The organism is Paenibacillus sp. FSL P4-0127 (assembly GCF_038007325.1).
Lineage (GTDB): Bacteria > Bacillota > Bacilli > Paenibacillales > Paenibacillaceae > Fontibacillus > Fontibacillus macerans.
Window position 1 is genome coordinate 3,317,057 of the sequence record NZ_JBBOWY010000001.1, and the last position, 56,834, is coordinate 3,373,890.

53 protein-coding genes, 1 tRNA gene, 1 pseudogene and 1 other annotated feature (1 of these 56 cut by a window edge) are annotated in these 56,834 nt (G+C 54.6%); of the genes and pseudogenes, 42 read left to right on the forward strand and 13 right to left on the reverse strand.

Annotated features, from left to right (window positions below):
* Positions 1 to 56: 56 nt before the first annotated feature.
* From NYE74_RS14860 to NYE74_RS14875, 4 genes and pseudogenes are all read left to right on the forward strand, one after another.
* Positions 57 to 137, forward strand: a pseudogene (locus tag NYE74_RS14860) (Arm DNA-binding domain-containing protein); the annotation flags it as partial.
* A 15-nt stretch (positions 138 to 152) separates the two neighbouring features.
* A complete protein-coding gene (locus tag NYE74_RS14865) occupies positions 153 to 305 on the forward strand; it encodes a hypothetical protein (RefSeq protein WP_240534118.1) in 153 nt (50 codons plus the stop codon).
* Positions 298 to 414, forward strand: a complete 117-nt coding sequence (locus NYE74_RS14870) for a hypothetical protein (protein ID WP_341004878.1) — start codon at positions 298 to 300, stop codon at positions 412 to 414. Before NYE74_RS14865 ends, NYE74_RS14870 begins: the two co-directional genes overlap by 8 nt.
* Positions 415 to 600: 186 nt before the next feature.
* Positions 601 to 1,167: a site-specific integrase gene (locus NYE74_RS14875; protein WP_445323422.1), complete on the forward strand. Its 567-nt coding sequence runs from the start codon at positions 601 to 603 to the stop codon at positions 1,165 to 1,167.
* A gap of 147 nt (positions 1,168 to 1,314) precedes the next feature.
* Here NYE74_RS14875 and NYE74_RS14880 read toward each other — a convergent pair.
* Positions 1,315 to 1,387: transfer RNA gene (locus NYE74_RS14880), tRNA-Val, on the reverse strand.
* Positions 1,388 to 1,480: 93 nt separating this feature from the next.
* Here NYE74_RS14880 and NYE74_RS14885 point away from each other — a divergent pair.
* The 3 genes from NYE74_RS14885 to NYE74_RS14895 all read left to right on the forward strand — a co-directional run bounded on the left by NYE74_RS14885 (position 1,481) and on the right by NYE74_RS14895 (position 2,623).
* Positions 1,481 to 1,765, forward strand: coding sequence for a hypothetical protein (locus tag NYE74_RS14885; RefSeq protein WP_036621497.1), 285 nt, complete (start codon positions 1,481 to 1,483; stop codon positions 1,763 to 1,765).
* 107 nt (positions 1,766 to 1,872) lie between these two features.
* The gene (locus tag NYE74_RS14890) at positions 1,873 to 2,325 is read left to right on the forward strand and encodes a GNAT family N-acetyltransferase (protein WP_227872906.1); all 453 of its coding nucleotides are present in this window, start codon (positions 1,873 to 1,875) and stop codon (positions 2,323 to 2,325) included.
* A 58-nt stretch (positions 2,326 to 2,383) separates the two neighbouring features.
* Positions 2,384 to 2,623 carry a DUF3892 domain-containing protein gene (locus NYE74_RS14895; RefSeq protein WP_036621499.1) on the forward strand — a complete coding sequence of 80 codons (240 nt, stop codon included), beginning with the start codon at positions 2,384 to 2,386 and terminating at the stop codon, positions 2,621 to 2,623.
* Positions 2,624 to 2,694: 71 nt separating this feature from the next.
* Here NYE74_RS14895 and NYE74_RS14900 read toward each other — a convergent pair whose 3' ends face one another.
* Positions 2,695 to 3,432, reverse strand: coding sequence for an MBL fold metallo-hydrolase (locus NYE74_RS14900; protein WP_213510300.1), 738 nt, complete (start codon positions 3,430 to 3,432; stop codon positions 2,695 to 2,697).
* A 208-nt stretch (positions 3,433 to 3,640) separates the two neighbouring features.
* On the opposite strand from NYE74_RS14900, the gene NYE74_RS14905 reads away from it, so the two are divergent.
* Both NYE74_RS14905 and NYE74_RS14910 read left to right on the forward strand, forming a co-directional pair.
* On the forward strand, positions 3,641 to 4,195 hold the full coding sequence (locus tag NYE74_RS14905) for a copper amine oxidase (protein WP_036627903.1): 555 nt from the start codon (positions 3,641 to 3,643) through the stop codon (positions 4,193 to 4,195).
* Positions 4,196 to 4,316: 121 nt separating this feature from the next.
* A complete protein-coding gene (locus NYE74_RS14910; protein ID WP_036621502.1) occupies positions 4,317 to 4,640 on the forward strand; it encodes a DUF1292 domain-containing protein in 324 nt (107 codons plus the stop codon).
* 71 nt (positions 4,641 to 4,711) lie between these two features.
* Here the strand turns inward: NYE74_RS14910 and NYE74_RS14915 are convergent, their stop codons facing one another.
* Positions 4,712 to 6,187 (reverse strand): aminotransferase class I/II-fold pyridoxal phosphate-dependent enzyme, encoded by a 1,476-nt coding sequence (locus NYE74_RS14915; protein WP_036621504.1) that lies wholly within the window; start codon positions 6,185 to 6,187, stop codon positions 4,712 to 4,714.
* 187 nt (positions 6,188 to 6,374) lie between these two features.
* Here NYE74_RS14915 and NYE74_RS14920 point away from each other — a divergent pair, with 187 nt between their 5' ends.
* Positions 6,375 to 7,637 (forward strand): MFS transporter, encoded by a 1,263-nt coding sequence (locus NYE74_RS14920; RefSeq protein WP_036621507.1) that lies wholly within the window; start codon positions 6,375 to 6,377, stop codon positions 7,635 to 7,637.
* A 40-nt stretch (positions 7,638 to 7,677) separates the two neighbouring features.
* Here NYE74_RS14920 and NYE74_RS14925 read toward each other — a convergent pair whose 3' ends face one another.
* A complete protein-coding gene (locus tag NYE74_RS14925) occupies positions 7,678 to 8,301 on the reverse strand; it encodes a DUF1054 domain-containing protein (RefSeq protein ID WP_036621510.1) in 624 nt (207 codons plus the stop codon).
* A 345-nt stretch (positions 8,302 to 8,646) separates the two neighbouring features.
* On the opposite strand from NYE74_RS14925, the gene NYE74_RS14930 reads away from it, so the two are divergent.
* The 6 genes from NYE74_RS14930 (at position 8,647) to ptsP (ending at position 15,350) form a co-directional block, all read left to right on the forward strand.
* On the forward strand, positions 8,647 to 9,243 hold the full coding sequence (locus tag NYE74_RS14930; RefSeq protein ID WP_036621512.1) for a hypothetical protein: 597 nt from the start codon (positions 8,647 to 8,649) through the stop codon (positions 9,241 to 9,243).
* Between the two features lie 155 nt (positions 9,244 to 9,398).
* A complete protein-coding gene (gene gndA, locus NYE74_RS14935; protein ID WP_036621515.1) occupies positions 9,399 to 10,808 on the forward strand; it encodes an NADP-dependent phosphogluconate dehydrogenase in 1,410 nt (469 codons plus the stop codon).
* 162 nt (positions 10,809 to 10,970) lie between these two features.
* Positions 10,971 to 11,483, forward strand: coding sequence for a shikimate kinase (locus NYE74_RS14940; RefSeq protein WP_124332985.1), 513 nt, complete (start codon positions 10,971 to 10,973; stop codon positions 11,481 to 11,483).
* A 28-nt stretch (positions 11,484 to 11,511) separates the two neighbouring features.
* On the forward strand, positions 11,512 to 12,804 hold the full coding sequence (gene aroA, locus NYE74_RS14945; RefSeq protein WP_341004879.1) for a 3-phosphoshikimate 1-carboxyvinyltransferase: 1,293 nt from the start codon (positions 11,512 to 11,514) through the stop codon (positions 12,802 to 12,804).
* A 199-nt stretch (positions 12,805 to 13,003) separates the two neighbouring features.
* Positions 13,004 to 13,432: a CoA-binding protein gene (locus NYE74_RS14950; RefSeq protein ID WP_270618708.1), complete on the forward strand. Its 429-nt coding sequence runs from the start codon at positions 13,004 to 13,006 to the stop codon at positions 13,430 to 13,432.
* A gap of 175 nt (positions 13,433 to 13,607) precedes the next feature.
* The gene (gene ptsP / locus NYE74_RS14955; protein WP_341004880.1) at positions 13,608 to 15,350 is read left to right on the forward strand and encodes a phosphoenolpyruvate--protein phosphotransferase; all 1,743 of its coding nucleotides are present in this window, start codon (positions 13,608 to 13,610) and stop codon (positions 15,348 to 15,350) included.
* A 123-nt stretch (positions 15,351 to 15,473) separates the two neighbouring features.
* On the opposite strand, the gene NYE74_RS14960 is transcribed toward ptsP, so the two are convergent.
* Entirely contained in the window at positions 15,474 to 16,004 is a 531-nt protein-coding gene (locus tag NYE74_RS14960) for a type 1 glutamine amidotransferase domain-containing protein (RefSeq protein ID WP_036627906.1), read from the reverse strand.
* Between the two features lie 223 nt (positions 16,005 to 16,227).
* Here NYE74_RS14960 and NYE74_RS14965 point away from each other — a divergent pair, with 223 nt between their 5' ends.
* The 4 genes from NYE74_RS14965 to NYE74_RS14980 all read left to right on the forward strand — a co-directional run bounded on the left by NYE74_RS14965 (position 16,228) and on the right by NYE74_RS14980 (position 19,068).
* On the forward strand, positions 16,228 to 16,662 hold the full coding sequence (locus NYE74_RS14965; RefSeq protein ID WP_124332983.1) for a hypothetical protein: 435 nt from the start codon (positions 16,228 to 16,230) through the stop codon (positions 16,660 to 16,662).
* Positions 16,663 to 16,778: 116 nt separating this feature from the next.
* Complete coding sequence (ytxJ, locus tag NYE74_RS14970; protein WP_036621527.1) at positions 16,779 to 17,123, forward strand: bacillithiol system redox-active protein YtxJ; 345 nt, start codon at positions 16,779 to 16,781, stop codon at positions 17,121 to 17,123.
* A 107-nt stretch (positions 17,124 to 17,230) separates the two neighbouring features.
* Complete coding sequence (ccpA, locus tag NYE74_RS14975; protein ID WP_036621529.1) at positions 17,231 to 18,235, forward strand: catabolite control protein A; 1,005 nt, start codon at positions 17,231 to 17,233, stop codon at positions 18,233 to 18,235.
* Positions 18,236 to 18,363: 128 nt separating this feature from the next.
* Positions 18,364 to 19,068, forward strand: a complete 705-nt coding sequence (locus tag NYE74_RS14980; protein ID WP_124332982.1) for a 5'-methylthioadenosine/adenosylhomocysteine nucleosidase — start codon at positions 18,364 to 18,366, stop codon at positions 19,066 to 19,068.
* On the opposite strand, the gene NYE74_RS14985 is transcribed toward NYE74_RS14980, so the two are convergent.
* Both NYE74_RS14985 and NYE74_RS14990 read right to left on the reverse strand, forming a co-directional pair.
* On the reverse strand, positions 19,063 to 20,241 hold the full coding sequence (locus tag NYE74_RS14985) for an acetoin utilization protein AcuC (protein ID WP_036621534.1): 1,179 nt from the start codon (positions 20,239 to 20,241) through the stop codon (positions 19,063 to 19,065). The genes NYE74_RS14980 and NYE74_RS14985 overlap by 6 nt on opposite strands.
* A gap of 30 nt (positions 20,242 to 20,271) precedes the next feature.
* Positions 20,272 to 20,904, reverse strand: coding sequence for a GNAT family N-acetyltransferase (locus tag NYE74_RS14990; protein WP_328270898.1), 633 nt, complete (start codon positions 20,902 to 20,904; stop codon positions 20,272 to 20,274).
* 311 nt (positions 20,905 to 21,215) lie between these two features.
* Between NYE74_RS14990 and acsA the strand changes: the two genes are divergently transcribed.
* A complete protein-coding gene (acsA, locus tag NYE74_RS14995) occupies positions 21,216 to 22,940 on the forward strand; it encodes an acetate--CoA ligase (RefSeq protein ID WP_328270899.1) in 1,725 nt (574 codons plus the stop codon).
* A gap of 85 nt (positions 22,941 to 23,025) precedes the next feature.
* On the opposite strand, the gene NYE74_RS15000 is transcribed toward acsA, so the two are convergent.
* Entirely contained in the window at positions 23,026 to 26,130 is a 3,105-nt protein-coding gene (locus NYE74_RS15000; RefSeq protein WP_328270900.1) for a transglycosylase domain-containing protein, read from the reverse strand.
* Positions 26,131 to 26,260: 130 nt separating this feature from the next.
* Positions 26,261 to 26,525, forward strand: a binding site (T-box leader).
* 72 nt (positions 26,526 to 26,597) lie between these two features.
* Here NYE74_RS15000 and tyrS point away from each other — a divergent pair.
* The 3 genes from tyrS (at position 26,598) to NYE74_RS15015 (ending at position 30,914) form a co-directional block, all read left to right on the forward strand.
* The gene (gene tyrS, locus NYE74_RS15005) at positions 26,598 to 27,851 is read left to right on the forward strand and encodes a tyrosine--tRNA ligase (RefSeq protein WP_328270901.1); all 1,254 of its coding nucleotides are present in this window, start codon (positions 26,598 to 26,600) and stop codon (positions 27,849 to 27,851) included.
* Positions 27,852 to 28,292: 441 nt separating this feature from the next.
* Positions 28,293 to 29,444, forward strand: coding sequence for a hypothetical protein (locus tag NYE74_RS15010; RefSeq protein WP_328270902.1), 1,152 nt, complete (start codon positions 28,293 to 28,295; stop codon positions 29,442 to 29,444).
* Positions 29,445 to 29,885: 441 nt separating this feature from the next.
* Entirely contained in the window at positions 29,886 to 30,914 is a 1,029-nt protein-coding gene (locus NYE74_RS15015) for a hypothetical protein (protein WP_328270903.1), read from the forward strand.
* 112 nt (positions 30,915 to 31,026) lie between these two features.
* Here the strand turns inward: NYE74_RS15015 and rpsD are convergent, their stop codons facing one another.
* A complete protein-coding gene (gene rpsD / locus NYE74_RS15020) occupies positions 31,027 to 31,626 on the reverse strand; it encodes a 30S ribosomal protein S4 (RefSeq protein WP_036621550.1) in 600 nt (199 codons plus the stop codon).
* Between the two features lie 434 nt (positions 31,627 to 32,060).
* On the opposite strand from rpsD, the gene NYE74_RS15025 reads away from it, so the two are divergent.
* The 5 genes from NYE74_RS15025 (at position 32,061) to NYE74_RS15045 (ending at position 37,118) form a co-directional block, all read left to right on the forward strand.
* Positions 32,061 to 34,034 (forward strand): sensor domain-containing diguanylate cyclase, encoded by a 1,974-nt coding sequence (locus NYE74_RS15025; protein ID WP_328270904.1) that lies wholly within the window; start codon positions 32,061 to 32,063, stop codon positions 34,032 to 34,034.
* A gap of 222 nt (positions 34,035 to 34,256) precedes the next feature.
* Positions 34,257 to 35,093, forward strand: a complete 837-nt coding sequence (locus NYE74_RS15030) for a hypothetical protein (protein WP_328270905.1) — start codon at positions 34,257 to 34,259, stop codon at positions 35,091 to 35,093.
* A 138-nt stretch (positions 35,094 to 35,231) separates the two neighbouring features.
* Entirely contained in the window at positions 35,232 to 36,347 is a 1,116-nt protein-coding gene (locus NYE74_RS15035) for an aminopeptidase (protein WP_036621556.1), read from the forward strand.
* 82 nt (positions 36,348 to 36,429) lie between these two features.
* Positions 36,430 to 36,675: an HPr family phosphocarrier protein gene (locus NYE74_RS15040; protein WP_036621558.1), complete on the forward strand. Its 246-nt coding sequence runs from the start codon at positions 36,430 to 36,432 to the stop codon at positions 36,673 to 36,675.
* A 155-nt stretch (positions 36,676 to 36,830) separates the two neighbouring features.
* Positions 36,831 to 37,118, forward strand: coding sequence for a YlaN family protein (locus tag NYE74_RS15045; protein ID WP_036621560.1), 288 nt, complete (start codon positions 36,831 to 36,833; stop codon positions 37,116 to 37,118).
* 119 nt (positions 37,119 to 37,237) lie between these two features.
* Here the strand turns inward: NYE74_RS15045 and cax are convergent, their stop codons facing one another.
* Complete coding sequence (gene cax / locus NYE74_RS15050) at positions 37,238 to 38,311, reverse strand: calcium/proton exchanger (protein WP_328270907.1); 1,074 nt, start codon at positions 38,309 to 38,311, stop codon at positions 37,238 to 37,240.
* 167 nt (positions 38,312 to 38,478) lie between these two features.
* On the opposite strand from cax, the gene NYE74_RS15055 reads away from it, so the two are divergent.
* Positions 38,479 to 38,841, forward strand: a complete 363-nt coding sequence (locus NYE74_RS15055; RefSeq protein ID WP_328270908.1) for an Asp23/Gls24 family envelope stress response protein — start codon at positions 38,479 to 38,481, stop codon at positions 38,839 to 38,841.
* 146 nt (positions 38,842 to 38,987) lie between these two features.
* On the opposite strand, the gene ftsW is transcribed toward NYE74_RS15055, so the two are convergent.
* Both ftsW and NYE74_RS15065 read right to left on the reverse strand, forming a co-directional pair.
* Positions 38,988 to 40,232 (reverse strand): putative lipid II flippase FtsW, encoded by a 1,245-nt coding sequence (gene ftsW / locus NYE74_RS15060; protein ID WP_328270909.1) that lies wholly within the window; start codon positions 40,230 to 40,232, stop codon positions 38,988 to 38,990.
* Positions 40,233 to 40,244: 12 nt separating this feature from the next.
* A complete protein-coding gene (locus NYE74_RS15065) occupies positions 40,245 to 40,586 on the reverse strand; it encodes a YugN family protein (protein WP_328270910.1) in 342 nt (113 codons plus the stop codon).
* Between the two features lie 231 nt (positions 40,587 to 40,817).
* Here NYE74_RS15065 and NYE74_RS15070 point away from each other — a divergent pair, with 231 nt between their 5' ends.
* The 9 genes from NYE74_RS15070 (at position 40,818) to NYE74_RS15110 (ending at position 49,897) form a co-directional block, all read left to right on the forward strand.
* A complete protein-coding gene (locus NYE74_RS15070; protein WP_341004881.1) occupies positions 40,818 to 41,987 on the forward strand; it encodes an amidohydrolase in 1,170 nt (389 codons plus the stop codon).
* A 46-nt stretch (positions 41,988 to 42,033) separates the two neighbouring features.
* Entirely contained in the window at positions 42,034 to 42,453 is a 420-nt protein-coding gene (locus NYE74_RS15075; protein ID WP_340928157.1) for a CBS domain-containing protein, read from the forward strand.
* Positions 42,454 to 42,571: 118 nt separating this feature from the next.
* The gene (locus tag NYE74_RS15080) at positions 42,572 to 44,263 is read left to right on the forward strand and encodes a DNA repair helicase XPB (RefSeq protein WP_341004882.1); all 1,692 of its coding nucleotides are present in this window, start codon (positions 42,572 to 42,574) and stop codon (positions 44,261 to 44,263) included.
* On the forward strand, positions 44,260 to 46,179 hold the full coding sequence (locus NYE74_RS15085; protein WP_341004883.1) for a helicase-associated domain-containing protein: 1,920 nt from the start codon (positions 44,260 to 44,262) through the stop codon (positions 46,177 to 46,179). Before NYE74_RS15080 ends, NYE74_RS15085 begins: the two co-directional genes overlap by 4 nt.
* A gap of 106 nt (positions 46,180 to 46,285) precedes the next feature.
* The gene (locus NYE74_RS15090) at positions 46,286 to 46,726 is read left to right on the forward strand and encodes a YlbF family regulator (RefSeq protein ID WP_328273550.1); all 441 of its coding nucleotides are present in this window, start codon (positions 46,286 to 46,288) and stop codon (positions 46,724 to 46,726) included.
* 98 nt (positions 46,727 to 46,824) lie between these two features.
* Positions 46,825 to 47,088 carry a YlbG family protein gene (locus tag NYE74_RS15095; protein ID WP_036621586.1) on the forward strand — a complete coding sequence of 88 codons (264 nt, stop codon included), beginning with the start codon at positions 46,825 to 46,827 and terminating at the stop codon, positions 47,086 to 47,088.
* A 446-nt stretch (positions 47,089 to 47,534) separates the two neighbouring features.
* On the forward strand, positions 47,535 to 47,972 hold the full coding sequence (locus NYE74_RS15100; RefSeq protein ID WP_036621588.1) for a hypothetical protein: 438 nt from the start codon (positions 47,535 to 47,537) through the stop codon (positions 47,970 to 47,972).
* Positions 47,973 to 48,090: 118 nt separating this feature from the next.
* Entirely contained in the window at positions 48,091 to 48,990 is a 900-nt protein-coding gene (locus tag NYE74_RS15105) for a selenium metabolism-associated LysR family transcriptional regulator (RefSeq protein ID WP_328273551.1), read from the forward strand.
* Between the two features lie 25 nt (positions 48,991 to 49,015).
* Positions 49,016 to 49,897 (forward strand): PHP domain-containing protein, encoded by an 882-nt coding sequence (locus NYE74_RS15110; RefSeq protein ID WP_341004884.1) that lies wholly within the window; start codon positions 49,016 to 49,018, stop codon positions 49,895 to 49,897.
* 90 nt (positions 49,898 to 49,987) lie between these two features.
* Here NYE74_RS15110 and NYE74_RS15115 read toward each other — a convergent pair whose 3' ends face one another.
* Complete coding sequence (locus NYE74_RS15115; RefSeq protein ID WP_328273293.1) at positions 49,988 to 51,757, reverse strand: Rqc2 family fibronectin-binding protein; 1,770 nt, start codon at positions 51,755 to 51,757, stop codon at positions 49,988 to 49,990.
* 460 nt (positions 51,758 to 52,217) lie between these two features.
* Here NYE74_RS15115 and NYE74_RS15120 point away from each other — a divergent pair, with 460 nt between their 5' ends.
* The 3 genes from NYE74_RS15120 to NYE74_RS15130 all read left to right on the forward strand — a co-directional run.
* Entirely contained in the window at positions 52,218 to 55,022 is a 2,805-nt protein-coding gene (locus NYE74_RS15120; protein WP_341004885.1) for a calcium-translocating P-type ATPase, SERCA-type, read from the forward strand.
* Between the two features lie 110 nt (positions 55,023 to 55,132).
* Positions 55,133 to 55,969 (forward strand): diaminopimelate epimerase, encoded by an 837-nt coding sequence (gene dapF / locus NYE74_RS15125; RefSeq protein WP_341004886.1) that lies wholly within the window; start codon positions 55,133 to 55,135, stop codon positions 55,967 to 55,969.
* Between the two features lie 463 nt (positions 55,970 to 56,432).
* Positions 56,433 to 56,834, forward strand: the start of a protein-coding gene (locus tag NYE74_RS15130) for a bifunctional homocysteine S-methyltransferase/methylenetetrahydrofolate reductase (RefSeq protein WP_213510306.1). It continues 1,509 nt past the right edge of the window; the window shows 402 of its 1,911 coding nt (coding positions 1–402); the start codon lies at positions 56,433 to 56,435; its stop codon lies off the right edge, out of view.

The following is a 56,834-nucleotide window of genomic DNA, read 5'->3' on the forward strand; positions in this document are numbered from 1 at the left end:
TGTGGTCAGCCAGTTTCCTTTTTCTATTGATTCGTCACTTAGATTCAATGTAATACATTTGTACTTTTCATACCTTTGGTACCAATGACAACGGTAAACCGAAGCAATATAAAAAGCGGGGCTTCAAAACCAAACAGGAAGCTCTAAAAGCAATGAATGAACTCGAACATGCTCTGTCTGCCGGAACCTATATAAAGCCCCACAAAATGACCTATCGGCAATACATGCTTGAACAGTGGCTTGAGGATAAACAAACTAGGGTAAAGCAGCAAACCATCGGAACATATCGTTGGTTGGTTGGTTGAGCTACATATTTTACCAACACTAGGGCATGTAGAACTTACCCAGCTTACTCCAATGATGATTCAGCAACTTTACAACCGCCTTACCAAGGAGAAGTCGTTGTCCGATTAAAACATTCAAAAAGTCCATACGCTAATAAATGATTCGCTTAAAAAAGCTGAACGTTGGGGACTGATCCAGAAGAATCCCGCTTCGCTGGTTGATCGGCCTAAGGCGGTAAAAAAAGAAATAAAAGTTTGGAATCTGGAGCAAGTTAAGCTGTTCCTTAAGAACGCTGATTTAAATGCTCGGTATTTTATAGCCCCGCTTCTGGGATTAACCACTGGAATGCGAGTAGGTGAGATATTAGGTTTGCGTTGGAAAGATGTAGACCTTGAACGGGGATTTATTCGTGTAACTCAAACCTTGAGCAGTGATGGAAAAGAACTTATGCCTTACACCAAAACTGCCTCAGGAATGAGAACAATCGACTTGCCCCCTGAGACGATCTCATATTTGGAAATGCATAAGAAGCGAATTGATAAGGAACGTAAGTCACCGTTGTATCATGATTTGGATTTGGTCGTTTGTACGGAATTCGGCACTCCGACAAACAAAAGCAATATCAGGAGATTTTTCAATGCTCAGATCAACAAGCTGGGACTCCCCAAAATCCGATTCCATGACACGAGACATACTCACGCTACACTACTTCTAATTCAAGGCGTAAATCCGAAGATTGTAAGTGAACGTTTGGGCCATGCAGACGTCAGAATAAGCCTCGATACTTATTCCCACCTACTTCCGAGTATGCAGAAAGAAACCGCGATTATGTTAGGAAAAATGCTATTTGAGGAAGAAAAGGAGGAGGTTATTTTGAACTAGTCAGAGGCTTGAAAATCACGATGAAATGACCAAAACAACACCTTCTTGACCAAAACTTGACCATTTGAATCAAAATGGTTTATTTGTCATGCATAAAAAAGTAGCTAGAAAGCAAAGAACCCTTACTCTGTAAGGGTCCTTTCTCAATGATCTGCAGTGGGCTCGAACCACTGACCCCCACCCTGTCAAGATGGTGCTCTCCCAGCTGAGCTAGCAGATCAGAATATTGTGAAGACAAAATTTATAATAACAGGCAGAGACGACTCTGTCAAATACTTTTTTTTGCGTATATCCGGAGCGGGATGAGACAACAATGGAATATGCCAGTTTAGGGCAAGGTTATTACCAGGAAGGGATGTTTCATATGCAGCGTAACTTCAATGCGTCCCCGGCGGGACAGGGGCGGAACAAATACGCCGGCTGGGCCGCCGTTTTGGCTGCGGCCGTTCTGCTTGCGCTGGTCAGCGCCTGCAGCCTGGCGCCGGACCGGGCGACGATGAAAAAGCAGGCGGAGGGATGGCCGTGGCCGTTTGGCGTATCCGTTTCGAACGATGTGTACTCACCAACGATCGCGGAAGATGTGTACTCCAAGGATTAGGTTTCCGGGAGTATCCGTAGGTTCAACTATACATGGAAACTATTTTTTTGTATAATAGTGCAGTTAAAATTATAGATATACGAGCAAACCTTGGGAGGGGAAGCCTGGTGTCAGCCGCTACGATTATACACGCCAAAACAGAGGAACAATTGCAGAAATGCCTGGATATCCGCAAGGAAGTTTTTGTGGAGGAGCAGAAGGTGCCGATCGATTTGGAAATAGACGAATTCGACAAAATCGGCCCGGATGTCCATCATGTGCTGATCGAGTTGAACGGCGAATACGCCGCCACAGGACGGCTGACTTATTATAAAGACAATTCGGCGAAAATGCAGCGGATTGCCGTGCGCAAGCCTTTTCGCTCGCAAGGCGTCGGAAAAATACTGCTGATCGCTCTGGAAGAGCTGGCGCGCGAGCTTGGCCTGGAGAAATCGGTGCTCGATGCGCAGTGTCAGGCCGAGGGCTTCTACGCGAAGCTGGGTTATGAGACGATTTCGGCCGAGCCGTTCGACGACGCGGGTATCCCCCATGTGCGTATGGTCAAACCGTTAAAGTCATAGTTTTCGGGTTATGGGGCAATCTATAATCATACTCTTGATAAGGAGATGTGATCGTAAGATGGCCCTGGATACCAGAGAAACGTTTATCGCAGTCCGCAAAAACGGCAACGGCGACTTGCGGGAGTTTAAAACGTCGAGCGGGCGGGTGCTCAATTACGAGCAGGCGCTTGAGGAAGTTAAAGCCGGCGCCATCGCCGGAGTCAACGTCTTTAAAGGCCGGGACGGCGAAATGTATATCCGCGGCGACGCCGACGGAGATCCGTCGAACAACCTGGACAACCTGCCGAGCTTCGAATAGGAACCCGCATCCGTCCTTGCCTTTATACGAAACAACCTCCGGCTTTACGGCCGAAGGTTGTTTTTTGCCTTCTACAGCGTATAAATTTCGTGCTGGCGCAGAAACTCCATCTCCCCGGTTTTCCCGATAAAAGACTCCATCTCGTCCCCGTAATGCATCAGCAAAATTTTGCTTTGAATCTCCGGGGGCAAGGAGAGCAGTTCCTGAAGCGTGGTATGTACTTCGCCAGGGCCGGTAAGCTGGACCTCGTGCAAAATTTTTCGGCAGTTTCTTTCCGTTACGAGCCGGGTCAACAGCTCCGGTTGGAATGTTTTATCCGCACTGTAAAAAACCTCGCCGTTAAAATAAAGCGAATAACTTGCTTTACCCGGAATATGCGGCGTTTGGATAATTTCAACGGAAATCCCCTGCGACAACCGCTCGGTCTTTCCTTCCGCGAGAAGCCGGACGTCAAAGATATCGTCAAGCGAGCCAATCACCCCATCCTGACTCATTCCGCCCTTTAACGTATTTTCCCATAACGGTTGGGCCAACTTGTCGGCAATGTAGAGTACCGGCTTCTTCCCGGAGCCGTATTTCATACGAAAGGCGAATTCTTCGAGGCCTCCGACATGGTCGCCGTGGATATGCGTGATCAGAATAGCGTCGATTTGATCCAACGGTTTGCCAAGCGCATGCAGTGCAAGCGGCGCGGTAATGCCGCAATCGATCAACAGCGTAAAGTCCTCCGCATACAAGAGGCCGTTATTGTTAAAGTACTTTTTGGCGAATGCCCCGCCTGTGCCAAGCATTTGCAGACGAAGTGTCATAAATATCCTCCTTGTGAAAGTTGCATCCTTTCCTTTAATGTACTCCAATTCCCTTCCAAACGAAAGCCCCCGGCTCCGGAGCGAAGCAAAGCTAGCGGACAAGACGGAAAAAATATCCGGCTTTTACCGGTAATACCGCAACTTGCCCGTACAGGCGGAGTATAAATTTATATCAACATGAATCAAATGGAGGTTCATACCAATGAATTTGAAATGGAGAAGAATTGCTTTCCTTGTCATAGCCTTCTCTTTAATGGGAGGGTCCATGTTATTTGCCGATGCGGCCACCCAAAAGGTGAAACTGCTGCTGAACGGCCGCGAAATGGAAGACGGCGGATATGTTATCGACGGGAAAACCTACGTCCCTTTACGGAGTCTCGATGGATTGGTGGAGTATAATGAAGAAACGAAAACGGTCAATTACTATAAACCGAACGTTCATATGTCTTTGTCTAGGGAGGACGGAGTGTTCGGGGATATCAAAAAGACGGGCAAGCTTAAATTTTTCGTATTTTCGCAAATCGATAATTTGAAGACTAACATTTCAGCGGTTCGCGTCTCGATCACGGCGCCCGACGGAACCTCGAAGGAAATCCAGACCGATGAAATCAAGGATCAGAAGGATAATTTCTGGTTCCGCACTAAAGACTACACGTACGATTTCAAAGCAACCGGGCGGTATACGGTCGGATTTTATATGAAGCCGTCCGGCGGAACGGATTTTGTGCTGGTATCGGAGAAAGGTATCAATGTCCTGGAATAGGTGCAAAATAATCTACACAGCGGGGCTGGGAAAATTGACCTGTCCATCCGAAAATGTTACGATACGGGGGATAAGGCAACACTATTTAAAACCATTAAAACCATTAAAGCGAGGTAATTTAATGAGCGACCACAATCACGAACACGGCGAAGCGTGCGGATGCGGGCATGACCATGACCACGATCATGAGCACGAAGAGTTTGTGTTGACGCTGACGGACGAACAAGGCAACGACGTAGAAATGGTGCTCGTCGAAACGTTCGACGTAGGCGAAAAAGTGTACGCACTTCTGTTGGAGCGAAACAATCCGGAAGCGGACGGCATCATTCTCCGCATGGAAGAAGAAAACGAAGAGATGGTGCTTTACAATATCGAAGACGAAGCAGAATGGAAGCAAGTGGAGGAAGCATACAACGAACTTGTCTCCCAGCTTGATGAAGTTTAATAACGCCTCGGCGCAATAATCAAAAGCTCCCCGATTTTTCGGGGAGCTTTTGATTTGCATAAGTTTAAGCTTTAGAAGATCGGGTCTGCCTCCACGATGACCTTTACATTTTCGATCTTCCGGTCTTCCGGCCCTTTCACCGGCAAACCGACCTCCACATGGTCGACGATATAGTCGATATTATCCTGGGAAATGACTTCGCCGGGGAGCAAAATCGGAATCCCTGGCGGATATACGTAAATAAACTCGGCAATGATCCGGCCCGCCGACTCCTTGAACGGAATCACTTCGGTATCGGCGTAAAAGGCGTCCCGCGGAATCAGGGAGAGCTGCGGGATTTCCGGTACTTTGACGATCAACTCGTTGGCATTGCCTTCTTTATAGTAAATGCCGGACAGTTCGCGCAGCGCCTTCAGCAATATGTCGGCGGTTTCCCGCGTATCCCCCGGCGTAATCAGACAGAGGATATTGTACATATCGCTGAGCTCAACCTCGATATTATAATGCTCACGCAGCCAATTTTCCGTTTCGTAGCCGGTGATGCCCAAATGGCGGACATGGATCGTAAGCTTGGTCGGATCATGGTCATAGGCCGCTTCGCTGCCCAAAATTTCCCGTCCAAAGCAGTACAGCCCCTCAATTTTGTTGATTTCTTCGCGGACGTACTGCGCCAGCTCCACCGATTGTTCGGCCAACTCGCGGCCGTGCAGCGCGAGATTTCTGCGGGCGGTATCGAGGGAAGCCAGCAGCAAATAGGAAGTCGACGTCGTCGTCAGCATACTGATGATCGTTTGCACGCGCTGCGGATTTACATAACCGTTTTTCGTGTTGACGTTTAGAATCGAACTCTGCGTCATGGAACCCCCAAGCTTGTGAACGCTCGTCGCCGCCATATCCGCGCCGGCCTGCATGGCCGACATCGGCAGCTGCTCGTGAAAATGGATGTGCACGCCGTGCGCTTCGTCCACAAGCACGGGAACATGAAAGCTGTGGGCAAGGTCGACGATTTCCTTCAGGTTGGCGCATACCCCGAAATACGTCGGATTAATGACCACAACCGCTTTGGCGTCGGGATGGCGCTGCAAAGCGCGGCGCACCGAGGACGTCGTAATGCCGTGATCGATGCCGAGACTAAAGTCCTGGGCCGGCGACACGAAGACCGGCTTGGCTCCGGCGAAAATAATCGCCGACATGACTGATTTGTGAATGTTTCTTGGAACGATAATTTTATCGCCCGGCGAACAAACGGATAATATCATGGTCATGATGGCCCCGCTTGTGCCTTGAACGGAAAAAAACGTATGGTCCGCGCCAAACGCGTCGGCGGCGAGCTTTTGCGCTTCCTCGATCACGCCGGTCGGCTGATGGAGATCGTCCAGCGGCGCGATGTTGATCAAATCGATCGACAAGGCATTATCGCCGATGAATTCACGGAATTCTTTATCGGTGCCGAGCCCCTTTTTGTGCCCGGGAATGTGAAATTGAACGGGATTGCCGGCCGCGTGTCTTTTGAGTGCGGTAAAAAGCGGCGTGCTTTGATGATCCATATGGGCCATCCCTGCCTTTCATCGTTAAAATATAAACAAGCTTGAGTATAACAAAAACGGTTCGGAATGCAAGCGAACATTGGCGAGGGAAAGAAAAATGCGATTGCAGCGGGTAAGAACGCTCCCCAAAAGGACAAACTAAAACGGAAAAATCATACTTGGAGAGATAGCGGAGGGGAGATTGGCCATGGAATTAACTTCAAGAATCGCGCGCAAAAAGCTGCTTAATCCTACGTTCGCTTGCCTTTGGGTCATTATGTTTTTGGTCGAATTCGTAAAGGGAGCGCTCATCGTTGCGGTACTGCCCGTTTATATGGGGGACGTGCTGAAGCTGAGCGCCTTTGCAATCGGTTTGTCTTTTTCGCTCCAATATATCGGAGATAATTTGTTCCGCAGCCCGGCAGGCTGGCTGATCGAGAGGATCGGCTTTCGCCTGACGATGACGCTGGGGCTTTGTATTACGCTCGGAGCGGTGGCGATGATCGCCTTTTTGAAGACGATGGGATTTCTCGTGCTTGGCTGCGCCCTGCTGGGAATCGGTACGGCGCCGCTGTGGCCGTGCGTCCTAATGGGAATTACGGCGGTGGCGGAAGAAAACAAAAATTTCGCCACGGCGATGGGGGTCATGCAAATTTCCAGCCTCGGCGGAACCGGATTGGGACCGGTGCTGATCAATTTTCTCGTAGACGGCTCTTACCGTCCCGTGTTTTGGCTCCTATTGGCCTGCGTTGGGCTGGTGGTGATCGTATCGCTGTTTCTTCCCGGCAAAACCGGCGGCAGGCCCGGGGCCAAGCGGGGGGGAGCCGATCCCGAAACCTTGGGCAAGGCGCTGCGGCAGGGGGGAATATGGCGCCATATCCGCGCCACGCTCCGCGAGATCAGAGAAAATTTGCATGTCAGTCCGCTGCTTTATCCGGCGCTGTTTCTGCGGTCTTTTGCCGTGGGGCTGCTGACGCCCGTCATTACGCTTTATGTCCGGTCCGAGCTCGGTTTGCCGCCGGAAACGTTCAGCTTCATGCTGGTGATCGGCGGAGGCATCACGGTGGCGGGACTTATCCCGATCGGGAAGCTGGTGGACCGCTTCGGGACACGCTGGTTTTTGCACGTCGGGTTCGCGCTAGCGGCCGTAGCGATCGGCATTTTCGCGGTAACGAGCTCCGTATCCCTGGTATGGCTGCTCGTCATGTTGATCGGGGTGAGCTACGCCTTCATTCTTCCAACCTGGGATACAATGCTCTCGCATTTGCTGCCGGAAGGGGAGAAGGGCACGGTGTGGGGGCTGTTTCTGACGATACAGGGCACGGGAATGGTGGTAGGGCCTATCGTATCGGGCAAAATGTGGGATGTTTTGGGGCCTTCCGCTCCGTTTCTGGCCAGTTCGGCGGTGATGGCCTTGCTGTTTTTTCTGCATCTCGGAATTGCGGGAAAGACCAAAAGCCTTCGGGGATAATCCCGAAGGCTGGCCGCGCCACGGCTCTCGCCGTAACACTTTAAAATGCGCTTTTGTAGAGGGGGAGCAGGGTCTGGAACGTCTCCTCGATCGTTTGCACCAGCTTGCTCCCATCCCCAAGCAGAGGGTTGTCCTGTTCCAGGCGCAGTCCGCACATGATCTCGGCTTTTTTCACCTTTTTCAGCTGTTCGGCCCATTGCTTCAGCAGCTTGCTGTCCGCCTCCTGATGCGGCGTGCCGCCGGGATCCATATGATCGAGCGACCAATAGAAGCCGCCCGGGATTGTTTTTTTCACCTTTGCCGCATGCTTGTCCAAATAATTGGCGAATACCAGCTTGTTCGGACTTTCGTAGATGACGGCAAAAATGATGAACAAGTGAGTGGGGAACAGGCCTACTTGAAAATGAGGCAGCGCTTTATAGCCCCGTTTGCTCGCGGCCCAGGCCACCCATGTATCGTTTGGCGGATTGACCGTGCGCCGGGCGTGTTTGGCGACATGCGGGTACATCTCTTCTCCGCAAAGCGCGGACAAGTATGGCGCCAGCTCGGTCCCGAGCGTCTCCAGCTTCGGTCTGATCCGGCTAATAATCGCTTCCATCCGGCCCTCGAGTCCCGGAACGGTCAACGCTTCAAAATCCTCCTGCACAAAACCGGGAAATGTCATGTGCTTGATACCTCCAGCCTCATCAATCGGAAATTCATTAAGGTGTTATTTGCCTCCCATCAGTATAACATACCGCCCCCAAGGATGCGTCAACCGTGGCCCGAAACGGGTAAAAATAATCAATAAACCAAGTTCCATAACATAAGATGGAGTATAAGATAAGGTAAGCCGCAGCGAGTCTGTTCGAAACGCAAAACACTAAGTCATGCTTCCGTAGCGAGTTTTTGTTCGAAGTGCAGCTAAGATGTACCGCTCACAAAAACTTAGCTAATGCTTTCGAAGTAGTTTTTGTACGAAGCGCAACCACAGATGCAACGCCTACAAAAACTTTTAGGAGGGAGTGCCGTGAATAAAAGCTATGAGGTTGAGTATTGTAATCTGGAACTCCGATTTGACCGCCGGCACATTCAACAATTGATCCGCGATTTGATCCAAGACGGGTATTCTTTATATTGGAGCGAAAACGAATCCGTATTCATCATTTCCGTCCGCACCGGACGCAAGCTGACGAAGCTGAAGTTTCAACGTCTCGCCAAAGGATACAAGCTGGCCGGCGATTACGTAATCCGCGACGCCAAGCTGGCCGAATGGCTGGAGAAACTGATCGGGGAGCTGCGCGGTCACGCGGTGGTCAAACGGTTCAAGGACAGGCAAATTGTGATCGAAAATATTTTGTTTGGCGAAGTCATCCGTCTGGTCGAAATATCCGGGATGGAGCACAAGGTCATTTTTCAGAAAGGCCCGACGCTAAACACGGAGCAGCTTGCCGAAATGTTCGCTTCCGACAAAGCGGAACGGCAGCTTGCAGACTTGGAGCGGGAGCTGGACGACGAGCTCGGCAGGCTGTTTGAAGCGCTGCAAAGCGGCGACGAAGCCGCCTCGGAAGCCTGCAAGGAAAAACTCCGCAAGCTTCGCCTGGAACTGATCCGCCTGGAATGGTAACGATCCGCTTGGCGCAAAATAGAATATATTTTTCCGGTTCCCCCAAGCGATTGTCGGGGGATGTTTTTTGATGGCAGAGCAGGGTTCACTTCTGTACACAAAACTGTTAAAATGATATTATTGAACAAAAATATAGTGAGCAAAGGATGGAGACCATGTCAAAACAACAAATCGGCGTTATCGGCCTTGCCGTTATGGGCAAAAACTTGGCCCTGAATATTGAGAGCCGGGGCTTCAGCGTCTCGGTGTTCAACCGTTCCCCGGAAAAAACGCATGACCTTCTGGCAAACGAAGGCAAAGGCAAAAACCTTGTCGGCACGTTTTCCGTCGAGGAGTTCGTCAACTCGCTGGAAACTCCGCGCAAAATTTTGATTATGGTACAAGCCGGCCCGGCTACGGACGCGACGATTGAACAACTGCTTCCTTACCTGGATCAAGGCGATATCATCATCGACGGGGGCAACGCCCACTTCCCGGACACGCAGCGCCGCAGCAAAGAGCTTGAGGCTAAAGGCTTCCGCTTTATCGGCACCGGGGTATCCGGCGGCGAAGAAGGCGCGCTGAAAGGCCCTGCCATCATGCCGGGCGGGCAAGAAGACGCCTACAAGCTGGTTGAACCGATTTTAACGGCCATTTCCGCCAAAGTGAATGGTGATCCTTGCTGTACATATATCGGTCCGGACGGCGCGGGGCACTATGTCAAAATGGTGCACAACGGCATTGAGTACGGCGACATGCAGTTGATCGGCGAAGCTTATCATTTGCTGAAGGATGTACTCGGCGTTGGCGCCAAGGAATTGCACGAAATTTTCAGCGAATGGAACAAAGGGGAGCTCGACAGCTACCTGATCGAAATTACCGCCGACATCTTCTCCCAATATGACGAAGAAACCGGCAAACCGATGGTGGACGTCATTCTCGACGCCGCCGGGCAAAAAGGAACCGGCAAATGGACAAGCCAAAGCGCGCTGGATCTCGGCGTGCCGCTGTCGATGATTACGGAATCCGTATTCTCCCGCTTCCTGTCGGCGATGAAGGAAGAGCGCGTGGCGGCCAGCAAAATTTTGAACGGCCCGGCCAAAAAACCGTTTGCCGGCGACAAACAAGAATTCATCGAAAACGTCCGCAAAGCGCTGTTCGCCAGCAAAATCGTCTCTTACGCTCAAGGTTTTGCCCAAATGCGCGCCGCTTCCGACGAATACGGCTGGAATTTGAAATACGGCAACATCGCGATGATTTTCCGCGGCGGCTGCATTATCCGTTCCCAGTTCCTGCACAACATCAAAGAAGCTTACGACCGCGATCCCGCGCTCAAAAACCTGCTGCTTGACCCGTACTTCAAAAACGTGGTCGAAAGCTATCAGGACGCATGGCGCAAAGTCGTTGCCGCTGCCGTGGAGAACGGAATTCCGGTTCCGGGCTTCGCCAGCGCCTTGTCCTACTACGACAGCTACCGCACGGAGCGTCTGCCGGCGAACCTGCTGCAGGCGCAGCGCGATTACTTTGGCGCGCATACGTTCAAACGGGTCGACAAGGAAGGCGTCTTCCACCATCAATGGTTCTAAGAAGGACGTAAAGTGGATAGAACGATACGCCCAGCCGCCGGAGAGACGTCTGTCTCTTCGGCGGCTTTTTTGCACCCGGAGGAAATGCTGCGGAGCAAGTTCGTATTGAAAATATGCCGGCCTGTGTTATGATATGGGAAAGTTGCAAGTAGGTGAAAAAACATGCGCACTGCCAAAAATAATATCGTGCTGATCGGCATGATGGGCACGGGCAAATCGACCGTCGGGGCATTGCTGGCGGCCGAAGCCGGCCTCCGTCTTGTCGATCTCGATCAGATGATCGTTATGGAAACCGGGCGGTCGATCCCGGAAATTTTTGCCGAGAAAGGCGAAGCATTCTTTAGAGACACCGAATCGCGGCTTCTCTGTCGAGTGCTTGCGAACGACGGCATCGTCCTGGCGACCGGCGGCGGCGTCGTGCTGCGGCAGGGCAATTGCCGCGCGATGCTGGAGAACGGGCTGGTCATCGCTTTGACAGCCTCGGCGGACGACATCATCGCCCGCGTCGGCGAGGACGAAAACCGCCCCTTGCTGGCCGGCGGCGCCAAAGAACGGGTAACCGCGCTGCTGGAGGAACGGAAAAACGCCTATGATTTCGCGCATCACACCGTGGATACGACGGGGAAAAACGCAGAGCAGGTGGCGCTTGAGATTTTAACGCGTTGCCGCGGTTAACGATCAACAACGAAAAGAGGAATGAAACATGGACGTAATCGTAAGGCCTACGCCTGAGCTGACTGGAGAAATAGGAGCCCTGTCTTCCAAAAACTATACGACCCGGTATTTGCTCGTCGCCGCTTTGGCGGAGGGCACAAGCACCGTATATTATCCCGCACACAGCGAAGACAGCGATGCGATGCGCCGCTGCATCGCCGATTTGGGCTCGGTGCTTGACGAGGACGAGGAAAAAATCGTCATCACCGGCTTTGGCCGCCGCCCGAAGGACGTCAAAGAGCTGAACGTCGGCAACGCCGGAGCGGTGCTCCGCTTCCTGATGGCGATCGCCTCGCTGTGTCCGGATGTGACGTTCGTCAATACGTACCCCGATTCGCTGGGCAAACGCCCGCACGACGACCTGATCAAAGCGCTTGGCCAGCTTGGGGTAGAGGTCGAACACAACGAGGGCCGGCTGCCGATCCGCATCCGCGGCGGAGCGCCCAAAGGCGGGAAAATCCGCGTGTCCGGCGCGGTCAGCTCGCAATATTTGAGCGCGCTGCTGTTTTTGACCCCGCTGCTGGACGAGGACAGCGAAATCGAAGTGCTGGACGATCTCAAATCGAAGGTGGTCGTCGGGCAAACGCTGGAGGTGCTGGAGCAAGCGGGCATCGTCATACATGCGAGCGGCGATTATATGCATTTCCGCGTGCCGGGACGGCAAAGCTACCAGGCGAAAACCTACACGGTGCAAGGCGATTACCCCGGGTCGGCGGCGATTTTGGCGGCGGCCGCGATCACGAAATCGGACGTGAAGGTGCACCGGCTGGCCGAGCGCAGCAAGCAGGGGGAAAGAGCCATCGTCGACGTGCTGCAGATGATGGACGTGCCGCTCACCCATAGCGACGGAACCGTGCACGTGCGCGGCAACGGCCGGCTGCGCCCGGTCGAATTCGACGGCGACGCCGCCACCGACGCGGTGCTGGCCATGGTCGCGGCCGCGGTATTCGCCGACGGCACCTCGCGTTTTTACAATGTGGAAAATCTGCGTTACAAAGAATGCGACCGTATTACGGATTTTTTGCAGGAGCTGAAAAAAGCCGGGGCCAACGTAGAGGAACGCCGGGCGGAAATCATCGTGCACGGCCGTCCTGCCGGGCTTGAAGGCGGCGTAGAGATCAACGCGCATTACGATCACCGGGTGATTATGGCGCTCACGGTCGTAGGTCTGCGCTGCCGGCAGCCGCTTGTCATTAAGGATGCGCATCATGTGGCCAAATCGTATCCGCAGTTTTTCGACCATATTGGCTCGCTTGGCGCATCCGTGGAACGGGTAGAATAAACTTATAGAGTCAGCTTTTGATCACGAAGCAGGTCAAGAAGCGGAATCGACGTCGAATCTTGAATTCAGCCGGGCCTTCCGGTGCTCACGTACCCAAAACGTACGCTCCGCTCCTCAGTCCCTAGCTTCATCCAACCTTCTCGGTGCTGAAAACCTGACTTTTTGATCACGAACAAATTTGAAAGGGAGGAAGCTAAAAATGCCATTTGAAAATCCAAGCCGTGAAGAGATCAAGCAAATATTGCTGAACGCCGGCAACATCGCCGTTGTCGGCCTGTCGGATAAGCCCGACCGGACCTCCTACATGGTCGCGCAGGCCCTGCAAAGCAACGGCTACCGCATCATCCCGGTAAATCCAACCGTAAGCGGAGAAATCCTCGGCGAAAAGGTGTACGCTTCCCTGGCGGACATTCCCGAACCGGTCGGTATCGTCAACGTCTTCCGCCGCAGCGAACTGACGCCTCCGGTTGCGGAGGAAGCGGTGAAGATCGGGGCGCGCGTGCTGTGGCTGCAGCTCGGAATTTTCAATGAGGAAGCGTACGAAATCGCCGCAAAAGGCGGACTTACGGTCATTATGGACCGCTGCATCAAGGTGGAGGACAGCATTTTGATCGGAAAGCGAAGCTGAACAGTTTTTTTGCCGGAGGCCCGTCTGCAAAGAGGGGCCCTTTTGGACTGTGGCTTTTTCCTTTGACAAATTTATCGGGCTGGGCTTACCATAATGGAATAGAGAGAGGGTATCCTAAAAAGGAACCGCGGTTTCGAAAACCGGAACTTCAAAGCAGGACATAGGGGGTCACTACATGATACAGGGGATCGGAGCAGCAGCGGGAGTCGCTATCGGCAAAGCTTTTGTGCTGCCCGCCTGGGAATGGGATGTGCCGGATCGGCGGATGGATAAGGTGGATCTCGCCATGGAATTCGAGCGTTTGTACGAAGGCATACGGACGTCCAAAACCGAAATCGAGGGTCTGAAGAACGAAATTAAGGAAACGGTCGGCGCGGAGGAATCGGGGATTTTCGATGCCCATCTGGCCATTCTGGAAGACCCTGTTTTTATGAGCGAAATCCGGGGGATTATCGAAAGGCAATACAAGGCGGCGGAGGTGGCCGTCAAGGAAGCGATCGATCATTTCGTCACGATGTTTGATCTGCTGGACGATGAGTATATGAAAGAAAGAGCGCTCGACATCAAGGACGTCGGCAACCGGCTGCTTAAGCATCTGCTCGGAACGCCGGACATTACGCTGCCCGCGGATACGCAGCCGTATATTCTGGTGGCCAAGGAGCTGTCCCCGTCCCAGCTGGTGCACCTCAACCCGGACAATGTGCTGGGGATGGTGACGATGGCCGGCGGCAAAACGTCCCATTCCGCCATTATGGCCCGGGCTCTGGGCATCCCGCTTGTATCCGGACTTGAGCATAAACTGGCAGAACCGGTGCAGACGGGCGATCTGCTGGTCATTGACGGCGACGAGGGGCAGGTATATCTTAATCCCGGTCCGGACATCGTCAAGCGCTACACCGAGATCGCCGAGAAGCAGCGCCGCCGGAAGGAACAGCTGCAGCTGCTGGCGGCGGTGGAAGCGGTAACGAAGGACGGTGTCCGCCTGCGTCTGGCGGGGAATATCAGCTCGGTCAAAGATTTGGAGCTGGCGGTGAAATGCGGGGCCGAAGGCGTAGGTTTGTTCCGTACGGAGTTTTTGTACATGGACCGGGCCTCGTTCCCGGGGGAAGACGAGCAATTTGAAGTATACCGGCAGGTGGCGGAGAAAGCCGGCGCGCATTCCGTGGTAATCCGGACGCTGGATATCGGCGGCGACAAACAGCTCGAATATTTCGAACTGCCGGAAGAAGACAATCCGGTGCTCGGCTATCGGGCGATCCGCATCAGCCTTGACAGCAAGGAGCTGTTCAAAACCCAACTGACCGCGATTTTGCGCGCCAGCGCTTACGGCAACGTGAAAATCCTGTACCCGATGATCTCCTCCCTGGAAGAAATTCGGGCCGCCAACCGGATTTTGGAGGAGGCCAAACAGGATTTGCGCACCCGCGGCCTTAGATTTGATCCCGGCGTTCAGGTCGGTATCATGATCGAGGTTCCGGCGGCGGCGGCCATCGCCGATCTGCTGGCCCAGGAAGCGGACTTTTTCAGCATCGGCACCAATGATCTGGTCCAATACGTCCTGGCCGTGGACCGGATGAACGAGAAAATCGCGCACATGTATCACCCGTATCACCCTGCCGTTCTCCGCATGCTGAAGCAAACCGTTCAAGCCGCGAAGGAGGCGGGGATTCCGGTAAGCGTCTGCGGCGAAATGGCCGGGGACGAGAAGGCGGTCCCGCTGTGGCTCCATCTGGGGGTCAGCGATTTGAGCATGTCGCCGCAGTCGCTGCTCCGGGTAAAACACCGCATTTTGAATAGTTATGCAGGGGAAAGCCGGGAGGCTGGCGCCGCCTGCTACCGCTTGCCGACCAGCGACCAGATCGAAGCGGAACTCGTCCGTTTCGGTTGCCGGCTGGAGCAGGAACGGCTTGGCAAATAAGCTTTTAAGCGCAAAAAGGCCAGTAAAGCGCCCCGCGCTTTACTGGCCTTTTATTAATTAAAGTATAAACTCGGTATGGTCATTGGATATATCCAATCGAATTGGAGACTGGGCACGTGCACGTTATTTTGCCGCGGCCAGCGCATCAACATAAGCTTTCCCGTATTCCGGCAAATCCGGCGGACGGCGGGCGGAAATAATATGTCCGTCGACGACGACCGGTTCATCTTTCCAGACGGCTCCGGCGTTCTCCATATCGTCGCGGATCCCCGGGGTGGAGGTCACGGTCACGCCCTTTAAAATTCCGGCGGAGACAAGCACCCAGCCGGCGTGGCAGATCTGGCCGATCGGCTTTTTCGCGTCATTCATCTCGCGGACGATCTGCAGCACTTTCCCGTACCGGCGCAGCTTGTCCGGAGCCCAACCCCCGGGAACGAGAATGCCGTCGTACCGGCTGGAATCGATTTCCTCAAAGGAAAGTTCGGCTTCGGCGGGGACGCCGTACTTCCCTATGTATTTTTTGCCTTTCTCCGCACCGGCGAGATGGACTTCCGCACCTTCCTCGCGAACGCGATAGACCGGGTACCAGAGCTCCAGATCCTCAAATTCTTCGTCTACTAAAGCGATAATCTTTTTACCAGTAAGTCTCAAAATCGTCTCCTCCTATCATTTGGCGCCCTTGACGAAATTCCCATTCAATATTTTAATTGTATCAAAAATGATAAGTATTTTCATGCCCAGAGGCTCCAAAACGCTTTCCATGGATGGTAAATATAAGTATGTTCTGCTAATGGAAGGAGATACCTCGGGAAGGTCGAATATATATATTATTCATCGTAGCAACTAAAATGTAGTAGATTAAGATGAGGTGGGTACCGTGCGAAAGCACTGTCATTGCGGGCAAATGATGAATCTAGGCTTCAGGGTGGTTATTTTTGAAGGAATCTATGAAATCAGCCGGGTTCCGATTTATGAATGCGAAGATTGCAGTTATTACGAAGTGCTGCCGGAAGTGAAAACGGATTTAACCGACATGCTGGCCAAGCTTAAGCGGGAGCGGGCGGAAGAGCGGATCGATTTTACCGAGCGGAATGAACTGGCCGATCTGATTTTCGGAATTTACCGCCAGTGGAACCGGATGGAGACATCTTCATTTGAAGCCCTGCTCGAGCGGCAATGCGAGGAGAGGATTAACCTTCTGTTGGATTTATTCGGCTGTGCAAAAAATCTGGGCGACACGGCGTGGATGGACGATATTTCCCAACGTTTGGCGCAATTGTCCAAATTTATAAAAAATCGTCAGCTTTCTTAAGCAAAGTTTTGACATTTTCACGTTTTTTTCATTTCAGGTTGTATTTTTATTTCCCTTTTTGATAATATATCAAAAGAAGCTGTGCTGAGTGTTATTGAAAAGGGGTTGGAACGATCATGTCCAAGTGGATCAGAATAACTTCGCCTAAGCAGCTCCATGAGGCGCTTGAGGCTTCGGCAAGCGGGCCGCTTCTGCTCTTCAAACATAGTACACGCTGTCCCATCAGCGCCGGCGCGCTCCGGGAAGCGGAAGCCTATTTGAACGGCAATCCGCGCGAAGACGTTACATACGGGCTGATATATGTCATTGAAGATCGGGCTGTGTCGAATGAGGCCGCCGAGCGGCTGGGCGTCAAACACGAATCCCCACAGGCTATATTGGTAAAGGACGGACAAGCCGTCTGGCACACTTCCCATTCAAGCATTACACAGGCAGCGCTGCAGGGAATTCTGAAAGTATGAAGCGTTGTCATTGCATAAAGTAGTATTTTGTCGTATCATAAATTTAATTGAACTCTGGAACTTTACCGGAAGAACGAGTGAAAATCTATGGCAATGGAGAGAAGATTGTGACGGTTACCATTTACGATGTGGCACGTGAAGCAGGCGTCTCGATGGCCACGGTTTCCCGGGTTGTCAACAACAACCCCAATGTGAAACCGCAGACCCGGAAAAAGGTATACGAAGCGATCGAACGGTTGGGCTACCGTCCAAACGCGGTCGCGCGGGGTCTCGCCAGCAAGAAGACCACCACGGTAGGCGTGGTGATCCCCGATATCTCGAATTCGATTTTTGCGGAAATCGCTCGGGGTATTGAAGATATTGCGAACATGTATCACTATAACATTATTTTATGTAACGCCGACAAGCGCAAGGAGAAGGAGATCCGCGTCATCAACACGCTGCTTGAGAAGCAAGTGGACGGGCTCCTGTTTATGGGCGGTACCGTGACGGACGAGCATATTCAGGCGTTTCAAACGTCGTCGGTTCCGATCGTGCTTTGCGCGACAAGCGATGAGAAAGGGCAATATCCTTCGGTGGATATCGACCATGAAGCGGCTGCGTTTGATGCGGTCAGCACGCTGATCCGCCATGGCCACCGGGATATCGCGATGATCAGCGGAACCCTGCAGGATCCGGCGAACGGTTATGCCCGCTTCCAGGGCTACAAGCGCGCGTTGGAAACGGCGGGAATTCAATACCAGGAAGACCTGGTGCGGATCGGCAACTACCGTTACGAATCCGGCGTGGAAGCGATGAAGTATTTCCTGGGGCTTAAGAAACGGCCTACGGCCATCTTTGCGGCAACGGACGAAATGGCTATCGGCGCGATTCACAGCATTCAGGATGAGGGGCTGAAGGTTCCCGACGATTTTTCGATCATCAGCGTCGACAACATTCGCATGGCTTCGATGGTGCGTCCGCAGCTCACAACCGTCGCCCAGCCAATGTATGATTTGGGTGCGGTGGCAATGCGTTTGCTGACCAAACTGATGAAGAAAGAGAACGTGGAGAATCCTCGCGTGATTTTGCCGCATGAGACGATTTTGCGATTGTCGGTCAGCCACGTGTAATGTGTTTTCTTTGTAGAGAGAGATGAGACACAGAAAAAATATATATGAAAAAGGTTATACGACGGAAAAGCTCCTTTTTAGGAGCTTTTTTGAGTATTGGGGGATACTTGGTCAAAGGAGTGATAAGCATGGCTAAAACGATTGGCCTGATGGGCGCCATGGATGAAGAAATCGCCCTGCTGCTGGAGCGGGTCGAAAATCAGGAAACGGCCGTTATCGCGGGCATCCGCTTTGTGAAAGGAAGTCTGCACGGCAAGGACGTCGTCGTCTGCAAATCCGGGGTCGGGAAAGTCAATGCGGCGTTAGCGGCGCAATTGCTGATCGACCGCTTTGAGGCCGGCGCCATATGGTTTACGGGCGTGGCCGGAGCGGTTCACCCGGATCTGGACGTTGGCGACATCGTCATCTCATCTTCCTGCCAGCAGCATGATATGGACGCAAGTCCGCTCGGGTACCCGCGCGGAAGCGTGCCTTATCAGGAAGTATCCGACTTTCCCGCGGACCCGGTGTTTATCGCTTTGGCCGAAGAGGCCTGCACCCGGCTGTGCCGGGACCATAAATACATCGTCGGCCGGGTGCTGTCCGGCGATCAATTTATCGCCGACCGCGGCTTCGTCAGCTCGGTGCTGTACGGGGAGATGGAAGGCGCCTGCGTGGAAATGGAAGGCGCCGCGCTTGCGCAAGTGTGCGGCATGAACCGGGTGCCGTTCGTCGTGCTGCGCTCCATCTCCGATAAAGCGGACGGTTCGGCGGACGTGAATTTCGCCGAGTTTACAAAGCTGGCCGCGCAGCGTTCGTTTGAAATCTTAAACGATATGGTGCAGCATCTATAAATAGTCCTGCAGGGCAACCGCGAGCGTCTCGCGGTTTTTGGCCGTGATTTCCGCCCGGCGGGGGATGCCGTTCCAATGCGACAGGTCGTCCAGCCAGGCGTCCGGGAGCGAAAAGGACGTTTGGCTTTGCCAACGCTTTGTCCAGGCTTCCGGGAGTCTGGCGTCCGGCTGCCGCGTTAAGGTTTCCTTTAGCGGGTGGCCGCTCATCTCAAGCCAGAGCAGGCTCCAGGCGCGCGGAACGACCCGCCAGAAATCGTAGCCGCCTCCGCCGACCGCGACCCAGCGCCCTTCGCAGTACGTATGGGCCAGCTCGTGCAGGATTTCGGGCATGCGCCGGTAAATCGCCATGCTGCAGTGCATATGGGACAACGGGTCCAGCGCATGGGCGTCGCACCCGTGCAGGCTGACGATCAGATCCGGGCGAAAATGACCGGCCAGGCGCCGAACGGACTGTTCAAAGCACTCCATCCACGAATCGTCTTCGGTATACGGCTGCAGGGGCAGGTTCATGCACGCGCCATAGCCCTGGTGCTCTCCGCGCTCCGGCAAAAATCCGGTCCCCGGAAACAGGTATTTGCCCGTTTCGTGGATCGAATACGTGCATACCTCCGGGTCCGAATAAAAGCTCCACTGCACCCCGTCCCCGTGGTGGACGTCCGTGTCCACGTAAAGCACGCGCGCGCCGTAACGGCGGCGGGCGTAGGAAATCGCCACGGCGGCGTCGTTGTAAACGCAGAAGCCCGCGGCTTTAGCCGAAAGGGCGTGATGCAGCCCGCCGCCCAAATGCAGGGCATGCGTGCTCGCCCCCGACAGCACCGCTTCAACCGCCGCTACGGTGCCGCCTGAGATGCAGGCCGCCGCCTCGTGCATCCCGGCAAAGTACGGGGTGTCTTCATCCAGCAGGCCGTATTGCTCGGCGCGGCTGACCCAGGCCGGATCGGGCGGAGTCAGGCTTAAGTTTTTTACGGCTTCCACGTAAGCGGGCTGATGAACCCACAGCAGTTCCTCCTCCGTTGCCGGACGCTGCCGAAGCAGATGATCCGGCTTCAAGGCGCCAACCTCTTTTAACAAATCCATGGTTAATTCCAAGCGGATCGGATGGAACGGGTGCCGGTCATGAAACCGGTATTTCCGCTCTTGTTCATGGTGAATAAATAAAGCGCTTCCAGGCATGGAATCACACGCCTTCCTTATTGATGCTTGCTAATACATGAAACGCTGCTGAAAACGGATGCGATCGAACTGTTCCTCGGAGGATAAAGGGACCTCCTTGCCGATCCGGACCATCAGGCAATTGGCCGGATGGGAGCAAATTTCCGGATCATCGGTCGCGTACCAGACCATGTCGACCGTCTTCATAAGCCGTTCCATCATTTTGCGGTAATCCCAAACGCTGAGGCCGCTGTTCTTCAAATCCCAATGCCAGTAATATTCGGTCGTAAACACGATATACCGCTCCATTTGCCCATCCTCGAAAGCGGTGCGGATCATTTTCGAGCCGAGTCCCGCGCTGCGGTATTCATCGGCCACCTCGACGGCCCCCAGTTCGATCAGGTCGGGCATGAGCCCCTGGGACCAGCGCTCCAGCTCGTCGGGATAATGGAAAGTAACGTACCCGATAATCGTCGCTTCGCTCCGGGCCAAAATGATCCGGCCTTCCGGGAGTGAGGCGATTTCGACCAGAGCGGCGTGCTGATCCTCGGGCTTCCGAAAAGCGTCCAGATCCGGATGCATCCGCAGCGTTTGGAGATGGGACGGAGTAACGGGACCTTCCACGATAATTTCGCGTTCATGGTAGGGCAGGGTATGGCGGATATAGGTTTTGCGGTGTTCCATTTTGCCGCCTCCTTTGCTCGTTCACCTCACTTATAACAGAAAAATGAAAAAATGAAAAGTGTAGCCTGTGCCGAAAAACCTGTGATATAATGTTCTCCGACATAAAATTTTCACAATTCAAGGCTGTTAATATGGTGGTTGAGCTTGACAAACGGTTCAGAAGTTTTATTCCCCGTTTCTTTCGATTAGAACGGATGCCTGCCCGTCAACAAAAGCTGAAGCAAAAGATTTACCTTACGCTCCTGTGTATCCGTTTTCATGAACTTTGATCTACTGTTTTCTTATTTACAAAGATTAAGGAGGATGAAACGATGAGTCAACTGCAAGGGGAAATCATTGCGGCGGGTGTACCGTCGTCCAACATGAACAGCTACGAAGAAGCCTGCGCCAATTTTAATTGGAACGATGTGGAAAAGCAGTTTTCCTGGCATGTTACAGGCCGGGTAAACTTGGCTTACGAGGCGATCGACCGCCATGTCGATGCCGGGAAGGGGGATAAGCCGGCGCTCTTGTTCAGCGATCCGGTCCGCGAAGAATCCTACACGTTTGAGCAGATGCGGGAGCAGACGAACCGCTGCGCCAATGTGCTGCGCAAATACGGGATCGCTAAGGGGGACCGGGTATTCGTGTTTATGCCGCGGTCGCCCGAGCTTTACATCAGCGTGCTTGGGATTATCAAGGTGGGAGCCGTGGTGGGCCCGCTTTTCGAAGCTTTTATGGAGACGGCGGTCAAAGACCGGCTGGAGGACAGCGGAGCGGTGGCGCTGGTTACGACGCCGGAGCTGCTGCCCCGCGTCAAACGGGAGGAGCTGCCGGCGCTGAAAACGATCTTCGTCGTCGGCGACAACGTAGCCGCGGAACCCGGAATCGTTGATTGGAAATCCGAGCTGGCGGCGGCTTCCCCCGAGGCCGAAATCGAATGGGTGAACCGCGAGGACGGCCTCATTTTACATTATACTTCCGGCTCTACCGGCAAGCCGAAAGGCGTTTACCATGTGCACAATGCGATGATTCAGCACTATCATACCGGCCATGTCGTACTCGATTTGAAAGAAGGGGATATCTATTGGTGCACGGCCGACCCCGGATGGGTGACCGGCACATCCTACGGCATTTTCGCTCCTTGGCTGCACGGGGTGACCAATGTCGTCCGCGGCGGACGCTTCAGCCCGGCCGACTGGTATAGGACGATTCAGAAATATCAAGTGAGCGTCTGGTACAGCGCGCCGACCGCTTTTCGCATGCTGATGGGCGCTGGACAGGACATCATCACGCAATACGATCTGTCTTCGCTGCGCCACGTGTTGTCCGTCGGCGAGCCGCTCAACCCCGAGGTTGTCCGCTGGGGGATGAAGGTATACAACCGCCGGATACACGATACGTGGTGGATGACCGAGACGGGCGGCCAACTGATCTGCAATTACCCGTCGCTGCCGATCAAACCCGGTTCGATGGGAAAACCGGTTCCCGGCATCCAGGCGGCGATCATCGACGATAACGGCAAGGAACTGCCGCCGTACCGGATGGGCAATTTGGCGATCCGCACGCCATGGCCGTCGATGATGCGGCTGATTTGGAACAACGCGCCGAAATACGAAGAGTACTTCCGGATTCCCGGGTGGTACATTTCCGGGGATACGGCGTATATGGACGAGGACGGGTATTTCTGGTTCCAGGGGCGGATCGACGACGTCATCAACTCCTCCGGCGAGCGCATTGGGCCGTTTGAGGTCGAGAGCAAACTGGTCGAGCATCCGGCCGTGGCCGAAGCCGGCGTGATCGGCAAGCCCGATCCCGTGCGCGGAGAGATCATCAAGGCGTTTATATCGTTGCGCGAAGGGTTCGCTCCTTCCGAGGAACTGAAGGCGGAAATCGCCAAATTCGTCAAAGAAGGGCTGTCCGCCCACGCCGCGCCGCGGGAAATCGAATTTAAAGACAAATTGCCCAAAACCCGCTCCGGCAAAATCATGCGCCGCGTGTTAAAAGCTTGGGAACTTAACCTCCCGGCCGGGGATTTATCGACGATTGAGGATTAAAGCGGGTTTTCCCGCTAGATGCAATAAGCCCCTCCGAAGAGCGCTCGGAGGGGCTTTCCCTTGCTTATCTGGTTTTAGCGCCAGCTTATTTACTGTACTGCACCGGAGACGATGCCGGGGATTCGCCCAGCACGTTCACCGCCGTAACCTTGACCCAGACGGTGCCGGAGTCGGTTTTGAATGAATACTGCGTATCGGCGGTCGAGCCGGCTTTGGAATACGTGCCGTCCGCCGCATCGGACACGTACACGTTATAGCTGGTGACGAGGTCCAGAGCCGGGTTGGCTTCCCAGCTTGCCGTAAACCCTCGTTCGTCCTTCTTAATGCTCACCTGAGCGGGAGAAGCGGGGAGCGAACCGTCCGTGCCGTTCTCCCCGGCCGTTCCCCCATCTTCCGGCGTTTCGGCGCTGCTGTCCGGAGGCGTAACGCCGTCCGGGTTCATGCCTCCCAATAAACCGACAATCGCGCTAGGTTCCGACTCCTTGCCGGCTACGTCCACGGCCGTAACGTAATAAGAAGTGGCCGGACCGGCGGCGTTGGCGTCGGTGATCGACAAATCGTCGCCGATGAGCGCCGCTTTGCCGGTATATTGGAACTTCACCCCGTCATCCGAGCGGTACAGTCGGTAGCCGACAACGTCTTTTTCGCTGTTTGCGCCAAACGTTACCGTGGCCGTGCTTCCGTTTATCTTGAGCGCGACGCCCCCCGGGGACGCCGGCGCATTACCGTCGTCGGTGCGCGGGTCAGGCTTATACGGCGCGTCCTCGCCGGCGTCCCTCGGCATGTAGTAACTCAGCGATCTGTGGCTGCCCTTCATGACGGAAAACGCGTTCTGCAGCTCTTTCACCAGCTCGGAGATCGGCTTCTCGCGGCGAACGACCACTTTTTCGCGCTGCATATCGGACGGCGTCGTTTCCAGGGGAACGTAGTTCACCCCATCGTAGGTGACGTATTTCGCCCGTACCAGAACGTCCTCGGATTTGGTCGGGACGTATTTGGCGTTGAAGATATCCGTCACCAGCTTGCCGGCCTGCTGCGTCAATTGGGTCGGCAGTTTGCCGCTATAGCCGGAGACCGTTTTGGTGACGATTCCGTCCGGCTTTTTGAATTCCTTCGTGGCAAACAGGTCCGGTTCGTTTGCGGTGACCTCGTTCATGACGAGCGACCATATTTTCCGGGCCCGCGATTTACCGGCATCGGAGAGCGTGTTTACGGAATCGCGATAGCCGATCCATACGCCGAGCGTAACGTCCGGCGAGTAGCCCATAAACCAGACGTCCGCGTAATTTTGCGTGGTGCCGGTTTTGCCGACGACGGGAATTTTTCCGTAGTTTTTAAAGTCTCTTTTGATCGAACTGCCCGTCCCGTCCCGAATGACGGTGCGCAGCATATCGGTCATCAAATAGGCGGTTTGCTCGGAAAACACCTGCTTCGGTTCGTTCTTGTGCTTGTAGACGACCTTTCCTTTGGCATCGACGATTTTTTCGATCATGTAGGCATCGACGAACTTTCCGCCGTTCGGGATCGCGCTGTAGGCGTTCGTCAGTTCCTCTACGGTAACGCCGTATTTCAGACCGCCGAGCACGCCGGTTTGCGCATTGTAATCCTCGTCTTCGAGGGTGGTGATCCCGAGTTTTTTCGCGAAATCCCAAGCTTTGTCGATCCCGACGATGTTGTTGAACACCTTGAGCGCCGGGATGTTGCGGGATTCGTTAAGCGCCGTTCTCGCCGTAACCAGGCCTTTGTAGCCGCCGCTGGAATTTACGGGGATGTGATACCCCTTTTGGTAATCCCGCAGAATGATCGGCGAATCGTCGATGATGCTGGCCGGCTGAACTAAGCCCGCATCAAGCGCCGGCAAATAAGCGGCGATCGGCTTCATCGTGGAGCCGGGCTGCCGTTTCATTTGCGTCGCATAGTTCATTTGCTCCGTATAGAAATCGCGTCCCTCGATCATGCCCAAAATCGCGCCGGTATCATTGTCGAGCATCATTGCCGCAACCTGCTCCAGCCCTTTCTTTTCACTGTATGGCGAAAAATTATCCGCATTTTCGGACACTTTGTGCATCGAGTTGTATACCTGCTTATCGATCGTGGTATACACTTTGTATCCCCCGGTCAACAGCTCCTGCCGGGCATCCTCGAGAATTTGCGGGCGGCTGGCCGCCTGTTCCTTGGTCAGCTCCGGATTGCGCAGCATCGCAAGCACGATAGCGCCTTGCCGTTCCGTCTCCAGCATCAAATAAGGGTAAGTGTCGTAAGCTTTTTTGGTTTGCTGCGCCAGCGAACCTTTCAGATCAAAAGCCAGCGCCTCCTGATACTGGGCCTGGGTAATTTTGTTCTCTTCCAGCATGCGCTGCAGTACGAGCTGCTGGCGCTTCATCGCTCTTCCGAAGGCTTCCTCGTTAAATTCCCCTTTGCCGTTAAAGGCCGAATAGGAGGAAGGAAGCTGCGGAAGTCCGGCCAAATAAGCGGTCTGCGCGATGTTCAGGTCCTCCAGATTGGAGATGTTGAAGATTCCTTTGGCCGCCGCCTTGATCCCGTAGACCTGGTATCCGTTCGATCCGTTGCCGAAAGGAACTTTGTTCAAATAAGCCGTAATGATTTCTTCCTTGGATAAAAAACGTTCCAGCCGGAGCGCCAGCAGTATTTCCTTGACCTTCCGGTCTTCCGTGCGTTCCAAATTCAGAAAGACGCGCCGCGCGAGCTGCTGGGTCAGCGTACTCCCGCCGGTCTGTACGCTCTCATGGAGCAGCCTCTGCTTTACGGCCCGGAGCGTTCCTTTAAAGTCGACCCCGATATGCTCGTTAAAATGATTGTCCTCAATCGCGATCACCGCATCGATGACCGATTGGGGGATTTGCTGGTAAGAAACCGGACGGCGGTCTTCCTCCGAGCGAAGCTGGCCGATCGCCTGCCCGTCGCGGAAATACGCGAACCCCGTCATCTCGTTATAATTGATTTTTGCTTCAATGTCGGCCCGCGACCGCACGGGATCGTCCTTGACGATCGAGGAGACGTAACCGAACACGGCGCCCCCCGCAAACAGACCTCCCGCAAATCCAAGGAGAACGAGCCAGCCTAGCGTCGCCCAGATCCAGCGGCCTTTCCTGCGCCGCCGAACCGGTTTGCCGCTCCTTGATCTGCGCTTTTTTTGCTGGCCGGAGTTGTTTTCGTTATCATGAACCATCAATGATCCTCCTTTATAAACAGCAACATTATAGCATAAAAATGGTCTATTGGTTGTTTTTTCATCCTATTTGGCTGAGGATTGACTTCGTAAACGGGATTATGTTATAAAATAATTTAAATGCATATCGTCAAAGGCGTGGAAAGACTTAGTAGAAAGCGGAATCCCGCCGCTCAGAGAATCGGTGGCCGCTGCGAACCGAATGGGCGGATCCCTTTTGAATTACCGTCTGGAGCCGTCCGGGGGAACGCGGCCCTAAGCCGCAAGTAGTCCGGTTCCGGGATGACCGTTATAAGAATGAAGTGAAAACCGTTTCGTTTGCTTGCTGCGGCCTGCGGCGGGTTAACGCGGTTTTAATTAGGGTGGTAACGCGAGCGCTCCTTCTCGTCCCTTGGGACGGAAGGAGCTTTTTTGCGTTTTGCTGGTTTGACGGTTGTTCCAATTTTTAAGCTGGAGGAGTGTTTGTTATGAAATGGGAAGAGTTGACGCCTGAGCAGCAGGCGGAGGTGGAGCGCCAGTTGAAAGTAATTTCCCGGGGGGTCGTCGAGATTGTCCCCGAGGATGAACTGAGGCAAAAGGTGATGAAATCGGTCGTCACCGGAACGCCGCTTAAGGTCAAGCTGGGGCTTGATCCGTCGGCCCCCGATATTCACGTCGGGCACACGGTCGTAATGCAGAAGCTGCGCCAATTTCAGGAGCTTGGCCATCAGGTCCGCCTCATCATCGGGGATTTTACGGGGCGGATCGGCGACCCGACCGGCAAATCGGAAACCCGCAAGCAGTTGACCGAGGAAGATGTGCTGCGGAATGCGGAAACGTACCGGCAGCAGATTTTTAAAATTTTGGATCCGGAAAAAACGCAGGTTCATTTCAACTCCGAATGGCTGGCTCCGATGACGTTTGCCGACGTCGTCAAGCTGGCGGCCAAAGTGACGGTAGCCCGGATGCTGGAGCGGGACGACTTCACCAAACGCTACCAAAGCGGCCAACCGATCAGCATTCACGAATTTTTCTACCCGCTGATGCAGGGGATGGACTCCGTGGCGCTGGAGAGCGACATCGAGCTTGGCGGAACCGACCAGAAGTTCAACCTGCTGATGGGCCGGACGCTGCAGAAGGAATACGGTAAAGATACCCAGATCGCGATTATGACGCCGATTATCGAAGGTCTCGACGGCGTGCAGAAGATGAGCAAAAGCCTTGGCAACTACATCGGCATCGACGAGGAGCCGAACGAAATCTACGGCAAAGCGATGTCCGTGCCGGACGAGCTGATGCTGAAATATTACGAGCTGGTGACGGATTTGCCTGGAGAAGAGCTGGAGGCTCTTGCGGAAGGTCTTAAAACGGGCAGCGTCCACCCGCGCGACGCGAAGATGAAGCTGGCGTTCACGCTGGTCCGGATGTACCATGGCGCAGATGCGGCGAATGCCGCGCAGGAGCATTTCGTAACGGTGTTCCAGCAGCGGGCTTTGCCGGAGGATATCGAAGAGAAGGAGATCCCCGCAGGAGAGCTGGAGGACGGGAAAATCCGCCTGATCAAGCTGCTGACGCTGATCGGTTTCGCCGCCTCAAACGGGGAAGCGAGACGCAGCATCCAGCAGGGGGCGGTTAAACTTAACGAAGAGAAGCTGACCGACCCGAACGCGGAGGTCGCTTTGTCCGGCGGGGAAGTCATTCAGGTGGGAAAACGGAAATTCGCCAAGCTGACGGTGAAATAAAGAGAATTCAACTCATTCGTTTGGAAGATTTACACATTATAGAAACGCCGGAGCGAATTGCTCCGGCGTTTTTTTCTATAACCTAAGAGGGCGCGGCGATATTTAAAATCATGAGACGAATTTCCTGAGTTTTAATGCTTACTTAATGAGAATTTCGGCTTTCGCGGAAACCTGCCTTCCTTAAAATCGCCTATTTTTTATGGTTTGCCTGCAGTAATTAGGTTCTTTTAACAGTATGGGCGAGTTCCGTTCCTTTAGTATTGAACCTTAATCCTTGGAGTTTATACATTCTGGCGTGATGTCTAAAGAACGGCCACGGTTACTTTTTTGGAAAAAATTTTGGGTTTTTAAAACTTTTTCGTTAGCCCATCCGTTTACGCCATGTGTCGACCGATCGGAACATAAGACACTAAAAAATAGGCGGAAGGATGGAAAGATAAAATGAAACACAATTTTTACAAGGTTTTGAGTACGGCCGCACTGGCCGCAATCATTGCCGGCGCGGGGACGGTTGGTGTTATGCGGTCTGTTCAGGCTTCTCCGCCAGCTCCGGCAGCGAAGTCCGCTGTGCCGCAAGAGGCCGCACAAGCTTCACAAACTTCACAAGCCGAAAAGGCCGAACATGCCGGGCAAACGGCCGGTCTGAACAACGTGGATCAAAAGCTGATCGACGCCGCGCAAGCGAAGCTCAAAGAGTTTGTTAAGGAACCGGTTGCTTTCCTCAAGGCGGAAACCGCAAAGCTTGGCGATGAGGAGGCCGTTTGTTTCGTTATCAGCGAGACAAAGATGGGTTCCGAGACTTCCCCTAACGAAAATGTAACGGTAAAACGCGACGGTACGGTGGTAAATCTTTATCTTATCACCTCGTACAAAGAACTTAACGATAACGTCAAGGCAAAGCTGGACCTCGCCTGGAAGCAGGCCTACAACAAAGATTCAAGCGGCATTGAGCGGGTGTTCGTTCATTATACAAATTCCGAATTTTATTACACGGGGTTGGATTATACCAACATAACAGCCGCCAACAGTAAAAAAGAGTCCGTAGATCTGATAAACGGAAAACTGGATTATAGCGGCGGAAAACTGGAGGAGCAAGAAGTGCCGCCCGCAATCAATAAGGCGGCGGCCGAGACCCTTTCCCGCGCCGGAGCGACCTCGAAGGGAAGCCCTGACGTAACCTTCGGCAAAAAACCGAACGGAAAGAAAGTGTACTATTTTACGTACGGAGAGACGAATAAAGGGGAAGTGAAAGTTAACGTTGAAGAAACGACCAACCGGCTGCTCGGCCTGAGCTTGGAGGACTCGTCCCTGCTCAAGGACCTCTCCCAAGTAAGCAAGGAAAACGCGGAGGAGGAAACGAACGCCATCCGTGAAAAAGTGAACGGATACGGGTTGGACGAATTAAAGAAGGCGGCTGTAGAGCAGGCTAAAGCGATGCTGAATCTGGATTTGTCGGACTACACCGCGAAGCGGGATGAAACATCCAAGTCTTCTTACCATAATTCAGTAGTCTTTACCAAAGAAGGCGCTCCCGGCGTAACGGGTTACTTTAACGCCAAAGGGTTCTTCCACGGCTTTAATATTGAGCAATAACCGGAGTATACTTGACCGCGAATAAGCTAAGTTTTTAAGCGCAATCCGGCTCGAGCCGATTTTTGACTTGGGCCGGCTTAACCTAGAAATGGTACTTGACAACCGGCTACTTGAACGAGTACCCGCCAGCTTTGAGAATAGCGGTACTTTATGTCCTTATTATCCGGAGCCTGGCAGGTTCATCTCCATTAGCGGCATTTTATGTACTTATTTTCCTATGAACAGTCTGGAATGGGGGATTTCCTTGCAACAGGGGAAAATAGCGACATAAATCGCCGGAATAACGCGCGTTTTTGTCCTTATGTTTTTCGTCTCAGTCCAAGTGCCAGCGTGTCGGAAGGCTGAACGTATAGGACGAAGCTGTTCCGGATATCCGTTTACGCAATGTGCCGTTCAAATCGGGAACGGGCGCTAAAAAAGTTAAGAGAAAGGGAAGAAAAAATGAAATCCAGTTTTTACAAGGTTGTATGCACGGCCGCCCTGGCGGCGATCATTGCCGGCACGGGAGCCATCGGCGCGGCTGGGACGGTACAGACGGCATCGGCGGCGGAAGCCGGACAAACGGAGCAAACGGTCAATATAAAAAATGTGGACAAGAAGCTGGTCGACGCCGCGCTGGCCAAGCTCAAAGAGTACGCCAAGGGATCGGTTTCCTTCAGCAAGGCGGAGACGACCGAATATAACGGCGAGGTAGTCAGTCTCTCCTGGCAAAAAAACGGCCAATTGTCCGGTTCGGTGTATGTGAAGCCTGACGGTAAAGTGGTTAGAGTCTATCTTGATCTAAAATACGCACAACTTAACGATACGCTGAAATCTAAGCTGAGCAGCGCCTGGAAGCAGTTATACCAAAAAACGCCCTCCGGATTTACGAGTGTGGACGTTAATTATTTGGAAGACGGTTCTACCGATATCATGGCTTTTTGCAATAATGAGCGGATTACCCTTGTGGACGGAAAAGTGGAAAGCGGCGGCGGATCATTGAAATCGATGCCGGCGGCAATCCAAAAAGCGGCGGCCCAGGCGCTTTCCCGCGTCGGAGCGAAGGCGAAGGGCAGTCCGAGAATATACTACAGTCTCAAGCCGAACAAAAAGAAGGTGTATGAATTAGAGTACTCCACCAATAAAGGCAATATTGAGCTGGAGATTGAAGAGACGACCAACCGGCTGCTCGGCATCGACCTGGGATATTTGTCCTTGATTAAGGAGCTTGGCAATGTAAGCAAAGAAAACCCGGGCGAAGAAACAAAGGCTATCCAAGATAAAGTGAAATCTTACACTCTGGACGATTTAAAGAAGTCGGCCGTAAAGCAAGCCAAGGAGATCATGAACCTGGATTTGGCGGAGTATGGTGCGGAGTTAAAGGATGTCAACACGTATCCGTATGTCGTCTTTAGCAAAAAGGGTTCGCCCGCGGTAAAAGGGTATTTTAACAGCAAAGGCGAGTTCCATTCTTTTGTCATTGAACATTAATAGAAACGGCGTATGGGGATCCTGCCCGTTAGCCTGCAAGCAGGCCGTCCTTACATACGGCCAAAGGGCCCGAGTCGACATCGACTTGGGCCCTTTGCGTGTAAGCAAAATCTTAACGGTTGTAGAACTCGACGATTTGCTTCTCGTCGATGTCTTGCGACAGCTCCGAACGTTCAGGCAAACGGATCAGTTTGCCTTCCATGGCGGTGTCGTTGTACTCCAGGTAAGCCGGAAGATGCGTGCGGTTTTCCAAAGCTTCCTTGATGGAAGAAAGGCCGCGGCTTCTTTCACGCAGGCTGATGACGTCGCCAACGCTTACGCGGAAAGACGCGATGTCCACTTTCTTGCCGTTGACGGTTACGTGGCCGTGGGATACCAACTGGCGCGCTCCCGCGCGGGAGTTGGCGAAGCCCAGACGGTAAACGAGGTTGTCCAAACGGCTTTCAAGCAGGAACATGAAGTTTTCGCCGGCGATACCAGGAAGTTTCTGCGCTTTCTCGAACAGGGTGCGGAATTGCTTCTCGCCCAAACCGTACATATGGCGCAATTTTTGTTTCTCGAGCAGCTGTGCGCCGTAGTTGCTTACTTTTCTGCGTTGGTTGGGACCATGTTGTCCCGGAGGGAATGGGCGTTTCAAATCTTTGCCTGTACCGCTCAAGGAAATGCCCAGGCGGCGGCTGAGTTTAAATTTAGGACCAGTGTAACGTGCCATTGTATAGGTAGACTCCTTTGTGTTTGAAATTTCGCGTAGGGTTCTACTTATGCGGGTTTTGTTTGTTGAGCGTAGGATAGATGATAATTACGCTCACTGACAAGAAAGTTCAGCCGCTGTCCTGTCAGCAACAAAAACCGAGAGGGTGCTCGCATGCGTTACGCCCTAATCAAGACTCTATCCAGTCTTTATCAACAATATATATTATATGAAACGGATGCCTAAAGTCAAGATGGGGAAATTGTTTTAAAAGGAGTTTTTTTGTCGATAGGGCTTTTGTCCTAAAAATTTGATGCAAAACGATGTGGAAGATAGTAAAATACAGGTAGCTGTCAGTAAACTGCAACAAGGCGTTGGCCATGCGGTATAAATGAGAGTTCGGAAAGCCAGGTTTTGGACGGCTTTTTGAACAACCTCTATAAAGGAGTTTTCCTATGGCAGACCAATCCCGAGGACACCCTACGTTGAACGTGAACATTTCTTCAATGCTGCCGCGCCCGGAACAGGAAGAAGGCTGTGCAGATTGGCTGCAGCAGCTGGATATTACCTCCTACGATTACCCCTATATTGAACCGGTTATTTTACAAGCTTACAAGGACTTATGCCAAAATACTACCGAGATCGCCGAACTGGGCGGAGCCCGCTTTTTTGTCGCGCGCCACGACGGAGGCCTGGTAATCTCAGGGACGGGGGAGGACGAGCCTGCCGAGGAAGGGATGGATGCCTCTTATGTTGCCGGGACCGTATCCCGCAGCATTGAGCTTGCCGCTCCAATGGTCCTTCCGCACGGGAAATTCGTTTATGCGGCCACTCCTGTCTTTACGCGGAAGGAAGGGGGGATGTTCGCCGTGTTCGGCTGCCGGCTGCCGAATGCCCCCGAATATGCGGGAGCGGCGGCCATGCTGTTTATCCGTGCGGTTGCCCAGCATTTCCGGACATGTTTTTACAAAGCTTTTGAAGCTTTGTTCATCGCGGACATGCTGCTCGTTCAGCAGAGGGCCAAACGCGAGGAGCACCGCCGGTCGAAGCTGTTTCAGGCCGTGCAGAAGCTTTACGACAAAATCGATGTCGATTCCGTCCTGTCGGAAGTGTTTGAACGAGTTTCCGGCATGTATCCGGAGGCCAAGCTTGAACTTTTGATGTCCCAGGACGATTTAAGCCGCGATCCGCGGGTAAAGCTGCTGCAGCTGCAGGGACCCGGGGAGCGGTTTTGCGTCAAGGCATTTATGGAAGGCCGGATGCTCACCCGGGAACTGCATGGCCCCGCGGGAGAACCGCTGCTTGAAATCGCCGCCCCGCTCGGCGGAAAGCAGGGGATCTACGGTGTGTTTCGCCTCTTGATTCGGCGCGGTTTAGTCGATGAGTTCGATCTGCAGCTCATCGGCATGCTGGCGGATACGGCAGGGGTCGCCTTTGAAAATGCCAAACTGTACCAGCAGTCCAATTTGCTGATCAACGAGCTGCGGCTGATCAATGAACTCACCAAACGGCTGAATCAAAGCTTGCGGCTGAAAGAGGTTTTCCAATTTGCCGGCGATGAGCTGCTCTCCATTTTCCAGGCGGAGTATTGCTGTATTTCCCAGCTTCATAAAGAAAACGGGACATTTGAAGTGATGTCCACGAATGTGCCCGGCCTTTCGAAACAGACGTTTCCGGATACTTACGGTTTTTGCGGTTTGGTGTGCTCCACGCAGGAACCGATCATTTTGTCGGATTATCAAGCGTACGGCAAAGTATCCTCCCGCATGATGGAAGAGACGAAGGCGTGCTCGCTGATTGCCGCTCCTCTGATCGTCCGGGGGGAAGTAAACGGGGCGATTATGCTGGCTCACCGGGAAGAGCGGTATTTTTCCTACGACAATTACAAACTGCTGCAGGTTCTTTCCTCGCATATCGGTTTGGCCATCGCCAATGCCCTGCTGCATGCCGAGGTGCGGAGAATGGCCAACAGGGACATGCTGACCGGACTTTACGCGCGCCACTATGTGGATGAAGCCATCCAGCAATTTCAGAAAAAAGACAGCAACGGTTCGTTGATCATCGTCGACATCGATCAGTTTAAACAGGTCAACGACACCTACGGGCATCAGACCGGGGATAAAATCCTTCAGCAGGTATGCACGATCGTCAAAAGCTCGATCCGCAAAACGGATATCGCCGCCCGTTGGGGAGGCGAGGAACTGGCCATATATCTGCCGGGGGCCGACGCCGAAAATGCCTATCGGATCGCGGAGACGATCCGCCTCCGCGCCGCGATGGATACCGATCCCGCCGTAACGGTGTCGTGCGGCATTGCCGAATGGACGCAGGGAGACGGTAAGGTCAGCGTAGAGTCGCTTTTTTATGAGGCGGACATGGCGCTCTACAAAGCCAAAAACAACGGGAGAAACCAGACGCAAATCGGGTAAGGATGCTATATAAGGTGAACTAACGAAAGTACGGATTAGGGCGGCCGTGTGAAATATTCCAGATGAAGAGGCGTTCCGGGAAAGGCGGCAAGTCCGCAAACGGAACGCCTTTTTCCTTTGCGCATAGATTTCCCGCGCCGGAGGCAGGATATTGCTGAATGCAAATTTTGAATCCGCCGTTAGGCAGCGGCGAATTTCAAAAATGAGAGGCGCGGGAAGCATATGCTGAAAAGAGTTGCCGGTTATCGGAAACTGATTTGGATATTTTTGCTTGCAGCCGTTTTGCCCGCTTGCGGCGAGCCGAAAACCGGCGACCAATGGTTTGGCTTTACCTGGTCGGGGCTGGCGGGCTGCGACGCCCTGACCTTTCGCGGGCTTGCTTCGCTGCAGCGGGGAGAACACAGCACGCCGGAAGAGAGCATCAGCTATACGGGGCGGCTTAACAACCATCGCGAACTGAGCATGAGCGCGGATTCATTGGCCCGGGGCGGCAAGGATCGCTTTCGCGCGGCCGGATTGACCGCCGCCTCAGGGTACGAAGCGAAGCTCCGCCTGGAAAACGGCACCTGGCTGCTGCAGGCCAACGAAAGCAGCGCCCTCCTGCATGGAATGAGCCGCTTGAACCCGCTCGATCAATTGGAGGACATCCATCATGCCGTCAAGAAAAAAATTACGCTGGAAAGCGGAGCGGCGCGCGGGACCAAGGTGCTGAGGATCGAAATGGACCCCGGTGAAGCCGGAATCCGGTTAAAAGATGAGCTATTAGCGGAAATGAGTCTGCTTGGGGCGGATCTGAACGGCAAGCTTGCGGCCGTTTCCCCGAGCCGGAGAAGTCATGTGCGGGCCCGGCTTACGTCGATCTTGTCGGCGGGGCGCGAGCAATTGCTCGGGATGCTTGAGGATATGGAGGCGAACGTGGTTTACCATCTGACGATCAACCGCAAAACCGGGCTGCCCTCCCGTTTGACCTCGGAGACCAAGCTGAAATATTTGACGCCGCAGGGACTGCCCCAGCAGGAAGTGCTGCGCACGGACAACAGGTTTGATAATTATAAGTAGACTTAGAGGCGGGCTGACTTCCTGTGACGGCCGTGCTACAATAGTAGAAGAATTAACCATTGGTTAACACGCGGGTTCCTTGAGCATGCGTTCTTGGCGAAGGGAAGTCCCGCTCCATTTTTGAGGAGGGAAAGCCATATGCGAGATCCTAGAATACAAAAACTGGCGGAAAACCTGGTTGGTTACTCCGTAGATGTCCAGCCCGGAGAAAATGTGCTGGTTGAAATGATCGGCGAAGAGCGCGATTTGTTAAAAGCGGTTATTGAGGAAGTGGGAAAAAGGGGCGGAAACGCGTTCGTGGAAATAACCGACCGCACCGTTCAGCGGACGCAGTTGAAATACGCCACCGCGGAAAGCATGAAGACGTGGGCGGAATACGACTTGAAGCGGATGGAAATGATGGACTGCTATATCGGAATTCGGGCGGGCTCCAACGTCAACGATTTGTCCGACGTGCCTGAAGACAAAATGAAGCTGTACAATTCGCTGTATTCCCATCCCGTACATAGCGAGCAGCGGGTCAAGAAGACGAAGTGGGTAGTGCTCCGCTATCCGAACGCCAGCATGGCTCAATTGGCCAACACGAGCACAGAGGCGTTTGAAGATTTTTATTTCAACGTCTGCAATCTCGATTACGCCAAGATGGACCGGGCTCAGGACGCGCTGGCCGATCTGATGAAGCGCACGGACAAGGTGCGTATTGCCGGCCCGGGAACGGACCTGACCTTTTCGATCAAAAACATCGGCGCCGAGAAATGCTCCGGCCAGAAAAACATTCCGGACGGCGAAGTATACACCGCCCCTGTGCGCGATTCCGTGAACGGAACGATCAGCTACAACGCGGCGACGCTGTACAACGGCGTTACGTTCGAAAACATCAAGTTCCGTTTTGAAAACGGCAAAATCGTCGAAGCGACCGGCAACGATACGAAACGCTTAAACGAAATTCTCGATTCCGACGAAGGGGCAAGATACATCGGGGAATTTGCGATCGGCTTCAATCCGTACATCCTGCATCCGATGAAGGATATATTGTTTGACGAGAAAATCGCCGGCAGCCTGCACTTTACGCCGGGCCAGGCTTACGATGAAACGGATAACGGCAACCGCTCCTCGATCCATTGGGATCTGGTGCTGATTCAGCGTCCGGACTACGGCGGCGGGGAAATTTATTTCGATGACGTGCTGATCCGCAAAGACGGTATTTTCGTGCTTCCGGAGCTTGCGGCGTTAAATCCGGAAAACTTGAAATAACGAGGAAAATCCTTGCTTGGAAAGCGGATTCAATGTATGATTGAAGTATGTTATTTTCAATGTTAATCACGGAGGGATCCCTATGGCCACGAACAATGAAGCGGTAGTTGAAATTGCCCAAGCGGCGGGCAAGTTTACTTCTTCCATCGTGCTCCAAGCTGACAACAAGTACATCGACGTAAAAAGTATCCTCGGCCTTTTCACTACACTGGTGAATACAATGAGCTATGAGCTCCACGTTCACGGACCGGACGCCGATGAAGCGAAAAAAGCGATGAGCGAAGTTTTCGCCAAGCACGGATTGAATGTAAAATTGGTAGAAGATTAATCGAAATGGGAAAGACACTCCTGCCGTTTGGCGGGGGTGTCTTTTTACAATGATAGAGTTTGTTTCCCGCAGGTTCTTGTATTGGCCCTCGATTTCGTCTAATATTAGGAATAGAGTAGCTGTGAAAGGAACATTGGACATAGGGGGGAAGAAGCATGACTTCATCTGAGTTACAGGAGCAACTGAACCTGAAAGCACTTAATCTTCTGCAGGAAGATGCAGATAAAATAGAGAAGCTGATCGAAGTACAGATGGAGAACTTGGCCACACGTTACTGCCCTCTCTATGAGGAAGTGCTGGATACCCAGATGTATGGATTCTCAAGGCAGGTGGATTACGCGATTCGCGTCGGACTGATTGAGGAAATGGTCGGCAAGCAAATTATAAGCAGATTGGAACGGAATCTTGCCTCGCTTTATGAAGCCATGAACAAGAAAAAGTGACCTGCAGGCCAGGCATGCATATAGCTCATCAGACAAAATACAAGCGTATGATCCGGAAATTTTCGGCCATACGCTTGTTTTTTCTGCGGCAAATAAGTTATGCAGGGGGGCCAAGCGTTCTACACGAGGTAAAAGGAGACGCCGAGAATCGCGTATACGGCGAGCAGGAGCAAGCCTTCATACCAGTTGGTTTGACCGTCCTGCGTAATCGATTTGGCGATAAATACGGATACGCCGATCGCCGCCAGTTCAATGACCGTAAACACGATATCCATGGGCCGGCCGAACAGATGGCTGACGAAGACCAGCACCGGCGCGACGAACAGGGCAATCTGCAAGCTGCTGCCGACGGCAATCTCCACGGCCGCTCCGATTTTGTTTTTCAAAGCGAGCATGATGGCGGCGCTGTGTTCGGCGGCATTGCCCACGATCGCCACCACGAAGGCCCCGACGAAAAGTTCGCTCAGCCCGAACTTGGCCGAGAAGGTATCCAGCGTGTGCACCAGCCATTCGCTGACGAAAGCGACCATAACGGTGGCTAGAATCAAATACAGGATGGATCTTCCCCTGGACCAGGCCGGATCATGCTCGTGCTCGCCCGGCAGCTCATCGCCATCTTCGGTAATATCCGCCAAATAGCTTTTGTGGGTGATCATGGAGAAAACAAGCCATAGCAAGTAAGCGGCGATGAGGATGCCGGCGACGACCAGGCTTAACGTGGTACGGTCCTCCTCATGCAGTACATGGGTTTGCAGAAATACTGCCGGGACGAACAGCGCGATGATCGCCACGATCATCAGCGAACCGCTCATATTGGCCAAGGCCAGATTGTATTTTTGCACCTTGTACTTCAGACCGCCCGCGAGCAGGCTTGCTCCCAACACGAGCAGCAGGTTGCCGATGATCGAGCCGGTAATGCTGGCCTTTACCATATCGAACAAGCCTTCTTTGACGAGCAAAATAGCGATAATGAGTTCGGCCGCGTTGCCGAAGGTGGCGTTTAGAAAACCGCCGAGGCGCTGTCCGGCGTAATGGGCCACGCTTTCCGTCGCTTTTCCCAGGAAGCCGGCCACGAAAATAACGGCGATCGCGGAAATGATGAACTCCAGCGTCGCCGGCCAATGCGCAAAATGCCCGATGGCGCTTAGTACAAAGAAAAGGATGAGCAAAAATGGGGTCGCAAACTTTCTCATAATCCACCTCAATTTGTAATAAATTGTCGGGTTCCGAATTAACAATTCTAACTAAATATAACCAATAACGCGAAAATTATAAATCAAAAATAATTAGCGAGTCTACATTTGCTTTAAAGCGACTTACCATTTACAATGAAATTAATGAGGTTGAAGGAGGTATGACCATGACCGAACAACTGCAGTTGGAAAATGGGATGATTCGGATTGCGGATGACGTCGTTGCGAAAATTGCCGGAATGGCGGCCCTGGAGACACCGGGAATTGCAGCGATGTCCGGCGGGCTGTCTGAAGGCTGGGCGAAACGGTTAAGCGGCAAAAATGTGCAAAAAGGCGTCACGGTGGAAGTCGGTCAATTGGAGGCGGCGATTGATCTAAGGATTATCGTCCTGTACGAGACGCCGATTCACGAGGTATGCCGGATGCTTCAGCAAAATGTTCGTGAAGCGGTAGAGAGTATGACGGGGCTTAAAATTGTGGAAGTCAATGTGAAAGTCGAAGGCGTAGCGTTTAAAGATGACGAGATGTAATCGATTTTTTCGACCTTCTGCAGTAATATAAGGGTTCGGACTTGGGTCTCGAATTAACCGCAACATAAGCTGGCATAGAAAAAGGGGTTGCCCCAAAGCAGTTTCGCTGCTTGGGCAACCCCTTTTTGATGCGGGAAATTCGCTATTTAAATTTGCCGCCGGCTCCGAAAGTCGTATACGGCCGATTCCCTGACGACAACCGATTTGGTCCGCTCCTGTTTTGCCGGCAGCGTCGATTCGCGCGAGATGCTCAGCAAGATGCCCATGGACATCATCATGGCCAGCAGGGAAGAGCCCCCGTAGCTGATGAACGGCAGCGTTACCCCGGTCATGGGGATGGTGTTCGTAACCCCGCCGATATTGATGAAAGCCTGAATGGCGATAAGCCCCATGATGCCGACGCCGGTCAACGTACCGAACGTACTTTGGCAGCGCAGCGAAATAAGCAGGCCTCGCCAGATGAAATAAACGTAAAACAGCAGGAAAAGCAGCGTGCCGATAAAACCGAACTCTTCGCCAATCACGGAAAAAATAAAATCGTTGTACGCGTTGGGCAAATAGTGCAGCTTTTGAATGCCTTGTCCGAAGCCGGTTCCCGTAGGTCCCCCGTGCCCGATGGCCGTAAGCGATTGGAGCAGATTATAGCCGTTTCCCAGGGGGTCCTTCATCGGATCCAGATAGGCCTGAATCCGGCCCACCTTGTAGTTAACTTGGTCTGTCGCGGATTCGCTGGGGTGAATTTTGTCCCACAGCGCTCCGGCGGCCAGCACGATGCTGGCTCCAAGCACGAGCAGTCCGATCGAACCGAGGATGTGCTTCAGGTTTGCGCCCCCGGCGAAAATAATCAGCCCGGCGGTGGCGACGAGGATCATGCAGGAGCCGAAGTCGGGCTGCAGCATGATCAGACCGGCGACAAAGCCGACGATGACCATAACCGGGATGTACCCGGTCCTTAGATCCCGGAAGCGTTCGCCTTTTTTCGAGATCAGGGCGGCCAAGTATAAAATCGTCGTGATTTTGGCCAGCTCCGTCGGTTGAATCCCCAGCGTGCCGATGGCGAACCAACTCGTCGCACCGTTTCTTTTGTCGCCGATTATGGGAACGAGCACAAGCATCATAATAGCCAAAATAAACACGGGCACGAACAGTTTTTTGTATTTGTCATAACGGATGTTCATCGTAACGAACATGAAAACCAGGCCGAGACAGGCAAAAATGATCTGCCGTTTCGTAAAATACATAGGATCGTTTCCGAATTTTGCGTCGATCAGCGTAATGCTGGAGCTGGAGCTGAACACCATGACGATCCCGAACCCCACCAGCAGCAGGGTGAGGAGGAGCAATTGGAAATCCGGGGCCCCGCGTCTGGGTTTATCCGTTTCGCCTCTCATAGGCTTGCCGCCTTAAGCCCCAAGAAGTTCCTTCAATTCGGTCAATTTATGGGTTGCGGTTTTCATCACCGTCGCGGGAATTTCCGATTCGTATTCCAGCCCGTGCGGGAAAGTGGCCCGCCCCATGTAGACCGCTTCAATAGCCAGGACCGTGTCCGGACGCTCCAATTTGCCCTCTACCGCACGCGTGTTGATGCGCAGGTAATATTCGTCGTTGTTGTGTTCGATTTTATAGTCGTATGTAGCCCGGTAATATTCCCATTGCCAGCGCACAAATCCGACCTTTTCAGCGGATTCGTCCAAATAAGCCAAATCGCTTTTTAATCCGTTCAAACCGCTATTTTCCACGATCATGCAAGAAATGCCCCCTTAATTATGACTTTTCAACAAATTCGATTGATTCTCTACCCCATGATATTATGTTTCCACCGCTTGTGCAAGCGCGGGAAAACGCTGCCTTAAGGACAGTTTCGTTATCCTGGAGTGATTCCGCTTTCCTTTTTCTGCTACAATAGAGCTAGATTCCATTCGGGCCGGCTTTGCAGGCTAAAGAAACGGTACCTGGGTGAAGAGGAGTGAAAGACCATGGAAGAGGACGTTGTACGCGCGCTGTTTCCGGCCATGGTGGAACGGCGCAGGCATTTGCACCGTCATCCCGAGCTGTCTTATCAGGAGAAGGAGACCTCGGGATTCGCGGCGGAGAAGCTGAGGGAGCTTGGGGTCGAAACCATCGTGAACGTGGGCGGTTTTGGCGTGGTCGGCAAAATCCGCGGCGGGCTGCCGGGCAAGACCGTTGCCCTGCGGGCCGATATGGACGCCCTGCCGATTCAGGACGAAAAAAGCTGCGAATACGCCTCCGAGGTGCCCGGCGTCATGCACGCCTGCGGCCACGACGGGCATACGGCGGCGCTGCTTGCGGTCGCGGAATATTTCAGCCGGATTCGCCCGCAGCTGCGCGGGGAAATCCGCCTGCTGTTCCAGCCGGCGGAGGAGACCTGCCCCGGCGGAGCCAAGGCGATGATCGAGGCCGGGGCGCTGGACGGCGTGGACGTCATTTACGGCGTGCACCTGTGGACGCCGATTCCTGTGGGAACGGCGGCAAGCGCTGCGGGGCCGCTGATGGCTTCGACCGATGAGTTTTTCATCGAGATGCAGGGGCTAGGCGGACATGGCGGAATGCCGCATAAAACGGTCGACAGCGTCGTTGCGGCCTCGGCGCTGGTGCTGCAGCTGCAAAGCGTCGTCAGCCGCTCCGTGAACCCGCTCGACCCGGCCGTCGTGACGATCGGATCGATCCAGGGCGGGACGGCGCAAAACGTTATTGCCGACCGCTGCAAACTGGCGGGAACGGTCCGCTGCTTCAGCGAGGAGTCGCGGGAACTGATCCGCGAGCGGATCCACGCTCTTGCCGAGGGGACGGCCCAAGCCTATGGGGCGAAAGCCAACGTCACCTATATGATGGGTTATCCCAGCCTCGTTAACGATGAGAAGGAAACAAGGCGTTTTTTTGCCGAGGCTCCGGGGGTGTTTGGACTTCGCGCGGAGACGTCGCCCCCCATTATGCCCGCCGAGGATTTTGCCTATTACCTGCAGAAGGTTCCGGGCTGTTTTATGTTCGTCGGTGCGGGGAACCCTGAGAAGGAGGCCGTTTACCCGCATCATCATCCGAAGTTCGATATTGACGAAGACGCCATGCTCCATGCGGCCGGTCTGCTGATCGCGATGGCGGAATCGTATCAGCAGGAGCATGCATAATTGTTTTCCCGCTTTGGAATTCTATATCCGAAGGAGGGATTTTATAGTGAGAAAAGTAGCCGATATCATGACGGACGAAGTCGTTACCGTAACCGTCCGGGATAACATCTATGAGGTTGCCGTTAAAATGAAAGAGAACGATACCGGTTTTATTCCCGTCGTCGAAGGCGACAAGCTGCTCGGCGTCATCACCGACCGCGATTTGGTCATTCGCTGCATGGCGGAGAAACGCCCGAATTCCACGGCCGTCGATGAGATCATGACCCGCGGGATCAAAACGGCATCGCGCGAAATGTCCGTGGACGAAGCCGCGGAGCTCATGGCCGAACAGCAGATCCGGCGCCTGCCGGTCACCGAGGGCGACCGGCTCATCGGCATCGTATCGATCGGCGATTTGGCCGTGCACAATATTTTTGCGGACAATGCCGGAGAAGCGCTGTCGGAAATATCGGAGCGGGTGCATTAATCGGCCGGACCCTAAGCGGCGGCCGGACACATCCGGGAGAAGTTCGCGGGCCTTAAGCAAGCGGACTTCTCTTTTTTTGCCCGTACCTAAGCGTACGGCACGAAAGGAGGAACAATTTGTGAACGAAGCGGGAGCCTGTATCGTTCAGCGCGATTTAACCGTGCTGCTGGAGAAGGAGCATCCGGGTTTTGCAGCCGCTCGGGAGATATTGTCCGCGTTTGCCGAATTGGTGAAAAGCCCTGCTGTTTATCATACATACCGGATTACTCCGCTTACTTTATGGAATGCCGCGGCCGGCGGACTGGACGCGGAGGCGGTCATCGGGCGGCTGCGCTCGGTGGCGCGCTGGGATTTGCCCGCAGGCGCCGCCCTCGACATCCGCAAATGGATGTCCAGATACGGCGCTTTAAGGCTGTATCCCGTGATGGAAAATCCCGAACTGATCGAGCTGGAAAACCTGAGCCGGGAAGACGGCTTGCTGGATGAACTCATCGGCCAGGTTGAGCTTCCGGGCGGGAAGCCGTCGGCGGCCGGCGCCCGCAGGGTGCGGCTGGAGGCAAAGTACCGCGGGCCGCTTAAGCGGGAGTTGGCCCGGCTCGGTTATCCCGTTTTGGACGAAGCCGGATACCACAGCGGAAGGGCGATGAGCTTTACGCTATGTCCATCGCTGCCGGATGGCAGGCCGTTTCGGCTGAGACCTTACCAGCTTGGGGCGGTTGAGGCTTTTGCGGGGCACAAAGGGGACGGCGGAAGCGGCGTTGTCGTCCTGCCTTGCGGAGCGGGAAAAACCGTGGTCGGGCTGGCGGCGATGGCGCGGTTTCAGTGCGAAACGCTGATTTTGACTTCCAACGTTACTTCGGTGCGCCAGTGGATTTCCGAAGTTATCAACAAAACGACCCTGTCTCCCGAAGCGGTCGGGGAATATTCGGGGGAGAAAAAGCAGGTGAAGCCCGTCACCGTCTCAACTTATCAAATATTGACCCACCGGAACCGGAAGGAGGAGGGCTTCAAGCATATGTCGCTTTTCAACGAACGGGATTGGGGCTTGATCATTTACGATGAAGTTCATCTTCTTCCGGCCCCGATTTTCCGGGCGACCGCCGAGATACAGGCGACCCGCAGGCTCGGGCTTACCGCTACGCTGGTCCGCGAGGACGGCTGCGAACGCGACGTGTTTTCGCTGATCGGGCCGAAGCGGTACGACGTGCCGTGGAGAGATCTGGAGGAAACCGGGTTTATCGCCCGCGTCGATTGCCAGGAGATCCGCGTGCCGATGCAAGGCGATTATCAGGAAAAATACGCCCGGGCCGAAGGGAAGGAAAAATTCCGCATGGCCGCGGAAAACCCGGAGAAATTGGCCGTTATAAAGCAACTGCTTGAGCGGCATGGGGATCGGCAAATTTTGATCATCGGGCAGTACCTGGAACAATTGAAACGCATAGCCGCCGAACTCGGCGTTCCCCTCATTACCGGCAGCATGCCGCAAACGGAACGGGGCAAGCTGTTTGGGGCGTTTCGTCAAGGGGAGCTTCCCGTCCTGGCCGTCTCCAAGGTGGCCAATTTCGCCGTCGATCTGCCCGATGCTTCCGTGGCCATCCAAATTTCCGGAAGCTTCGGCTCGCGCCAGGAAGAGGCCCAGCGGCTCGGGCGGATTTTGCGCCCGAAAAGCGACGGCGGCCGCGCCTATTTCTACACGCTTGTGTCGGAGAATACGCGCGAGCAGGATTTCGCCCTGCGGCGCCAGTTGTTCCTGCTGGAGCAGGGCTACGAATACGCCGTGCGGCGGGAACGGGAGGTGTTTGAAGCATGACGGGTCCACAAGCGAATCATTCGGCGGCCTGGAATGGCGATGCCAAGCAGCCGCCGCTGCCTTCGTCCGCGGAGCGGGCGCTGCGCTTATTGTTCTACCGTTTTGCCGGGCAGCCGTTTAAGCTGGAGCAGGTTGGTTCGGCGGCCGCGGGCGGCGTATCGGGAGCGGAGCTGCGCGCGGCGATGCCGGCATTATTGCGCCGGGGCGATATCAAGGCCGTTCGCAAAGCTTGGGGCGAGAGGCTGTATTATTTGCCGCTGGCCATGTCTTTGCAGCGGCAGCGCGTGTGGGGGTATCCGGCCTTGAAACCGCTGGCCGGGGGACCGGCCAGGCTGCGGCGGGAAGCCAAAGCCGGACTTGCGTTCGACCTGTTCCGGGCGCTAACCTATATCGCCGGAAACGGCTTGAAGTTGACGGCTAAAGGAACGATCCACCAAAAGGAGCTCGGCAAGCTGACGGGCCGCCTGCTGCTGGCCGAACGGGATGTGGCCGGCCTGGGGCTAAAGTATCCGCATGCCGACGTGTATTCGCCGCAGCTGGCCGTTGTGCTTGACCTGCTGCAGGCGCTGGGGCTGATCGCCAAAGAGCGGGCGGCTTGGCGCCTGAACGACCGGGCGCTGGCGGCCTGGCTCGCTTTGGACGTCACGGCGATGAACCGGGTGCTGATTCGCCACGCCCTGCAGCGCTACGTTCCGGCGGAGCCGGGGACGGCGCATGTTGTTTTGCGCCTGGCCGCAGCGGATTTGCAGGCGGGGGAGTGGTATTCGCTTGAGGAGCTGCTGGGCACGCTGCTGGACCAGGGAATACTGGCCGGCCCGCTTCCCCGCGAACGCCAGGATTGGATCGGCAGCTGGCTGGAGGCTTGCGCGGGCTTTGGCTGGCTGGATCTCGGGGAAGATCCGGAAGACGGTCTCATGTTTCGCTGGCGGGTCGGGCGGGACGAGCCCGCTGCTTCATATGAAGGCACGGCGTATGAACCGAAGGCTGCTCCGGGAAAAATCATCGTCCAGCCCGATTTTGAAATTCTCGTGCCGCCGGACGTCGCTTTTTCGGTGCGGTTCGAGCTTGAAGCCTGCTGTGAGCACGTTGCGACGGATGTAATGAGCGTGTACCGGCTGACCCGGGCCAGCGTCGAAGGGGCGTCCCGCTACGGCCGCACACCGGAGGAGGTGTCCGCCTTTTTGACCGGGCATGCCGCCTTCGTCCCGGAGCCGGTGCTGAATGCGCTCGAGCAGTGGGGAAGGGAAATCGGCCGGACGTCGTTTGCCGAAGTGCTGCTGCTGCGCTGCGCCGACGCCGGCGCGGCCGACAGAATCGCTTCGCTTTCCGCGCTGCATGGCGCGGTTGAGCGGATCGGGCCGCTGGATTTTATCGTTAACGCGGAGCGTGAGGCGGAGGTGCGAAAGGCGCTGGCGGCCGAACGGCTCGCGCCGCCGGGCCGCCGGTCTGCCGAGGCGGAGCCGGATTATCCGCGGCTGACGGGCCGGAGTTCCCCGCCTGCGGATGCCTCCGCTTTCGGCTGGCAGGAGGGAACGGGCGGACAAGGCTGGATTTACCAAGGAACGGATTTGCATTTTTACGAGCCTGACGACGAGCTTCCCGACGACGGACAGCTTTTCCCCGGACTTCGGGAGCTGCCGCCGATGTGGTGGAAGGAACTGAGAGCCTACCACCATTCCACGGCACGCCAAATCATCGCCCAGGCAAAAGGCTGGCAAACGAAGATCGCCTTGCAAATCGGCGGGGAAACGGTTCTCTGCCTGCCTCTGGAACTGCGCGGCGAGGAGGAATGGAGCGTCAAGGTTCGCACGCTTCCCTCCCCTTCGGGAGAGGGGCGGGGCGAGGAAAGCGAGCTGTGGCTGTCCCCCGGGGACTGGCGGGCCATGCGGCTGATCTTGCCCGAAATTGTCCGGTAAAGCGGGGATTAGAAGGATGAACCTCTTCTTCTTGTTGCCGGATTATGATATGATTATGTCGTCTACCTCGGGTGGATAATAAGAAGCAGAATCGAGTTGAAAATTCATGAGCGTAATCGAGAGGAACACGGTCGATATGGCCGCCGTGCTGACATACGCCTATGAATTGGGCGATATGATAAATAACTCGCACGCCGTGTCCGAATATTTATATTGGAAGCGCCGCGTGGAGGAAGATGCCGAGATTCAGGCATTGGTCAAGAAGCTGGATTCGCAGAAAGAGCTCTTCCGGGAAACGGAACGCTTCGGCCATTTTCATCCCAACTATCATGAAGCCAAAGACAAAGTGGCTGCGGTGGAGAAGGAACTGGAGCGATTTGAGGCCGTCCGCAAATTCAAAGCGGCCGAAAACGAGCTCGACGACATCCTCCACGAGATGTCGGAAACGATCGCTCATGCCGTCTCGGACAACATCAAGGTGCCGAGCAACGATCCGAACCCGAAAGGCGGCGGATGCGGAAGCGGCGGCAAGTGCAGCTGCGGTTAAGCGGCCGATGCGCCGTTAAATTCGAAGCGCGGCCCAGCTGAGCTAATGGGCAGCCCGGGGCCGCGAAAATTGCAAACGTACCCGGGAGGAGGGGAATGATGTTTCCGGAGCGTACAGGCTATATTATTTGGGTCAGCGATTTAAAGGCGGCCAGAAATTTGGAGAAATACGGGAGCGTGCACTATTTGTCCCGGCGTATGCATTATGTGGTCATGTATGTGGACGCGGACCGCGCCGAAGACATTATGCGCAACATCCGCAAGCTCTCCTATGTCCGCAAAATCGAGCGATCATACCGCGGTGAAATCAAAACGGAATACAGCAAAGATGTTCCGGACAAAACCCGGTATTACGGACTATAGAGACAATAAGCGCCAAAGCGCCAGGCTGCTGATAAAAACAGCGGCCTGACGCTTTTTTTGAGTTATGCCGGGTATCGGCACTGTCACTTGGATTCAGAGCAAAAGCTTTTCTAACTGTGCGCCGGCATCCCGCATCGCGGTTCTGCATATTATCGTAGGCGGAAGCCTATTGCAAAATCGGCTATAATAATGGATGCGTCATGTTGTCGATGCCGAAAATAGGTCTAAAGAATCTAGGCGTATACTTTTTTTGCTATATACGAGCGCTAGTCTTGTAGAAAAATTAGCGATCATGTAATATAATTAGGTACAAATACTTAGTCCAAAAGACCTATATCGTTTCATAAGTCCGGTTGATTCTAAAGAAATTTGCTGGCAAAGAGGCTTATGAACAATGAAATTGTCTGTTAGTTTGTTGAACAAGCCTATGAAATGTGAGGTGCGGCATGAGAGATAGGGCGACAGAACGCTGGGGAACCTATGAAGCTTTCCATATTATTTTAGGGGACAAAAGAGTAGCGGACATCGTGGTGACGAACCACGCCAAAAGCAGATATCACGACCGCATCAACCGGGAAAACATCGGTTACGAGCAAATTGCCGGATGGGCATGGGAATGCTTGAAGCAGGGGCGGATCACTCCATACTACCGGAAGGAAGAGGACGTCTATTTGATTGACGACGATTTGGTCATGGTCGCCGAATTTACGGAAATTCCGGGCGAATTCGATTTGGCCGGCCGGCCGCTGCACCGGATGATTATCGTCACGTTCCTCGGAAGGATGTCGGAGACGATTGAATTGCGCGATTTGAAATCCTACTATTCCTGGCTGCGCCACTCCCGGCGGATGACGTTGATCAAGAACAGCCGCAAACGCAGATAAGCGGCGTCATACGGATGGAGACTGGACGTAAAGCGAGGTTCGGCATGCCCAAGCGGCATGCTTTTTTTGTTGGCTTGAACATGCTATTGTAGGGATAAAGAAAGGGGAATAGCGGACGATGGCGTTGAACTACCACCAGCTCCACATTTTTTACACGGTCGCGGAGCGGGGAAGCTTTTCGGCGGCGGCCCAAGCGCTCCATATGACGCAGCCGGCGGTAACGATGCAAATCCAAGCGCTGGAGGATTATTTCGGCTGCAAGCTGCTGGTCAGATCGACGAAAAAAATCGAGCTGACGGAAGCGGGACAGACGCTGCTTCCGTTTGCCCGGAAAAGCGTCGAGATGATCCGGGAAACCGAGCAGGCGATGTCGCGGTATACTTCGATGCTGGAGGGCAGGCTTCAACTCGGGGCGAGCCTGACGATCGGCGAATACGTGCTGCCGCGGCTGTTGGGCCCTTTTGGGCAGCGGTATCCGCACATTTCGATTGTAATGAAAGTGATGAATACGACGCAAATTATCGAGGAGATCGTAGGCCATCAGCTCAATTTCGGGCTTGTCGAGGCGCCCGTCCAGCACCCGGATATGGTATCGGAGCCGGTCATGGAGGATGAACTGAAGCTGATCGTTCCGGCGGGGCACCCGCTGTCCGGCAAAAAGACGGCGGCGCTGGAGGAGGTTGTTTCTTATCCGTTTGTGCTCCGGGAAAAAGGCTCCGGGACGCGCCAGGTGATGGAAGCCGAATTTAAGCGCCGCGGAGTCGAAATGAGCCGGGTCCAAACGGTTATGGAGCTTGGCAGTACGGGAGCGGTCAAATCGGCGGTCGAAGCGGGAATCGGGATTACGATCATCTCCCCGTCTTCCGTCAAGCATGAACAGGCGCTTGGCCTGATGGAGGCGCTCGACATTGACGGCGTTTCTTTTAAGCGGAAATTTTATTCGATCCACTTGAAATCGACGCTGCTGCCGGTCAGCGCGGTGACGTTTCTGACTTTCTTACGGGAGTATGGGGGATAAAAAAGACAGCAAAGGATGTGGATGGATGACACAGGAACGGCAAACAGGGGAAGGACGGTTTGATTTACATACGCACACGCGGGCTTCGGACGGCATGAACGCTCCGGCGGAAAACGTCAGGCTGGCCAAGGAGAAAGGCCTGGCGGGCCTGGCGATCACCGACCACGACACCGTGGCCGGCATCGCGGAAGCCCGGGAAGCGGGGGGACGGCTCGGGGTAGCCGTTGTCCCGGGGGTCGAGATCAGCACGCGGGCCGGGGGTAAGGACATCCATGTGCTCGGCTACTTTCTGAACGACCGGGACGAATTGCTGCTGGAAAGGCTTGAGCGGTTGCGGGCGGTACGCCAAGAACGGAACGAAAAAATTATCGCAAAGTTGCAACAGCTCGGCATTCCGATCACGCTGGAGGAGGTAAAGCGCGGGCTGTCGCGGCCGCTTCGGCCGGATGAAAGCCTGGGGCGGCCGCATATCGCCGACGCGCTTGTCCGCAAAGGGGCCGCGAAGGACATGCGCGACGCATTCGACCGCTATTTGGCGGAGGGGAAACCCGGGTATGCGTCCCAGCCAAGAATCGGCCCCGAGGAAGCGATGGAGTGGATCCGCGAGGCCGGCGGGGCGCCGGTGCTGGCTCATCCGGGCTTGTACGGCGACGACGATCTGGTACGGGCGATTCTGGAGCGCGGGAAACCCGCGGGCATTGAAGTTTACCATTCCGATCACGGTCCGGACGAGGAAAAGCGATATATGGCGATGGCCGAACAATTCGGGCTGATCGCCACGGGCGGCTCGGATTACCACGGCGTCCGCCAGGGCGTGGTGTTCCACGGCGATCTCGGCGGCCGCACCGCCCCGCCGGGGACGGTGGAGCGGCTTAAAAGAGCGGCCCCGGCCGCCCGGACGGAATAAAGGCAAATACGAAAGCTGCCCCAGAGGTCCACATGGACTTTTAGGGCAGCTTTTTTTGCGCGGTTTACCCGGATGCGCCGTATTGCAAGGCTAACCGTTTTTGACGGAGCCCGGCAGAGCCTTGATCAGCTGCTCGTCGGGCGTGACGAACAACGTCCGCTGATGGTCGTAAATGACGAAACCCGGCTTCGCCCCGCTCGGCTTGCGCACGTGGCGGATCAGGGTGCAGTCGACCGGCACGCTGCTGGATTGTTTGGCCTGGCTGAAATACGCGGCCAGTTGGGCCGCTTCATTTAAAGTAGCCTCCCCGTAGCTGTCGCTGCGGATCAGCACATGCGAGCCCGGAATATCCTTCGTATGCAGCCAGGTGTCGTTCGGTTTGCCCAGCCGGTTGGTGATGTACTCGTTTTGCAGATTGTTTTTGCCGACGTAAATTTCGACGCCTTCCGAGGACGTGTAGACGTGCAGCGTCGGGCGATCGCCCTTTTTCTTCTTTTTGCCGCCCTTTTTCCCCCGGTCCCGCAAATACCCCTGCCCGGTCAACTCCTCGCGGATTTCGTCGATATCGCTTAACGTGGCGTCGTCCAGCTGCTGCAGCAGCCCTTCGAGATAAGCGATTTCCTCCCCGGCCAGCTTCATCTGCTCGTGAATGACGGCAAGGCTGTTTTTGAATTTATTGTATTTCTTAAAATACCGCTGGGCGTTCTCCGAAGGGCTGAGCAGCGGGTCGAGCGGAATCGTTTCGGTTTTCTGCTCCTCGTCGTAATAGTTGACCAGCTCCACGGAGCGGTCGCCTTTGCGGATCGCATGCAGGGAAGGCAGCAGCAGCTCGCCCCAGATCCGGTAGCGTTCGGCGTCCTCGGCCTCGTTTAAGTCTTTTTCCAGATTGGCCAGCTTTTTGATGTTTTTGTTCCGTTCGTTTTGCAAAAAGCGCAGCAGGTCGCCCGTCTTCTGCTTGACGGTGTCGCGCAGCGCCTTGTCGCCGTAATAGTCCTCCATGCATTCGCTGATCGACTTGTAGGTGCGCAGCCCGCTGTGGATTTGCGTCAGCCGGATTGCGGAAAACACGCTTTTTCCTTTGGCGGTTTCGCCCGTCACCGGGGTGTAGGCATGGCTACGGACTGCTTCCATCAGCGCGGAAAAGGCTTGCCACAGCCGCTCGGCAGGGTCAAGATCAAGTCCGCTTTGTTCCTTATCGGGTCCGGTCAGACCTGCGCGGGCGTAAATTTCCCCGGCGATCAGCGGGCTTAATCCGTTATAGGACTCGACCAGCCAGCCGCTGCTTTTTCCGGCCTGCTCCGCCTCCCGGTATGCCGCCAAAAACCCGGCGCGCTCCGCGCCCAGCGGGTCGAGCTTATGCTGCTCGGGCGGGGTGGTGTAGGCGAAGCCGGGCATGACGATGCGGTAGCCGCTGATGGCCGGCGTCACATGGTGGATTCCGTCAAGCTGCACCCCTGTCGCCGGATCGACGAGAATGATGTTGCTGTGCCGGCCCATCAGTTCGATAATGATCCGCTTCAGCGACAGATCGCCAAGCTCGTCGCGCGTGCGGACATCGATATGAATGATCCGCTCCATGCCGACCTGGCTGATCGCTTCGATGGTTCCGCCTTCAAAATGCTTGCGCAGCAGCATGCAGAACATCGGGGCTTCCAGCGGATTCGGAAACGAGCTTTCCGTAAAATGAACGCGCGGATACGTCGGATTCGCCGACAGCAGCAGGCGCCGGTTGCCACCCTGCGTACGCAGGGCCAACACGATGTCGCTGGCCGCGGGCTGGTGTATTTTATTGATGCGCCCTCCTATGCAGACTTGCAGTTCATGAACGAGCGCACGGGTTACAATGCCGTCGAGTGCCATAAGTTTGTTATCTCCTGTCTAAAGGTAGTTCAAAAAGTCATCTTTTGAAGATTTAAGAATGAACAGTCACCAAAGCGTGTCTTCCTTAAATCGCAAGAAAAACTTCAGCTTAGGGCGGTCTGTCTTCTTTGATTGTTCGTCGATAGAGTTTTTCTTATCACGAAGCGGTTCATGAAGAGGATTCGACGTCGAATCTTGAATTCAGCCGGGCCTTCCGTTGCTCACGTACCTAAAACGTACGCTCCGCTCCTTTCGTCCCTAGCTTCATCCAACCTTCTCGGTGCTGAAAACCTGACTTTTTGAACACGTATTTTAATAAGACGCCTCTTCTATGATGCCATACTTCGGGCAAAAACTTAAGGGCTCCGCTGTGATAATTTGGGACTGGCCGGAATACATTTACCCTAGGTGGAAAAGCCTTCACGCGGAAACTGCATTAAAAACGGAAGGGGAATAGGGGATGGAACAAAAAAACTGGCACCAGTGGAGTGCTGAAGCGCTTTTGGAACGGTTTGGCGTCACGCGTGATCAGGGGTTGTCCGACGAGGAAGCGCGGCGAAGACGCGAGGAGAGCGGCTGGAACGAGCTCGAAGAAGGGAAGCGGATCTCCCCGATCCTGTTGTTTCTGAATCAGTTCAAGGATTTTATGATGCTGGTGCTGATGGGCGCCACGCTGATCTCGGGATTTCTCGGTGAATATTTGGACGCCGTGACGATTATAGCCATCATTATTTTGAACGGGGTGCTGGGGTTCATCCAGGAATTCCGGGCGGAGCGCTCCCTGCGCGCGCTAAAGCAGCTGTCCGCGCCGCACGCCAACGTGTTAAGGGAGGGAACCGTAAAGCATGTGCCGGCTCGGGAACTCGTTCCCGGGGACATCGTCGTGCTGGAGAGCGGCGACCGGATTCCCGCGGATATCCGCTGGCTGTCCACGAACAGCCTGGACGTGGAGGAATCCGCCCTGACAGGCGAATCGCATCCGGTCGGCAAGCATGCAGGGGTCTTAAGCGAAAGCGAAGTGCCGCTCGGCGACCAGAAAAACATCGGCTTTATGGGAACGATGATTACGCGCGGCACCGGTCGGGGCATCGTCATCCGGACGGGCATGGGCACCGAGATGGGGAAAATCGCCGACCTGATCCAAAATACCGAGGTTCAGGAAACGCCGCTGCAGCGGCGGCTTGAGCAGCTCGGAAAAATTTTGATCTACATGGCGCTTGGCCTGACCGTGCTTGTAGTGCTGGTGGGCATTTTGCAGGGGCAGCCGGCCAGCGGGATGTTTTTTGCCGGGGTCAGTCTGGCGGTCGCCGCGATTCCCGAAGGCCTGCCCGCCATCGTCACGATCGCCCTGGCGCTCGGCGTGCAGCGCATGATCAAACGCAAGGCGATCGTCCGCAAGCTGCCTTCGGTGGAGACGCTCGGCTGCGCATCGGTCATTTGCTCGGATAAAACCGGCACGCTGACGCAAAACAAAATGACCGTCACCCGCCTTTGGCTGGAGGGCCGTTCCCTGGAGGTCACCGGCGAAGGCTACGAGCCGGTCGGCAACATCCTCGAGGGCGGCAGCCCGGTCGATTTGCGCCAGGATCAAAGCCTGCGCCGGCTGCTGCAAATCAGCGCGCTGTGCAGCAACGCCGTCATTTATGAGGATGATCCGGAACAACGCGGCCGGCGGAAGACGAAGGAGGAAGCGGCTGCGGGTCCCGTTTGGAAATTAAAAGGCGATCCGACCGAGGGGGCCTTGGTCACGCTGGCTTCAAAAATGGGTTTGTCCCCGGCTTCCTTAAGCGGCATGTATGCGCGCGAGCGGGAATTTCCGTTCGATTCGAAGAGAAAGCGGATGTCCGTGATCGTCTCCCATCAAGGCGGCAAAATGGCGCTGGTGAAAGGCGCGCCGGATATGCTACTGGAGCGCTGCTCCTATATTTTGTGGGAAGGGAAAGTGGTGCCTTTTACCGGGACGTTCCGCCAGAAGGTGCAGGCCGCCAACGAAAAGATGGCCCGCGGCGCGCTGCGCGTGCTCGGCATGGCGTACCGGGAGTTAAGGCCTCATGAAGGGGCCGATGACGAGGACGGCGCGGAATCGCAGCTGATTTTCGTCGGCCTGACGGGCATGATCGATCCGCCGCGGCGCGAAGCGCGGGACGCTATCAACGTATGCCGCAAGGCGGGCATCAAAACGGTGATGATCACCGGGGACCATGGGCTCACCGCCGAAGCGATCGCTTCCGATCTCGGCATTTTGCCGCGCGGCGGCTCCGCGATATCGGGCCAGCAGTTGGAAGGGCTGAGCGACGAAGAACTCGACCGCCAGGTAGAAAACATCTACGTGTACTCCCGGGTTTCCCCGGAACATAAGCTGCGGATCGTCAAAGCGCTGCAGCGCAGAGGCCATGTCGTGGCCATGACCGGCGACGGCGTCAACGACGCCCCGGCGATCAAGGCGGCCGATATCGGCATCGCGATGGGCATGACCGGAACCGATGTATCCAAAGAGGCTTCATCCTTGATTCTTAGCGACGACAACTTTACGTCGATCGTGGCCGCGATCGAGGAGGGCCGGAACATTTACGAAAACATCCGCAAGTTCATCCGGTATTTGCTGGCGTCCAATGTCGGGGAGATTTTGACGATGTTTTTCGCTATGCTGGCCGGGCTGCCGCTGCCGCTGCTGCCGATCCAGATTTTGTGGGTGAACCTCGTCACCGACGGCCTGCCGGCGATGGCGCTCGGCGTCGACCAGCCGGAGAAAGATTTGATGGAGCATAAGCCGCGCGGGGCGAACGAAAATATTTTTGCCCGGCGTCTGGGCTGGAAAATCATCAGCCGCGGCGTGCTGATCGGCGTGTGTACGCTGGGCGCCTTCTGGCTGACGCTGCAATACGCGCCGGACGATCCGGGCCAGCTGGCCAAAGCGCAATCGGTCGCTTTCGCTACCCTGGTTATGGCGCAGCTGATTCACGTGTTCGATTGCCGCAGTTCGCGTTCGATTTTTCACCGCAACATTTTGCAAAACAAATTATTGGTGCTTGCGGTCTTGTCCTCCATCATTTTAATGCTCGGCGTTATGTATATCGAACCGCTGCAGCCGATCTTTAAGACGGTTCCGCTCGGCACGAGAGAATGGGCGATTACGCTGGTGGCCGCCGGCATTCCCACGTTCCTGATGGGCGCGGGCAGCGTCTGGTCCGGCAACCGCAAGCGCCGCGGCTTCAGCGGTCCGCGTCCACTGGGAACCGCGAAAAGTACAAATATTCGTGCATAAAATCAATACCTTTTCCGGCTGTCAAACTTTAGACTAACCCCATAGGCAAGCTTTGTCGCAAGGGATGCGTTTCCCTTGATATATATTGAAGATGCAGGAGTGGGGTTAAGATGGAATTTACGAAAATGCATGGACTGGGCAACGATTTCCTCGTTTTTTACGGGCATGCGGAGCTGCCTGAAAATGTATCCGAGCTGGCGGTAACTTGGTGCGACCGGTATTTCGGGGCCGGCGGGGACGGGCTCGTGTTTATCCTTCCGTCGGAGAAGGCCGATTTCAAAATGCGGATCATCAACTCGGACGGTACGGAAGCCGAGCAGTGCGGCAATGCGATCCGCTGCGTGTCCAAGTACGTATACGACAACGGCTTGGTTGATAAAGAGAACGTGACGATCGAAACGCTCGGCGCGGGCGTGCAGCAGGTCAGCCTGCAGGTGGAGAACGGAGCCGTCAAAACGGTGCGCGTCGATATGGGCGAACCGATTTTGGACGGCCTGGCCGTTCCGACCACGCTGGAGGACAGCCCGGTGCTGAACCGGCCGATCGAGGCGGGAGGGCGCGAGTTTTCCTTCACGGCCGTGTCGATGGGCAATCCGCATTGCGTCATTTACGTGGACGACGCCCCGAACTTCGATTTGACGACGTGGGGGCCGAAGCTTGAGGTGCATCCTTATTTTCCGCGTAAAATCAATGTCGAGTTTGCGACCGTGACGAGCCGGGACCGGGTGGAAATGCGCGTCTGGGAACGCGGAGCCGGGCCGACGCTCGCCTGCGGAACGGGGGCCTGCGCCACCTTGGTATCCTCCGTGCTGAACGGGCTGACGGACCGGGCGGCCTGGATCGGGCTGAAGGGCGGGGACCTGTTTATCGAATGGGATGAACGGGACAACCACGTATATATGACCGGCCCGGCGGAAGCGGTGTACAAGGGCAGCATAGAAATCTAACAGCCGTTTGGCCGGCGTTGCGGCAGGCGGCAAACGAAGCCGGGACACCCGAGGTTGGGGGGCCCGGCTTTTTTTAAGATATGTGACATGCATTTGCGGAGGCAGCGGTAATAGCGGTAAAAAAGGGCGTTATTCTTGCTAAATAGGGACCAGATGCGATATAGAGGAACTTTTTTCCTCTATTTCTCGCCGGGTGGGGGCAAAACGCGGTTTTTCAAGTCTAATAAGAAAATAAGGACCAAAAGTTCCTCTATTTTATTCGCGAGGGAAAAATTCGCAAAAATAGCGCCACAAAACACCTCTATTTCAGGACGGTCGCTCCCTCCTAAGGCTTAAACTATGGGCGTATACAGCAACATGAAAGATTTCTGCCAAACGCATCACATTCTATCTTATCATTCTTATAGAATTATGTTAGATTAGTATGATAATAGTTTACGTCAGGTTGTCGGGAGGGACGAGCATGAAGCCGGATTTGCGCGAGGCGCTGAAAAACGAAGTGATTGTCGGCGACGGAGCCATGGGCACGTATTTGTACCATTTGGGCTTTCCGGTCGGCATTTCCTATGAAGAATTCAATTTGCTGCGTCCGGATGTCATCGGCGACGTGCACCGGCGATACGTCGGGGCCGGAGCCCGGTTGATCGAGACCAACACGTTTTCGGCAAATTACTATAAATTGTCCAAATTCGGCCTGGAGGCGAAGGTGGAGGAAATCAACCGCGCCGCCGTGCGCATCGCCAGGGAAGCCGCGGGGGATGTTGCTTACGTGGCGGGCGCGGTCGGTTCGATCCGCGGCGGGAAGCGGGCGAACGTCACGGCGCAGGAGCTGGGAGATTATTATGAGCAGCAAATCGCCGCGCTC

What these genes read in the sequence shown, in the direction of transcription:
- NYE74_RS14865 (WP_240534118.1), top strand. Translation starts at nt 153, where the DNA reads ATGAATGAACTCGAACATGCTCTGTCTGCCGGAACCTATATAAAGCCC.
- NYE74_RS14885 (WP_036621497.1), top strand. Translation starts at nt 1,481, where the DNA reads ATGGAATATGCCAGTTTAGGGCAAGGTTATTACCAGGAAGGGATGTTT.
- NYE74_RS14895 (WP_036621499.1), top strand. Translation starts at nt 2,384, where the DNA reads ATGGCCCTGGATACCAGAGAAACGTTTATCGCAGTCCGCAAAAACGGC.
- NYE74_RS14900 (WP_213510300.1), bottom strand. Translation starts at nt 3,432, where the DNA reads ATGACACTTCGTCTGCAAATGCTTGGCACAGGCGGGGCATTCGCCAAA.
- NYE74_RS14910 (WP_036621502.1), top strand. Translation starts at nt 4,317, where the DNA reads ATGAGCGACCACAATCACGAACACGGCGAAGCGTGCGGATGCGGGCAT.
- NYE74_RS14915 (WP_036621504.1), bottom strand. Translation starts at nt 6,187, where the DNA reads ATGGATCATCAAAGCACGCCGCTTTTTACCGCACTCAAAAGACACGCG.
- NYE74_RS14920 (WP_036621507.1), top strand. Translation starts at nt 6,375, where the DNA reads ATGGAATTAACTTCAAGAATCGCGCGCAAAAAGCTGCTTAATCCTACG.
- NYE74_RS14925 (WP_036621510.1), bottom strand. Translation starts at nt 8,301, where the DNA reads ATGACATTTCCCGGTTTTGTGCAGGAGGATTTTGAAGCGTTGACCGTT.
- gndA (WP_036621515.1), top strand. Translation starts at nt 9,399, where the DNA reads ATGTCAAAACAACAAATCGGCGTTATCGGCCTTGCCGTTATGGGCAAA.
- NYE74_RS14940 (WP_124332985.1), top strand. Translation starts at nt 10,971, where the DNA reads ATGCGCACTGCCAAAAATAATATCGTGCTGATCGGCATGATGGGCACG.
- aroA (WP_341004879.1), top strand. Translation starts at nt 11,512, where the DNA reads ATGGACGTAATCGTAAGGCCTACGCCTGAGCTGACTGGAGAAATAGGA.
- NYE74_RS14950 (WP_270618708.1), top strand. Translation starts at nt 13,004, where the DNA reads ATGCCATTTGAAAATCCAAGCCGTGAAGAGATCAAGCAAATATTGCTG.
- ptsP (WP_341004880.1), top strand. Translation starts at nt 13,608, where the DNA reads ATGATACAGGGGATCGGAGCAGCAGCGGGAGTCGCTATCGGCAAAGCT.
- ytxJ (WP_036621527.1), top strand. Translation starts at nt 16,779, where the DNA reads ATGTCCAAGTGGATCAGAATAACTTCGCCTAAGCAGCTCCATGAGGCG.
- NYE74_RS14980 (WP_124332982.1), top strand. Translation starts at nt 18,364, where the DNA reads ATGGCTAAAACGATTGGCCTGATGGGCGCCATGGATGAAGAAATCGCC.
- NYE74_RS14985 (WP_036621534.1), bottom strand. Translation starts at nt 20,241, where the DNA reads ATGCCTGGAAGCGCTTTATTTATTCACCATGAACAAGAGCGGAAATAC.
- NYE74_RS14990 (WP_328270898.1), bottom strand. Translation starts at nt 20,904, where the DNA reads ATGGAACACCGCAAAACCTATATCCGCCATACCCTGCCCTACCATGAA.
- acsA (WP_328270899.1), top strand. Translation starts at nt 21,216, where the DNA reads ATGAGTCAACTGCAAGGGGAAATCATTGCGGCGGGTGTACCGTCGTCC.
- NYE74_RS15000 (WP_328270900.1), bottom strand. Translation starts at nt 26,130, where the DNA reads ATGGTTCATGATAACGAAAACAACTCCGGCCAGCAAAAAAAGCGCAGA.
- tyrS (WP_328270901.1), top strand. Translation starts at nt 26,598, where the DNA reads ATGAAATGGGAAGAGTTGACGCCTGAGCAGCAGGCGGAGGTGGAGCGC.
- NYE74_RS15010 (WP_328270902.1), top strand. Translation starts at nt 28,293, where the DNA reads ATGAAACACAATTTTTACAAGGTTTTGAGTACGGCCGCACTGGCCGCA.
- NYE74_RS15015 (WP_328270903.1), top strand. Translation starts at nt 29,886, where the DNA reads ATGAAATCCAGTTTTTACAAGGTTGTATGCACGGCCGCCCTGGCGGCG.
- rpsD (WP_036621550.1), bottom strand. Translation starts at nt 31,626, where the DNA reads ATGGCACGTTACACTGGTCCTAAATTTAAACTCAGCCGCCGCCTGGGC.
- NYE74_RS15025 (WP_328270904.1), top strand. Translation starts at nt 32,061, where the DNA reads ATGGCAGACCAATCCCGAGGACACCCTACGTTGAACGTGAACATTTCT.
- NYE74_RS15030 (WP_328270905.1), top strand. Translation starts at nt 34,257, where the DNA reads ATGCTGAAAAGAGTTGCCGGTTATCGGAAACTGATTTGGATATTTTTG.
- NYE74_RS15035 (WP_036621556.1), top strand. Translation starts at nt 35,232, where the DNA reads ATGCGAGATCCTAGAATACAAAAACTGGCGGAAAACCTGGTTGGTTAC.
- NYE74_RS15040 (WP_036621558.1), top strand. Translation starts at nt 36,430, where the DNA reads ATGGCCACGAACAATGAAGCGGTAGTTGAAATTGCCCAAGCGGCGGGC.
- NYE74_RS15045 (WP_036621560.1), top strand. Translation starts at nt 36,831, where the DNA reads ATGACTTCATCTGAGTTACAGGAGCAACTGAACCTGAAAGCACTTAAT.
- cax (WP_328270907.1), bottom strand. Translation starts at nt 38,311, where the DNA reads ATGAGAAAGTTTGCGACCCCATTTTTGCTCATCCTTTTCTTTGTACTA.
- NYE74_RS15055 (WP_328270908.1), top strand. Translation starts at nt 38,479, where the DNA reads ATGACCGAACAACTGCAGTTGGAAAATGGGATGATTCGGATTGCGGAT.
- ftsW (WP_328270909.1), bottom strand. Translation starts at nt 40,232, where the DNA reads ATGAGAGGCGAAACGGATAAACCCAGACGCGGGGCCCCGGATTTCCAA.
- NYE74_RS15065 (WP_328270910.1), bottom strand. Translation starts at nt 40,586, where the DNA reads ATGATCGTGGAAAATAGCGGTTTGAACGGATTAAAAAGCGATTTGGCT.
- NYE74_RS15070 (WP_341004881.1), top strand. Translation starts at nt 40,818, where the DNA reads ATGGAAGAGGACGTTGTACGCGCGCTGTTTCCGGCCATGGTGGAACGG.
- NYE74_RS15085 (WP_341004883.1), top strand. Translation starts at nt 44,260, where the DNA reads ATGACGGGTCCACAAGCGAATCATTCGGCGGCCTGGAATGGCGATGCC.
- NYE74_RS15090 (WP_328273550.1), top strand. Translation starts at nt 46,286, where the DNA reads ATGAGCGTAATCGAGAGGAACACGGTCGATATGGCCGCCGTGCTGACA.
- NYE74_RS15095 (WP_036621586.1), top strand. Translation starts at nt 46,825, where the DNA reads ATGTTTCCGGAGCGTACAGGCTATATTATTTGGGTCAGCGATTTAAAG.
- NYE74_RS15100 (WP_036621588.1), top strand. Translation starts at nt 47,535, where the DNA reads ATGAGAGATAGGGCGACAGAACGCTGGGGAACCTATGAAGCTTTCCAT.
- NYE74_RS15105 (WP_328273551.1), top strand. Translation starts at nt 48,091, where the DNA reads ATGGCGTTGAACTACCACCAGCTCCACATTTTTTACACGGTCGCGGAG.
- NYE74_RS15110 (WP_341004884.1), top strand. Translation starts at nt 49,016, where the DNA reads ATGACACAGGAACGGCAAACAGGGGAAGGACGGTTTGATTTACATACG.
- NYE74_RS15115 (WP_328273293.1), bottom strand. Translation starts at nt 51,757, where the DNA reads ATGGCACTCGACGGCATTGTAACCCGTGCGCTCGTTCATGAACTGCAA.
- NYE74_RS15120 (WP_341004885.1), top strand. Translation starts at nt 52,218, where the DNA reads ATGGAACAAAAAAACTGGCACCAGTGGAGTGCTGAAGCGCTTTTGGAA.
- dapF (WP_341004886.1), top strand. Translation starts at nt 55,133, where the DNA reads ATGGAATTTACGAAAATGCATGGACTGGGCAACGATTTCCTCGTTTTT.